Source organism: Nocardia sp. NPDC051900 (genome assembly GCF_044452545.1).
In the GTDB taxonomy this organism is placed as follows: Bacteria; Actinomycetota; Actinomycetes; order Mycobacteriales; family Mycobacteriaceae; genus Nocardia; species Nocardia sichangensis.
In genome coordinates this window covers 1-56771 of record NZ_JBITBU010000009.1, presented here as the reverse complement: position 1 = coordinate 56771, position 56771 = coordinate 1, and the positions used below count along the sequence as shown (strand labels likewise).

The following is a 56771-nucleotide window of genomic DNA, read 5'->3' as shown; positions in this document are numbered from 1 at the left end:
GCCACCCCAACCGGTTCCGGGAAGTCACTCGTCGCGGTCGGCGCGCATCTGTTCGCCCTCACCCAGGGCCTGCGCACGTATTACACCGCTCCGATCAAGGCGCTGGTGAGCGAGAAATTCTTCGCCCTGTGCGAGGTATTCGGCGCCGAACGCGTCGGCATGGTCACCGGCGACGCCGCGGTGAATCCGGACGCGCCGATCATCTGCGCGACCGCGGAGATCCTGGCCAATCTGGCGCTGCGCGAAGGCGCGGACGCCGCCGTCGGCCAAGTGGTGATGGACGAATTCCACTTCTACGCCGACCCCGATCGGGGGTGGGCCTGGCAGGTCCCGCTGCTGGAACTTCCCCGCGCCCAGTTCCTGCTCATGTCGGCCACCCTCGGGGAGGTCGATTTTTTCGCCCGTGACCTGGAGCGCCGGACCGGCCGCTCCACCGCGATCGTCGCGGGCACCGAGCGCCCCGTGCCGCTGAGCTTCTCCTATGCCCGCACCCCGATCACCGAGACGCTCGAAGAGCTGGTCACCACCCACCAGGCTCCGGTGTACGTCGTGCACTTCACGCAGGCCGCCGCGCTCGAACGTGCGCAGGCGCTGACGAGTGTGAATTTCGCGACGCGCGCCGAGAAGGACGCGATCGCCGACGCGCTGGGCGAATTCCGGTTCGCCGCCGGATTCGGCAAGACGCTGTCGCGGCTGATCCGGCACGGCATCGGCGTACATCACGCGGGCATGCTGCCGAAGTACCGGCGACTGGTGGAGCGCCTGGCCCAGGACGGCCTGCTGAAGGTGGTCTGCGGCACCGACACCCTCGGCGTCGGCATCAACGTGCCCATCCGCACGGTGCTGCTCACCGGGCTGACCAAATTCGACGGCGTGCGCACACGCAGGCTCAAGGCGCGGGAGTTCCACCAGATCGCGGGCCGCGCGGGCCGGGCGGGTTACGACACCATGGGCACCGTCGTCGTGCAGGCTCCGGAGCACGAGGTGGAGAACACTCGGCTGCTGGCGAAGGCGGGCGACGATCCCAAGAAGCAGCGCAAGGTGCAGCGGCGCAAACCGCCGGAAGGCTTCGTCTCCTGGAGTGAGGAGACCTTCGACCGCTTGGTCGCCGCGCAGCCGGAGCCGATGGTGTCGCGTTTCACGGTCACCAACGCCATGCTGCTGAATGTGATCGCCAGGCCGGGCAACTGCTTCACCGCCATGCGCCATCTGCTCGAAGACAACCACGAGCCGCGACCCGCCCAGCGCAGGCACATTCTGCGCGCCATCCGGCTGTATCGGGCGCTGCGCGACGCCGGGGTGGTGCAGCAACTGCCCGAACCCGACGCGCAGGGCCGCCGCGCCCGCCTGACCGTCGACCTGCAGCGTGACTTCGCCCTCGACCAGCCGCTGTCGCCGTTCGCGCTGGCCGCGCTGGAGTTGCTGGACAAACAGTCCCCGAGTTATACCCTCGACGTGGTGTCGCTCATCGAATCCACGTTGGAGGATCCGCGCCAGTTGCTCATGGCCCAGCAGCACAAGGCGCGCGGCGAGGCCATCGCGGAGATGAAGGCCGACGGCATCGACTACGACGAGCGGATGGAACTGCTCGAAGAGGTGACCTGGCCCAAGCCGCTGGCCGAACTGATCGAACCGGCCTTCGAGACCTACCGCGCCGGACACCCGTGGGTGTCGGAGTTCGCGCCGGCGCCGAAGTCGGTGGTGCGCGACATGATCGAGCGCGCCATGACCTTCGCCGAACTGATCTCCTTCTACGAGCTGGCCCGATCCGAGGGCGTGGTGCTGCGCTACCTCGCCGACGCCTATCGCGCGCTGCGGCGCACCGTGCCGGAGTCGGCGCGCACCGAAGAACTCGACGACATCACCGAGTGGCTCGGAGAGCTTGTGCGGCAAGTCGATTCGAGCCTGCTCGACGAATGGGAGCAACTGACCAACCCGGGCGCGGAGACCGACGCCGACCAGATCGCGTTCGGCGCCGAAACCGTGCGCCCGATCTCCGCCAACGAACGCGCGTTCCGGGTGATGGTCCGCAACGCGATGTTCCGCCGGGTCGAACTGGCCGCGCTGCGACGCTGGGACGAGCTGGCGGCACTCGGTCCCGGCCCGGACTGGGCCGAGGCACTCGCGGACTACTACGCGGAATACGAGCGCATCGGCACCGGACCCGACGCCAGGGGACCGCAACTGTTCCAAGTGGAACGAAGACCCGGATTCTGGCATGTGCGGCAGGTGCTGGAGGACCCGGCGGGCGACCACGGCTGGTCGATCGACGCGGTGGTCGATCTGGCCGAGTCCGACGCCGCGGGCGAGGTCGTCTTCGACGACGTCACCGTGTCCGCCGGCTGAGCCCGCATCGCCTACCGGCCACCTGTTCCCGCAGGTCAGCAGCTCCGTCGCGGCCTGATGACAGGGTTGCGCCACCATGGGGCGAATCCAGGTTTGGACGGATTCGTTACTGGGTAGGGGCCGCTGATACTCTCTCCCCCGCTGCCGAAGCGAAAGATCAACTATGCCCGAATCGCCGTACCTTGTCATCCATCCCGAGCGTGTCCGCCGGAATTACCGCGCGCTCGACGCCGCCCTGTCCGCGGGCACGGGCGCCGCGACGAGGATCCGTTTCGCCGTGAAGGCGAGCCCGGTGCCGGAGATCGTGCGCCTGCTGGACGAGGAAGGCGCGGAATTCGACGTAGCCAGCATCGGCGAGATCGACCTCTGCCTCGGGCTCGGCGTGGCGCCGGAGCGGCTGTGCTACGGCAACCCGATCAAGAAGGCCGCGCACATCGCCCGCGCCTACGCCCTCGGGGTGCGCCGCTTCGCCTTCGACACCGAGGACGATCTGCTGCGCATCGCCGAGCACGCGCCCGGCTCCGAGGTGGAGTGCCGCTTCCTCGCCTCGGCGCCGGAGTCGCGCACCCCGTTCGGCACGAAGTTCGGCTGCAGCCCCGGCGAGGCGTTCCGGCTGCTGGTCCGGGCCAGGGATCTCGGGCTGGTCGTCGCCGGACCCTACTTCCACGTCGGCTCTCAGCAACTGGATCCCACCGCGTGGCGGATCGGCATCGAGCAGGCGGGCCGGATCGCCGAGGCATTGGCCGACAAGGATATCGCGGTCGGCTCGGTGAACATCGGCGGCGGGCTGCCGATCTCCTACGCCGACCCGGCGCCCGCGCTGGGCGAGATCGCCGCGGTGGTGAACCACGCGGCGGCCGAATTCCTTTCCGGGAATACCGGATTGGTCGTCGAACCGGGCCGGGCACTGGTCGGTTCGGCGGGCACGATTCACGCCGAGGTCGTCGGCGTCCGCACCGCGCCGGACGGTCGGCGCTGGGTGTATCTCGACATCGGCCGCTACAACGGCATGGCCGAGACCGAGAACGAGTACATCGCCTACCGGTTCGTCACCGATCGCGACGGCGACCCCGTCGACGAGGCGGTGGTGGCCGGTCCGACCTGCGACGGCGACGATGTACTGTATCAACGCACGCGAGTCCTCCTACCGACCACGTTGCGAGCCGGTGATCGCGTTCGAATCCTCGACACCGGCGCCTATACCGCGAGCTATTCGTCGGTGTCCTTCAATGGTTTTCCGCCCTTGACCGTTCATGTCTCGGGCGCTGAGCGAGAGTGAGTTTGCCCATGACGGCGGAATTCACCGGTTGGCATGTGCTGGCCGAGTTCGGTGGTGTCGACGCAGCCCTCTGCGACGATCTCGAACGACTCGAATCGGCGTTGCGTGAGTCTCTGATCGCGGCGGGCGTCACCATCTGCGATGTCGTACACAAGAAGTTCGAACCGCAGGGGGTGACCGTCCTCGCGCTGTTGTCGGAGTCCCACGCCTCGATTCACACCTATCCGGAGTCCGGCGACATCTTCGTCGACGTCTTCACTTGCGGCAGCATCGGCGCGGGCGCGTCGAAGGCGGTCGAGCTACTGCGGGACGCGTTGGCGCCCAAGGATGTTCGGATGCAGGTCATCCGCAGGGGACACGGCAGTCAGCGGATCGAGGAGCCGGTGGGCGCGGGCCTGACCCGCATCTGGGACCTGCACGACGTGATCGTCGACACCCACACCCCGTTCCAGCACATGATCATCGCGCGGACCGAGCAGGGCATCAGCCTGTTCTCCGACGACGACCGCCAGTCCACCGAGTTCTCCCAGGTCACCTACCACGAGGCGATGATGGTCCCCGCCTTCGTGCTGGCCGAGAAGCTGGACAAGGTGCTGATCATCGGCTCCGGGGAAGGCGTCGCCAGCCAGATGTCGGTCGCCGCGGGCGCCACTCTGGTCGACCACGTCGACATCGACCAGCTCGAGGTCGAGCTGTGCGCCGAGCACCTGCCCTACGGCTACACCAGGGATGAACTGGCCGCCGCGGTCAAGGGTGAGGGGCCGATCAAGGTCCATTACGCCGATGGCTGGGATTTTCTGGCCGAGGCCGAGCGGGCGGGCACACGGTACGACGTCATCGTGATCGACCTGCCGGACGAGCGCGTCGACGACGCGCAGCACAACCGCCTCTACGAGGCGGAGTTCCTGTCCCGATGTCGTGCGCTGCTCGCGCCCGGCGGTGTGCTGTGCGCCCAAGCGGGCTGCGCGACGATGTGGCGCAACGAGACCCTGAAGCGGTCCTGGCAGCGTTTCCACGAGCAGTTCGGCACCGTGGTGCACTACGGCAGCGACGAACACGAGTGGTCGTTCCTGTTCGGCCTGGCCGAGGAGATCGACGACCCGGTCGGCGGTATGACCGATCGCCTGGCGCTGCTGCCCTACAAGCCCGAGACCATCGACGCCAGGGCGCTGGAGCGCGGCGCGATCGAACCGCACGCCCTGCGGGTCTAGGCAACGGCGCTCGAATGCGCCGGTTCCGGATCCGGAACCGGCGCATTCGGCGTTTCGTGTCCGATCAGAGCCGCGCCGGGTCGACGGGCGGCTGGTCCCGGTTGGTTCAGGAGCGCTGCTGCGCGCGCCACTGCTCGACGTCGACTCCGCCGACGCCCCAGTTCGACAGCGCGACCTCGTCGATCACGACATAGGTGCTCGCGGGCGATTTGCCGAGCACGTCCTGCAGCAGATCGGTGACACCCTTGATCAGCCGCGCCTTCTGCTCGCGGGTCACGCCTTCGTCGGTGACTTTGATGTTCACATAAGGCATTTCAGGCCGCCCTTCCAGAGATGAACCCGCCGTCGACGGGGAGGATGTGTCCGGTGGTGAAGGCCGCGTCGGCGAGATACAAGACCGCGGCGGTCGTTTCGGCGACTTCGCCGATGCGGTTCAACAGCGCGAGTCTGCCCGAAGCAGGCTCGTCGCCGTCGCCGAACAGCGGTGTGCGAATGATGCCGGGGGCGACAGCGTTGACCCGGATGCCCTCGGCGGCGAGTTCGGCGGCGAGGCTGGTGGTCAACGCGTGTATGCCGCCCTTGCTGACCAAAGCCGCGGTGGCGGGCAACCCGGCGAGGGCGTGATCGATCAGCACGGTGCCGATGTTCACGATGCTGCCGCCCCTGGCTTGCGTCAGGAACTGCCGCACCACGGCCTGCGTCGTGAAGTAGGTGCCTTTGAGGTTGCCGTTCAGATAGACGTCCAGGTCTTGCTCGGTCACCTCGACAAACGGCTTGGCTCCGAAGATGCCCGCGTTGTTGACCAGCACGTCCACGCCACCGAATCGCTCCACCGCGACGCGCACCAGGGTCGCCGCGGTCGTGGCGGCGCCGATATCGACCGGCACCGTAGCCACCCGCTCCGGCGCACCGATTTCGGCGGCCACCCGGGTCAGCTTTTCCGCGTCTCGGCCGTTGAGCACGACGTTGTCGCCGCGTTCCACGAACGCCCGTGCGATATCGCGACCGATTCCGCTCGAGGAACCGGTCACGATGACGGTCTTCACCATGGTGATCCTTCCTTATATACGACCGGTCGTCTCGGAACGGGTAGCCGAAGACGACGGACAGGCGCTGCCCCTGGAATCAGGGCAGGAAGTAATCGCCCAGCAGGCGATCGAGGCACTTGTGCAGCGGCGCGAGGGTGCGCTCCATCTTCATCCTGATGACCGCCCCTTCCCAGGATTCGAGCAGGAGATCGGCCAGTTCGACCGCCTCGATGTCGGCGCGGATCATGCCGAGGCGCTGCGCCTGCGCGAGTTGCTCGGCGACGCGATCGCGCCACGCGCGCCAAGCCACCGACAGCGATTCCCGCAACAACTCACTGCCTTCCAGCTCGCCCCCGAGATTCGCGATGAGGCACCCGCCGGTGAAATCCGCCGCGACGAAATCGTCCATCAGCCGTCCGAAGAACGCCCGCAAGCCGCTCACCGGGTCCGGCTCCGCGCCGAACGCCTCGGTCAGATTGCGCTGTACGCAGACCGAATGGTGCTCGATGATCGCGCGACCGAAGCTCTCCTTGCTGTCGAAGTAGTTGTAGAACGAGCCCTTCGGCACACCGACCTTGTCCAGGATCTGTTTGATCCCCGTGCCGTGGTAACCGTTGGTCAGAAACCCCGCGGCGCCCTCTTCGACGAGAAGACGCCGGGTGTCCTGGCTGCGTCGCGGTCGTGCCATGCGCTGAATATACGACCGGTCGTCTTGGAATTGCAACAGCTACACGCACGGCCTCACGCCGAGGGATCCGACCACCCGGGTCCGGCCGAGTCCGAGAAGCTCGCGGGGTCCTGCCGCCACCGCGCGGACCGGACGGCGAAACGCGCGAGATGCTCGGCGGCGAACCGGTCCCGTTCCCAGTCCGCCGAGTCCGCCGCCACCGTCCAGACGTAGGTCCACACCGGAGCGTTCCGGCCCTCGAGGCGCACTTGGCGCAGGTCGTACTCGTCGTCCTCGAACGCGTCGAGAATCCTCCACTCCGTCGCGCTGAGACCGGTCAGCACGGCGCCGCGGGCGCGCCCGTGCGCCGCGGCGACCAGCCCGGGATACAACCGCCGCGGCAGCGCGGCGGCGCGCCACCCGGCCAGCTCGGCCGGTTCGAGCGATGGCACTCGCCCGAGCAGCGTCGTCAACACCTCGGGGAATTGCAGGGTGCCGTAGACGAACAACGCATGGTCGGATCCGGACAGGCGGCCGAGCCGCCCCTCTCCCAGCGCCGCCGATGCCAACTCGCCTCTCCTCTCACCGGCCTCCACTGTGCCCGGCCGGCGCGTGCGACGCAGCTACATCGGCCGCTGAGCACGGACGATGGCGGCCAGGTATTCGTAATCGTCGGCGCGGGCGCTGGACGTGCGAAAAACCAGGCCGATGGTGCGGCCGGGTGCGGGAGCGGAGAAGTGCGCCACGTCCAACGTGCCGCGCGCGGTCTCCGCCGCGACCGCCATCTGCGGGATCAGCGTGACACCGAGCCCACCCGCCACGCACTGGACCACGGTGGACAGGGACGCGGCCCTGGTGTCGCCGACGGCGGCGGGATGCACATCGGCCGAGCGGCACGCCTCCAAGGTCTGATCGCGCAGGCAGTGCCCCTCGTCCAGCAGCAGCAGCGGCTGGGCGTCCAGCACCGACGCCGCCAGGTCGCCACGCCCGGCCAGTTCGTGGCCGCGCGGCGTGACCAGCACGAATTCCTCGGAGTACAGCGGAATCTCGACCAGGCCCGGCATCTCGGTGGGGACCGCGAGCAGCGCGACGTCCAGCACGCCGGTGCGCAGCCCGTCCAGCAGCCGGGCGGTCTGGTCCTCGATGATCTGCGGGCGCAGTTCGGGCAGCCGCTTGCGCAATTCCGGCAGCAACCCGGGCAGCACATAGGGGGCGACCGTCGGGATGATGCCCATCCGCAGCGTGCCGCCGAGCCCGTCACCGGTGGCCGACGCGACGAAACGGTCCGCGGCCTCCAGCGTCGCCATCGCCTTTGGCAGCAACCGCATCCCGGCGGCGGTGACCAGCACGCGCCGGGTGCTGCGTTCGATCAGCTGGAGCCCGAGCCCGTGTTCCAGGGCGGCGAGCGCCTGCGATAGCGTGGGCTGACTCACACCGAGACGGGCAGCCGCGGTGCCGAAATGGCGGTATTCCGCGATCGCCACGAACGCACGCAGCTGTGACAGGGTGGGCTGATAAGTCTGATCAGTCACCCCTATCAGTGTAGTGCGACTGATCACCTTTACCTTTTACCGCCCCTTGGGCAAGATCGCCCATGAGCTTTCACCCGCGGTGTGAGTGCTGAATTCGAGTCGGTGGACGGCTTTCACGGCAACGGTTCGGCAATACCGCAGAACACAGTTGGCAATCAAATGACGAGGAGACGAGCATGGCCCTGCTGACCATCGGCGACCAATTCCCGGCATACAACCTCACCGCGGTCATCGGCGGTGACCTGTCGAAGGTCGACGCTCAGCAGCCCGACGACTACTTCACCCGGATCACCAGCGACGACCACGCGGGCAAGTGGCGGATCGTCTTCTTCTGGCCGAAGGACTTCACCTTCGTGTGCCCGACGGAGATCGCCGCGTTCGGCAAGCTCAACGACGAATTCGAGGACCGGGACGCCGTGGTGCTCGGCGCGTCGGTGGACAACGAGTTCGTGCACTTCCAGTGGCGCGCTCAGCACGAGGACCTCAAGACCCTCCCCTTCCCCATGCTCTCGGACCTCAAGCGGGAACTGGCCGCGGCCACCGGTGTGCTCAACGCCGACGGCGTCGCCGACCGCGCCACCTTCATCGTCGACCCGAACAACGAGGTCCAGTTCGTCTCCGTGACCGCGGGTTCGGTCGGCCGCAACGTCGACGAGGTGCTGCGCGTGCTCGACGCCCTGCAGTCCGACGAGCTGTGCGCCTGCAACTGGAAGAAGGGCGACCCCACCATCGACGCGGGCGAACTCCTGTCCGCCAGCGTCTGAAAACCGCGGTCGCATCCGGACTTCCTGGTACGTCCCAACCCCACACCATCGAGAACCGACCTGGTCCCCGCACGGGATCGCTTCGAGTAGAGGAATCGCCGCATGAGCATTGAGAACCTGAAGAACTCCCTTCCCGAGTACGCCAAGGACCTCAAGCTCAATCTGTCATCCATCGCGCGCACCACGGTGCTGAACGAACAGCAGTTGTGGGGCACCCTGCTCGCGTCGGCGGCCGCCACCCGGTCGACGACCACGCTGCGCGAGATCGCCGAGGAAGCCGCCGACGTGCTGTCGGCGGAGGCGTACAACGCCGCGCTCGGCGCCGCCTCGATCATGGGCATGAACAACGTGTTCTACCGGGGCAAGGCGTTCCTCGGCGGTCGCTACGACGACTTGCGGGCGGGGCTGCGCATGCAGATCATCGGCACGCCGGGCGTCGACAAGGCCGACTTCGAGCTGTGGTCGTTCGCGGTCTCGTCGATCAACGGTTGCGCGCACTGCCTCGAGGCGCACGAGCACACGTTGCGCGAAGCGGGCGTATCTCGCGAGGTGATCTTCGAATCGCTGCGCGCCGCCGCGATCGTGGCCGGTGTCGGCCAGGCGGTGCAGTCGACCGAGGCCCTCACCGCGGCCGCGATCTGATTTCGCTGGGAAAGAGGCCCCTGTCCTGCGACGGGGGCCTCTTTCGCGTTCCATTGTGGTCTGCGTGACAGCTCGCGCCCGCGGCACCCGAGTAGGCTCGGCGAGCATGAGCACACAGGTCGATGTGGTGCGAGTGTTCACCGACGCCGCCGGACGCTTCGGCAACGAGTTGGGTATCGCACGGGCGGCCGACGTGGCCGCGGCCGATCGGCAGGCGCTGGCCGCCAAGGCCGGATACAGCGAGACCGTGGTCGTCGAGGAGCCGGTGGACGGCACCGCCGCGGTGCGGATCTACACCCCCACGATGGAACTTCCGTTCGCCGGGCACCCCTCGGTGGGGACTGCGTGGTGGTTCGCGTCGCAGGGCCTTCCGGTGCGGACACTGGACGTCCCCGCGGGCCCGGTGGCCGTGGAGCTCACCGAGGGATTGACTTGGATCACCGCTCGCGGCGAGTGGGCGCCCGCGTTCACCTTCCATCAACTGGAGGACGCCGAGGAGCTGGCCACCTTGCGGCCGGAGGAGTTCCCCGGCGGTCCGCACTACCTGTGGGCGTGGACCGACGAGCATCGCGCCGCCCTGCGATCGCGCATGTTCGCGCCGACCATGGGCATCACCGAGGACGAGGCGACCGGAGCCGCGGCCGTGGCGTTGACGGCGCTGCTGCGCAAGGGACTGGTCATCACCCAGGGCAAAGGCTCGCAATTGTTCACCCGGTGGGACTCCGACGGCTGGGTGCATCTGGGCGGCCGAGTCGCCGCGGACCAGCCGGTGGAGATCTGACGCCGCTCAGGGCAGGGTCACGCCCACGATCGGATCGCCGCTCGGTGCGTCCGAACCGCCGTCCGGTTCGACGCTCACCGCCAGCACTTCGCCGGACCGGAAACCGGTGACGAACGGCCGCTCGGTCGACGGCACGTCGCTCAGCAATCCCGCCGAGCGTGGTCGCCCGTCGGAACCGACCAGCCACACCTGATACACCCGGCCCAACGGCGGCGGAGCGACCCGATCGAAGACGACGACCGCGCGTCCGAGTTCGGGTGAGGCGTCGACGACGAGCAGCCCACCCCCGGCGAACGATCCGTTCACCGTCCGCATGTGCACCCGATCGGCGGCGGCCGGGTCCGAGTGGGAGCCGAGGAGCTGCGCGGTCACCACGCTGCCACCGATCACCAGGCACAAGACGGCCGCGATCGGCGCCACCCAGCGCAGCGAGCGCCGCCACGACGCGATCCGCGTGCTCGACCGCTCGGCGCGCTCGTCGGGCAGCGCGGCCAGGATGCGGCGTTCCAGCTCCGGCGGCGGCGCGAGCTCACCGAGCACGGCCAGCCGCCCCATGACGTCACGCACCTGCCACACGGTGTCGGAGAACGCTTGGCGCACCTCCGGGTCCGCGGCCGCCAGACGGGCATCGATGTGCCTGCGTTCGATATCGGCGACCGCGTCCAGCGCGCAGGGGTAGGCGAGGTCGATGAGGTCCGCCTCCGAGCGCGGCGAGGTGTCAACCATCGCTGCCTTCCCCGGACAAACATTGCTCCAATCGTTTCAGCCCGTCGCGGATGCGGGTCTTGATCGTGGGCAGCGGCACCGAGAGACGATCGGCGACCTCCCGGTAGGTCCACCCGCCGTAATAGGCCAGCACGATCGCTTCGCGCTGCGTGGGGGTCAACCTCCCCAGGCAGCCTGCCACCTGTTGCTCCTCGATGCGCTGGGTGACCGATTCGGCGACGACATCGTGGGCGCGCCCGAGCTGCCCGTGCGCGTAGACGAGGTCTCGGCTGGTGGCCGAACTCTCCGCGCGAACCCGGTCCACCGCCCGGCGATGGGCGAGCATCATGAGCCAGCCGACCGGACTGGCCAGCGTGGCATCGTAGCGATCGGCCATCGACCAGACCTGGAGGTAGACCTCCTGGGTCACCTCCTCCGCGGCGGCATGACTGCGCAGGACTCGCACCGCGAGCCCGAACACCCGCGGACTGGTCAGCTGATAGAACTCGGTGAACGCGCCGCGATCGCCCGCGCCTGCGGCGGCGAGCAGCGCCGCGAGCTCACGGCTCGCGCTGGTCGCCCGTGCTCGGTCGTAACCGGTGGGCAGCGAGCACGCGAGCGCCGGGTCATCGGTTTCCTCGCGCGCACGCGCCGGACCGCCGGAGCGATGGGGTGAAGCAGAACCGTGTTCGTTGCTCATGGCCGAATCCCGTGCCTGCATGCACAGGGGTTCGGTATGCGCGGGAAACCGGATTGGTCACGGTCACCGAATGATCACGGCCGCGAGCATGTATGCGGTGCCCGCGTCCATCACCACATGCGGCACCGCCGCCCACGGTTTCGCGGGACCGGTGAGGGCGGCGACGCAGCCGCCGGAACGCACCAGCAGCCCCAGCGGCCCCGGCACGTGCGCCCGGGTCCGGCCGGTACAGGCGGTGAAGGTCACCAGAAGCGCGTCGAGCAGGAACAGGACGGCGAGAACGAGCGCCGGTCCGGTGGACGGACCGCCCACATGGCCGGAACCCGTATGGCCGGACATCGCGTAGAGCATCGCCGCGGCGGCGACGATGTGGTAGCCGAGCGGTACCAGCCGGTCGATCGGCAATGGCCGCCCCTGGGTGGCGTACTCCACGGCACGGATCGTCAGCAACCCGGCGAACACCACGGCCATCGCCGTCAGTACGCCGCGCACCGCATGCGGGCTCGCGCCCGAGGGAAACGCCAGCATGCCGAGCATCACCAGGCACATCACCAGGTGGGCCGCATCGGATTCGGAGTGCCCGGCCGAGGCGTCCGACGGTGGCTGCGTCTGCGCGACCGACCCGGTCGACGACGCCGCGGCCGCCGCCACCCGCGACAGCACGATCCCCGCGGCGATCACGAACGCCGCCAACATCATCCACCGCAACACGGCATACTCCTGCACGAACTGCGCCACACCCCACCACCTCTCAGCACGGCGACCACGGTCGTCGCCCTTCCATGCTCGCATCCCGGAGCGCTCGGGGTGTCATTTTCAAATCGCGCACATCATGTATGACGCTGAGGGAAGCCACACCCCGGCATTTCGATCGCCTGCCCTCATGGCCGAGTTCCGGTGTGCGCGCCGCATCGCGGATTCGGTCGAACGACAGTGGTTTCGATCTACCCTGAAGACAGCGCTGACAGGTGCTTCTTCGATGCTGTTGAAGGCTGCTGTCGGACAGATACTTACGTTCTGAGCGCGGCCTGCCGTCCCGGCGACGACTTCGCGGCGCGCTCCGCCGTGTCGCGGAGGTCGGCTCCGCGCGGCGCTCTTCGATCCGAGGCCGCCCGGGGAACGCTCGGGCGCGGCCTCGGCGAGGTGCCGAGTCAGCGGCGGGATGCGGGTGGAACCGAGCGACCCGCCATGATGGAGCCATGTCCCACCAGGCCGGCAAACACGTCACCGAAATCGAGCGCGACGGTCTGCGCATCGTCGTCGACGACCTCACCGGCCCGGAGGTCGCGGCACTGCTCACCGAGCACCTTGCCGAGATGGCCGCGCACTCGCCCGCGGAGAGCATGCACGCGCTGGACCTGGCGGCGCTGCGTCATCCGGACGTCACGTTCTGGACCGCATGGGACGGTGCGGCCCTCGCCGGATGCGCCGCGGTGAAGCGCCTCGACGACGACCACGCCGAGATCAAATCCATGCGCACCGCCGCGACGCACCAACGCCGCGGTATCGCGACGACCCTGCTGCGTCATCTGCTCGCCGAGGCCACCGCGCGCGGCTACCGCCGCCTCAGCCTCGAGACGGGTGCGCATGATTTCTTCCGGCCCGCACGACGGCTCTACGCCGCCCACGGCTTCGCCCACTGCCCGCCGTTCGGTGACTACCGCCCTGATCCACATAGCGTCTTCATGAGCCGTGACCTCTGACGTCAAGCATCGTTCAACGCGCGGGTGAATCCCTCGACGAGCTCGGCGACCTGGTCGTCGGTCATGACGAAGGCCGGGGAGACCTGCATGGCTCCTTGGCCCGCGGCGCGACCGGAGATGCCGTGCGCACGCAACGTCTTGACCAGTCGCGGCCCTTCGTCCGGATCGGCGAGCTGGATGGCCGCGACGGCGCCGAATCCGCTGCGCACCTCGGCGACCCTGGGGTGTTCGGCGAGCACCGACAGCTGATCGTGCAGGCTGGATTCCAGGCGCAAAGCGGCCGCGAGCAGGTCTTCCCGCTCGACGATGTCGAGATTCGCCAACGCGGCGGCCGCCGCGCCCGCGTGGCCGCCGTAGGTGTAGCCGTGCCGCCACCAGACGCCGCCCGCGAAGAACGGCTCCGCCACGCGCGGTGCGGCGAATACCGCGCCCATCGGGAGATATCCGGAGGTCAGCCCCTTCGCGGTGGTCATCAGATCGGGTTCGAGCGCGAGCCGGGACGAGGCGAACCACGCTCCGCCGATGCGGCCGAAACCGGTGACCACCTCGTCGGCGACGAACAGGATGTCGTGGTCACGGCAGATCCGGCGCACCTCGGCGAGGTAACCCGCCGGTGGCGGATACACACCGCCCGCGCCGATGACGGGTTCGCAGAAGAACGCGGCGATCCGCTCGGCGCCGACTTCCTCGATGAGGGCGAGCAGTGCCTTCGCGTCGTCCCATTCCACGGTGCGCGCCGCGGGCATCAGCTCGCCATAGCCTTCGCGGTTTCCCGGGAGGCCACCGAGCGCGGTGCCACCCACGTGCATGCCGTGATAGGCCATCCGCCGCCCGACCATGATCGTCTTGCCCGGCTGCCCTAGTTCGTGCCAGTAGCGGCGGGCGAGCTTGGCCGCGGTGTCGACGGAGTCGGAGCCGCCCGAGGTGAAGAAGATCTTGCTGCCGGGAACCGGCGCGAGCCCGGCGAGCCGCTCGGCGAGTTCCTGGGTGGCGGGCTCGGTGATGTCGCCGAAATTCGAGTAGTGCGCGATCGTGCGCAGCTGCGCGGCCACCGCGTCGGCGATCTCGCCGCGCCCGTGGCCCACGTTGGCGAACCACAGGCCCGCGGTGGCGTCCAGGTAGCGGTTGCCCGCCCGGTCGAAGACGTAGGCGCCCTCCCCGCGGGCGACCACGAACGCTCCGTCCCGCTCGACGGCGCCCATGTCGGCGAAGCCATGCCATAGCGCGTTCATGTCTTCCACCTTTACCGGTTCCCCGGCCGCGGTCCATACCTCCGAACGCCGCGACCGCTCCGCGAACCGGACACAAACACCGCGCGCATCGGCACTGAACAGCGCATATCCGGGCGGGACACCGCACCGGTCGCGCACCGCTGGCTTACTCTCGGCTACCGGACGCACCGCCTGGTGGAAAAATCCGCTGGCGGATTTCGCTAGGCTGGTCGATGCAATGACCAGGACAGCCGCCACCGATCTCCGCGACCTTCGCACCCGCCTGGCGAATCTCTCCCTTCGCGACGAACACCGGTTGCGGCGCAGGCTCGACAAAGCGCGCGGCGGCGACCTGGGCGAGGTGGAGACCGAGATCACAGCGGCCGAACTGCGCGTCGAAGCGCGGCGCGCCGCGGTGCCGGAGATCCGCTACCCGGAGCAGCTACCGGTCACCGCCCGCCGCGAGGACATCGCCGCTGCCATCGCCGAGCACCAGGTGGTCATCGTCGCGGGCGAGACCGGCTCCGGCAAGACCACCCAGATCCCGAAGATCTGCCTCGAACTCGGCCGCGGCATCCGCGGCACCATCGGGCACACCCAGCCCCGCAGGCTCGCCGCGCGCACCGTGGCCGAGCGCATCGCCGAGGAGCTGGGTACCGAACTCGGCGACGTGGTCGGCTACACGGTGCGGTTCACCGACCACGCCTCCGAACACACTCTGGTCAAGTTGATGACCGACGGCATCCTGCTCGCGGAGATCCAGCGCGACCGGCTGCTGCGCCGCTACGACACGATCATCATCGATGAGGCACACGAACGCAGTCTCAACATCGACTTCCTGCTCGGCTACCTCAAACAGCTGCTGCCCCGCAGGCCCGACCTCAAGGTGATCATCACCTCGGCGACCATCGATCCCGAGCTGTTCGCCCGGCATTTCGCGGACGAACAGGGCACGCCGGCACCGATCGTCGAGGTCTCCGGGCGCTCGTACCCGGTGGAGATCCGCTACCGGCCGCTCGCGCTGGAGCTGCCGAGCGCCGCCGAGGACGAAGACGACGAAGATACCCGCATCGTCGACCGAGACCCGGTGGACGCCATCGGTGACGCGGTGACCGAACTGTTCGCCGCGGGCGACGGCGACGTGCTGGTGTTCCTTTCCGGCGAACGCGAGATCCGCGACACCGCGGACGCGCTGCGCGATCTGAAGCTGCCGCGCACCGAGATCCTTCCGCTGTACGCCCGGCTGTCCACCGCCGAGCAGCACCGCGTGTTCGCCCCGCACACCGGGCGCCGGGTGGTGCTCGCGACGAACGTCGCGGAGACCTCGCTCACGGTGCCAGGGATCCGGTACGTCGTCGACCCGGGCACCGCGCGGATCTCGCGCTATTCCATGCGGACCAAAGTGCAACGGCTGCCGATCGAACCGGTGTCCCAGGCATCGGCGCGGCAGCGATCCGGGCGTTGCGGTCGCGTCGCCGACGGCATCTGCATCCGCCTGTATTCGGAGGACGACTTCGAATCCCGGCCCACCTTCACCGATCCGGAGATCCTGCGCACCAACCTCGCCGCGGTGATCCTGCAGATGACCGCGCTCGGACTCGGTGACATCGAGAACTTCCCGTTCGTGGAGGCGCCGGACCGCCGCGCCATCCGCGACGGCGTCGCCCTGCTCGAGGAGCTCGGCGCACTCGCGCGGCGAGACGGCGGGGCCAGGGCGAGTGGCGACGACGCCGCACTGTCGCTGACGCCGATCGGCCGTGAGATGGCCCAGCTCCCCGTCGATCCCCGGATGGCGCGGATGCTGGTGGAGGCGCAGCGCACCGGGTGCCTGGCCGACGTGCTGGTCATCGTCGCGGCGCTGTCGATCCAGGACGTCCGCGAGCGGCCCGCCGATCAGCAGCAGGCCGCCGACACCAAGCACGCGCGGTTCACCGTCGACGGCTCCGATTTCCTGGCCTACCTGCGCCTGTGGGAATACCTCGGCGGACAGCGCAAGTCGTTGTCGTCCAATCAGTTCCGCCGTCTGTGCCGGGAGGAGTTCCTGCACTACCTGCGGATCCGGGAGTGGCAGGATCTCCACGGGCAGCTGCGCACGATCACCAGGGGCCTCGGCTGGTCGACGCGCGCGGAGAACGCGGAGGACGGCGCGAAACCGGACCGAGCCGAAGCGGCGGCACCGGATCGCAAGTCCGGCAACAGGTCACGCAGAGGTCGCGGTGGCGACGGACGCGCAGGCTCCGAACGTGGCAAATCCGCCGCCGCGGCCGTCGTGGACGACGGACTCCCCTGGGATGCCACCGCCATCCATCAGGCGCTGCTGGCGGGCATGCTGTCGCACATCGGCGTCCGCGAGGCGGAAACCCGGGAGTTCCTCGGCGCCCGCAACGCCAAGTTCATGATCTTCCCCGGTTCCTCGCTGGCCAAGAAGCCGCCCCGCTGGGTGATGGCCGCCGAACTGGTCGAGACCTCACGGCTGTGGGGGCGGATGGCCGCGAAGATCGAGCCCGAATGGGCCGAGCGGCTGGCGGGCGACCTCGTCAAGCGCACCTACTCCGAACCACACTGGTCGGCCAAGCGAGGCGCGGCGCGCGCCTACGAACGGGTGACGCTGTACGGCATCCCCCTGGTCACCGGCAGGCCCGTGGATTACGGCCGCATCGACCCGGAGCTGTCACGCGAGTTGTTCATCCGCCATGCCCTGGTGCAGGGCGAGTGGCAGACCCGGCACGAGTTCTTCCACCGCAATCGCGCGCTGCTGGACGATGTCGCCGACCTGGAGCACCGCGCCCGCCGCCGCGACATCCTGGTCGACGACGAGGTGCTGTTCGAGTTCTACGACAAGCGCCTGCCCGCCGACATCGTCTCGGTGCGGCACTTCGACAGCTGGTGGCGCGCCGCACGCCGGGAAGACCCGGCGCAGCTGGACTTCTCCACCTCCACCGTGGTCAACGAGGGCGCGGCCGCGCTGGACCCGGCGGCGTTCCCCGACTCCTGGCGGCAGGGCGAACTCAGTTTCCCGCTCTCCTACCAGTTCGAACCGGGCAACGAGGACGACGGCGTCACCGTGCGTATACCGGTGGAACAGCTCGCCCACGTTCGCGCCGTCGGTTTCGACTGGCTGGTGCCGGGCATGCGCGACGAACTGGCCGCCGCTCTGATCAAGACATTGCCGAAGGCCTTGCGGCGCAGTGTTGTTCCCGCCCCCGATTTCGCGACCGCCGCCTTGGCGGCGCTCACCCCGCGTGCGGAGCCGCTGCGCGCGGGGCTGGCGCGCGAGCTCTCCCGGCTGGGTTCGGTGCCGATCGCCCCCACCGACTTCGACATCGCCGCGCTGCCCGACCACCTGCGCATGACCTTCGCGGCCGTCGGCGGCGACGGGGCTACGCTCGCGCGCGGCAAGAGCCTCGCCGCACTGAAAACGCAGCTGGCCGAACAGGTCTCCGCCTCGGTCGCCCGGGCCACCGCGGGCGCGGAACGCCCTCCGGCCACGGTGTGGACCTCCGAATCGCTGGGCACCATCGCGCCGACGGTGCGGCGCGAGGTGGCGGGCCAGACCGTCACCGGATATCCCGCGCTCGTCACCGAAGGGGACGGTGTGGCGCTCCGGGTTCTCAGCTCCCCCGCGGAGCAGGCCGCCGCCATGCGCCTCGGCACCAGAGCGCTGCTGCTGCACGCACTGCCCACGTCGGTCCGCTCCGCCACCGCGGGCCTGTCGCCCGCGGACCGCCTCGCCCTGAGTCAGAATCCGTACGGCTCGCTGGAGGCGCTGCTCGAGGACTGCCGCGCGGCCGCCGCCGACGAATTGCTCGCGGCCGCGGGCGGGCCGGTGCACGACCCGGCCGAGTTCGACGGGCTCGTCGCCCGGATCCGGCCCGACTTCGCCGCTACCGTCGCTCGTTTCGTGCGCCTGGTCGTGCCGATCCTCGCCGGCGCACACCAGGTCTCCGCGGCGCTGGAGCGAACGAGCGAGCGCGACATCGCCGATGACGTCCGTCATCAGCTCGACAACCTGGTGTTCCGCGGCTTCGTCTCCGAGACGGGCGCGACGAGACTGCGTGAGCTGCCCCGTTATCTCCAGGCCGCGGTGGCGCGACTGGAGGCGCTGCCCGGCTCCGCCGTTCGCGATCGGCAGGGCATGGCCGAACTCGATCGGGCGCTGGCCGCCTACGACCGCCTGGTCGCGTCGCTACCGGAGAACCGCAAGCATGCGCCCGCGGTCACCGAAATCTGGTGGATGATCGAGGAATTCCGGGTCAGTCTGTTCGCGCAGAAGCTCGGCACCCCGTTTCCGGTGTCGGCCAAGCGAATCGAGAAGGCGATCGCCGCTGTGCGGCGCTGAGTCAGTCGGCGGCCGACAACGCTTCCGCACGCGCCCGGCGCATCTCCCTGATCTCGCGTTCGAAGTCGTCGGCCGAGGTGAACGATCGGTAGACCGACGCGAAGCGCAGGTAGGCCACCTCGTCCAGATCCCGTAGCGGGCCGAGAATGGCCAAGCCCACCTCGTGACTCGGCACCTCGGGAGAACCCTTCGCCCGCACCGCGTCTTCCACCTGCTGGGCGAGCAGGTTCAGCGCGTCGTCGTCGACCTCACGGCCTTGGCAGGCCCGGCGCACACCCCGGATGACCTTCTCACGGCTGAACGGCTCGGTGACGCCGCTACGCTTGACCACCGACAGGATGGCCGTCTCCACCGTGGTGAACCGCCGCCCACATTGCGGGCAGGCGCGACGGCGACGGATGGCCGCGCCTTCGTCGGCCTCGCGCGAATCCACCACCCGAGAGTCGGGGTGTCGGCAGTACGGGCAATGCATCCGAGAAATCCTTCGTCGATGCGCGTGCTCGCGTCCGGACCGGGCACCGATCGCGGCGATCGGTCCGGCGAGCCCGTGTACAGAGGTCTATACCCCGGCACCAGGTATTCCTCGTGCGACACGCGGAATACCTGCATAACACTTCGAGGATACCCGTCCGAGTTTCCGGTTTGTCGCACTCACCCCGGCTATCGGACGCTGCTCGGTCATCCGGAGATCTGCCAGTGCGCGGTCAGGTCCGCGATCAGCTCCGGTAAGCGTGCGGCCACGCGACCGCGCGCCAGCTTGTTCCAGAACGCCTCGCCGAGGACGGCGCCGGCCGACACGGGATCGGTCTCCATATCGATGTGGCGGGGCACCAGGTCACCGGTGATGTAGTTCCATCGGGTGTCGCGGTCGGCCCAGTTGAAGCCGGGCAACGGGACGCGCAGCGCGAGGCCGCGGCCTCCGACTTCGGCGCTCACCACCGTCGGGGCGAACACGCCTGGCGCGCGAACGCCCGGGACAGCGGGTTTACCCGCGATGGTGCTGACATAGGTGAGCACGCGGCCGATCGGCGCGCGACCCGCCGATGTCTCGTCCCACTGGTCGGCCACGACGTGGTTCTGCTCCCGATCGGTCATCCGGACCAGCGCGTCGATGTAGCCGTCCCGGGTGCCCGAGGCGATCGACCGCCAAGCGGCGTGGATGTCGTCGTCCAGCACACCGGCCGCGTACATCTCGTCGATTCCGCGCATGCCGAGCGCGACGTAGGCCTCGTGCATCGGCACCAGATCCGTGAAGATGTGCTTCTGCATGATCATCAGGCGTGTCTGGTACCAGGCGACGTCCGCCGCGGTCAGCCGAGAACCCTCGGTAGCGAGCAGCCGGATGTCCTCCGGCAGCGCAGCCGCCAGTTCCGGTGGAGTGGCGCGCAGGAGATCGGCGACCGTGTCGCCGAGCCGATGGATGCCGGGCAGGTCCAGGACGAAACCCGCGTCGCTCATGTCGAAGAATCCGGAGGCGAACGATCCGCCCGCGATTCCGGCGAGTCCCGCCCAGTAGAACCCCGGGTGCTGGGTGGCCAGCCGCAGGTAGTTGACGTACACCTGGTTGAACGTGCGTTCGTTCGCGCGCGGGCCCCGACCGGGATCCCAGGCCGCCAAGTCGATGTCGGCGTTGCGGGTGGCGACCACCAGCCAGTACTGGTGCAGCAGCGTCGCGTATCTGCGCGGCGGCACTCCGTCGGCCCGTGCCTGCCGCAACGCCTCCGCTAGGTCGAATTCGCTCAGCGGGAGAAGCGGATCGAGTCCACCCGGCCCCGCACCGTCGCCATTGACGGACGGGAGATCGAGATACGCCGCGTAGGCGGGCTCCGCCCTGGCGATGGCTGCCGCGCCGAGCCCGAAGACCAGGCAGAGGGACAAGGCGGCAACGCGGGTGAAGACGCGAACCGAGCGCCCTGCGGTAAGGAGTGTCATGTGCTGAGAAGTCCCGACATCGTTCGGGCGGCGTCGCCCGGATCACGTTTTCAGCACGGTAGCAACACGTTCTAGTTTTCGATCGACAATTCCGGCCGCCCCGGGTGGCCGATTTCCCTTGTGCTCAGCGCGAATTGCCGTCCATCGGCACGCTCGGGCCATCCACCACGGCCGGCACCGACCGGCCGGACCCACCGCCCCACTCACCCGCGCGCACATGCGACAACGCGATCAAGCCCACCACCGTCGAAGCGGTGAGCAGGGCGGCGACGGCGAGGGCGGCGAACCCGATCTGCGCCTGCTCGACCCGGCGCATGGGATGTTCGCCACGAGGACGACGCCGCGCGAAAGTGCTTACGCCCCGGTCATAAGCGAGCATGCCCGCACCGGGACGCGCGCCGGGCGGGCGCCGATCGACCGCGGATCGATGCGCGGGCGTCAGCGTGCGCGGGCGCGCGCCGCCGGACAGCAGCCGCCGAGCAGTCTCGTACCCGAGATCATCCTGCGCCGGTGCCGGATCGGCGACGCGGCGCTCGGCTTCGGCCTCCGCCGCAGCGATTGAAGGGGTGACATGGCTGATCGCAGTGCTCATCGGACAAACCTCCGTAGTGGGTGCTCCGTTGCCGGTCGAGCCGTTCGAACACACGTTCCGCGCTCATTCGCTCACATGTTCGAAGAACTGGTGTTCGATTTCTACCACGCCGCGACGACAAAGTCAGCAGGAACACCCGACATGCGTCGAACAGATGTTTGATCCAGCGGCGCTACCGGACTAGATTCGAAGGACCGAAGACACGACAGGCCGAGAAGACACATGCCGGGCGCGGACCGGCCTGGCACAGCAGGAAAGGGCGGTTGCGGTGAGGCAGACGGACGACACGGGTGACGAGACCGAGAGCGGCGCCGACGCGGCGGGTAGCGGGGCGGATCTCACCGTGCGTCAGCGCAAAGTGCTCGAGGTGATCCGCACCTCGGTGAGCGAGCGCGGCTACCCGCCGAGCATCCGGGAGATCGGTGACGCCGTCGGCCTCACGTCCACCTCGTCGGTCGCCCATCAGCTGCGCGCCCTGGAACGCAAGGGCTACCTGCGCCGGGACCCGAATCGCCCGCGTGCCGTGGACGTCAGGGGCCTGGACGAAGTGGTCCGGTCGGTGACCAGCTTGCCGGTCGCCGCGGTCGACGACGGGGAGATCACCGTCGACGTCGACCGTCCCGTCCCCACCTTCGTTCCGGTGCTCGGCCGCATCGCCGCCGGTGGTCCGATCCTGGCCGAGCAGGCCGTGGAGGACGTCTTCCCGCTGCCGCGCGAGCTGGTCGGCGACGGTTCGCTGTTCCTGCTGAAGGTCGTCGGTCAATCCATGATCGACGCGGCGATCTGCGACGGCGACTGGGTGGTCGTGCGGCAGCAGAACGTCGCCGAGAACGGCGACATCGTCGCGGCGATGATCGACGGTGAGGCCACGGTGAAGACCTTCAAGCGCACCGGCAAGGACGTCTGGCTGATGCCGCACAACCCGGTCTTCGAGCCGATCCCCGGCAACGACGCCCAAATTCTGGGCAAGGTCGTCACGGTCATCCGCAAGATCTGACGGCCCGGCGCAACGATCCACCGTCGGCGTGCCGAATGCTCGTCGGCCGGTGGACGTCCGGTACTCACAGCTGATTGCCAGGATGCGCGCAGGAGATTCACCAGGACGCTTGCGAGACTCCTGCGGTGACAGCGATCCCCGCCGAGGCCGCCCTGCCCGATGCGAATCCGATTGCCACCCGTCCGGAGCCGGGCGGATTACCGCCCGCGCGGCTATGGGAGCGCGCAGGGCTGGCGGCATTGCTGCTCGGGACCGCGGCCGCGTACTTGTGGCACATCACGGTCAACGGCATGGGCAACGGCTTCTACGCCGCGGCGGCCTGGTCGGGTGCGCGGGACTGGAAAGCGGTGCTGTTCGGTTCTCTCGACCCGGGCAACTTCATCACGGTGGACAAGCCGCCGGTGTCGCAATGGGTGATGGGTGTTTCGGGGCAGCTGTTCGGATTCGGCAGCGCGAGCATGCTGGTGCCGCAGGCGCTGATGGCTGTCGCCGCGGTGGCATTGATGTACGCGATGGTCGCCGGGGCGACGACCAGCCGGGCCGCCGGTCTGCTCGCCGGAGCCGCGCTGGCGGCAACGCCGGTGGTGGCGTTGATGTTCCGGTTCAACAATCCGGATGCCGTGATGGTGCTGCTGATGACCGCGGGCGCGTACTGCACGCTTCGGTCGGCGCGGCAGGCGAGCGCGCGCTGGCTGATGCTGGCGGGCGTCGCGCTCGGGTTCGCGTTCCTGGCGAAGATGCTCGAAGGTCTCATGGTGTTGCCCGCCTTGGCGCTCACCTATCTGATCGTCGCGCCGACCTCGGTGCGGAACCGGTTGCTGCACTTGTCGGCCGCCGCGGCGGCACTGGTCGTCTCGTCCGGCTGGTATGTGCTGCTGACGGTGCTGTGGCCCGCCACGGCGCGGCCGTACCTGGCAGGCTCGACGGACAACACGTTCATGGATCTGGTGCTGGGCTACAACGGGTTCGCTCGCTTCCTGGGACAGAACCACCACGGCGGCAACAGATTCGCGCTGCCTCCGGGGTACGAGATGCCTGCCTCCGCCGGGCACACCGGCGGCGGGTTCGGCGGCTTCAGCGGACCAGGCCCGGCTCGCCTGTTCACCGGTGAGATCGGTTTCGAGATCTCCTGGCTGCTTCCGGCCGCCCTGCTCGCCTTCGCACTGGTGCTCGTCTCCCGTCGGGGTACGCCACGAACGGACCCGGTTCGTGCGGCCGCGCTGGCGTTCGGGCTGTGGCTGGTCGTCGACGGCGTCGCGTTCACCGTGATGCGCGGCGGTATGCACGCCTACTACACGTTGGCGATCGGTCCGGCCGTGGCCGGGATGTTCGCCATCGGGGTGGCGGAGGTGTGGCGGCGCCGGTCGGAGGCGTTCGGTCGTGTCGGCGCCGCCGCACTGGTGCTGACGTCGGGACTGTGGGCGTTCGTCCTGCTGAACCGCAATCCCGGGTGGCTGCCGCCGCTGCGCTGGACGCTCGTGGCGATCTCGCTGGCGGTGGCGCTCGGACTGGTCGCCGCCGCCTTCCCGGCCGGGGCGCGACGGGTGCGAGCCAGAGCCGTATCGGTGCTCGTCGCCGTGGGTGTGCTCGCCGGGATCGGCGGATCGACGGCATACGCCGCGGCCACCCTGCCGCAGGCGCACACGGGCGGCAGTCCTACCGTGGGCCCGGCACGGCCCACGACGGGGGATCCGTCGAGCGACATGCGCCGCGCGGTGACCGCGTTCATCGACGGGGAGGTCGAACCCCAACTCGCCACGCTGTTGCGCGACACCTCCACCCCCTGGTCGGCCGCAGTGGACCGGTCCTCGGTCGCCGCGTCGCTGGAACTCGCCACCCACACCTCGGTAGTCGCGATCGGCGGCTTCACCTCCGAGGATCCGGTGCCCACCCTCGACGAGTTCCAGACCATGGTGCGCACCCATCAGGTGACGTACTACCTCGCGCAGGAGGTGCGGCTGCCCGATTCGTGGCGGGTGCGCGACCAGCCCGCCGGGGCCGGCCGGAGCGACGCCCCGGACAACGGATGGTGGCGGCCGGCCGGGCACAAAGACATCGCCGAGTGGGTGTCGGCGCACTACAGCGCGGTACACATCGGCAACGTCGCGGTCTACGACCTCACCGCCCCGGCCTGCGACAGTACACAACCCTCGCCGCCCGCGGCCTGCGCGAAATAACTGGGGACTCCCGCCGTCGCGGCCACCCACCGGTGGCTCTCGTCTGGGACGAGAGGTCAGCTGCCGACGCCGAGCGCGGTCAGGAACACCAGCACGACGGTCGTCACGGCGAAAACCCCGTGTGCGGCGACGACGGCAACGGGAAAGTGCTTTTCGGGCGGTTCGGCCGTTCCCGCGGCGGAGCGGCGTTCGACCGTTCCCGCGGCGGAACGCTCTCGATAGGTGGGAATCCAGCGCACCAACATCGTGAATCCGAGTAGGGCGACCGGAATCAGCAGCACGAAGGCGATCCAGGCCCACGCCGTGTTGTCGATGACGAGGTACACGATCCACACGATCAGTCCGGCCACGGCGAGCAGGAAGTGCCCGAACAATACCGGCGCGGGCAGCTGGGTCGAATTCGGCTGACGCGTGCCGCCCTTGGCGATCCAGGTGCCGAGCAGGAAGAAACCGCCGCCCGCGGTGAGCAGCCAGAAGATCAATGCGGCGATGCCCATGGTGTGCCTCCTGACGTTGGGAAGGGATTCAGCGCTTGAAGCCGCTCGCCTGGGTTGCCTCGTCGGCGACACGTACGCCGTACCGGTAGGCGAGCTTGCCCCCGAGATACCCCGACATCGCCAATGCCACCAGGGCCGCCACCGATAGCGCCAGCGGCCCGGCCGGAACCGCGCGTGTGGTGTCGGCGCCCCGCCGCCAGACGAAACCGACCGCGTAGGCGACGGTGACCAGCAGATTGAGGGTCATGTGCAGCAGGCCGGTGCGGAAGGCGGGCGTACCCGTCGGGATGGCGAGCAGGTCGAGGAACCCGATCGTCGCGGCGGCCAAGGCGCCGAGCACGCCGATCGCGATCAGCCACGACGACCCCTTGACCAGGAACTGCGGATCGTCCACCACTCGGGATGCGAGGTCGAACACCAGACTGGCGACCCATGCGCCGATCGGGACGGTGACCAGGATCGGATGGAACGGGTGCCCGTACGGGCCGGCCAGCGCGGCGCTCACCGGCCGCTTCGCCTGCTGCGGATCCTCGGTCATGGCGCACCTCCATCGAGGTCGATCGCCTTCGCCTCCGCCGACCGGCCACGGGGCCGAGGCTCGGCCACGGTCCGCCGGGTCGTTCGACTCCGCCCGCGCAGATGGCCGACGGATTCCACTCTCCTGTATACGGGAATATCGCATCGAATACGGTAGGCCACAAAGTGGATATACCACCGTACGGAAATCGCACACCTCGTTCGGAAAAGCCGCACCCATCGCCTCGACGCAGAATTGTCGGACGCTTGCACAACTGCGGTTTTCCGGCTTCTGGGACGGCTACTACATCATCGGAAGCATCGGCATCGGCATGCCCGGGAACATGTTGTTCCACATGTCGCGAATCATCCCCATCATCTGATCCAACACTGTAGTTCACCTCCCTTCGGGTGATATCCGAAATGCGGATCAGCCCGTCGGGCACGATGGCGGAGGACGCGCCGACACACCGGATAAATCATCCGGGAACAGTTCGGACTTTCGCCGGACGACTATCGGTGAAATACACGTGTCGCTCCCCGAGGTCGGGCTCGACAGCTATATACAGGATACGCGCACCTGGGTGAGCCGAACACGCCTCGCGGATCTGCCGAATTCGCGAACCGTCGAGTTCGCCACGATTGAGGGAATCGAAACTTTCTCATCGGCAACCGCCGCAACATATCGGCGCTGTCAGCAAGCAGTCCGCCGCCTCGGTGTCGGGCGTGGACGACCGGCAACTCATGTGCTCGTCAGCTGATCGCGGGGCTCCCTTGTGCGGCGAGTCGTCGGTTGGTGAGCTCCAATTGACGCACCGTGCCCACCTCCAGAGCACTCACCTGGGCGTCGTCCAAGCGCCCGCACAGCCGCCCCCAGTGCACCGCGACCCGCTCCCCTACCGCGACATCCGGCAGCGCCGCGTACCCGTCCACCCGGATCGGCACCGACCGCGCCGTCTCCGCCGACAACGCGAGACGTTCGCCGTCCCAGCTCAGCGCACGGCAGCCCAACACGACCTCGCCGCCGGCACGGTCGAGCACCGTTCCCCAGCCGATCCGGCAGTTGTCGAGCACGTGCAGGGGATGTTCGTTGCCGTGTCCGAGCAGCCGCGACCAGGGGTACACACCGAAGACGTGGAAGCAGTGGTTGGCGGCCGCCTCCTCGGCCAGCCGTGGCGTCAGGTACGTCCAGTAGCCGCCCGCGACCGGGCCGAGCAGATCCAGCAGTTCGGCGGTGAAGTCGCGGGCATCCAGTTCCGCGCCGACGCCGCCGCCCAGCCAGTACGCCTCGACGATCCTGCGGTCCAGCGGGTCCGCTATACCGGTCATGCGCGCCATCACGCGCAGGTAGGGCCACGCTCCGGTGAACCGGCGCGCCACCGCCCGCACCTGCTCGTCCGAGCCGTCGCGCAGGGCGGCCGCGTCGGGCGGCCCGCAGTAGCCCAGCCGATTCGGCGCGTAGGCGTACCGGGCGAACATCTCCGCTCCGCTGCCCGCCATCAGCACGGCCCTCCGCCCGCCCGGCCCGGGGACCACCGCTGCTCGATCCGGCCGAATCGCCATACTCCGACGGCGACCGCCCAGGTGAGCAGGAACAGTCCGGCGATCACGAAGCCCATGGCGCCCAGATCCAGCCCGCCGACCCACGCCAGCGGTCCGTCGGCGATGCCGAATTCGTCGGCCAGCAAGGAAATCATCTCCTGCGCGCCGATCAGCAGCGCCACGGCCACCGACAGACCGGTGACGACGATGTTGTAGTAGACGGTGCGCAGCGGTCCGGCGAACGCCCATCCGTATGCGTAGTTCATGAACGCGCCGTCCAGCGCGTCGAACAGCGTCATGCCCGCCGAGAAGAGCACGGGCAGCACGAGGATCGCGTACCACGGCAGGTCGGTCGCCGCCGCACCGCCCGCGATCACCAGCAAGCTCACCTCGGTGACGGTGTCGAAGCCGAGGCCGAACAGCAGCCCGACGAGGTACATCTGCCACGGCGCGCGCACCGCCCGGGTCAGCGGCCCGGTCACCCGCTGCAACGCGCCGCGGTCGTGCAGCCGCTGCCGCAACGCGGCCTCGTCGTAGCTCCCACGGCGCATCGAACGGAACACCCGCCAGATGCCGATCAGCGAGACCAGGTTCAACGCCCCGATGGCGAGCAGGAAAGTGCCGGAGATGCCGGTGCCGAAGAGGCCGGTCCAGCGTTGCAACCCGGAGTTCTCGTCGCGCAGGTTGCCCGCCAGCGCCTTGACGCCGAATGCCAGCAGCGCGACGAGGACGAACACGATGGTGGAGTGCCCGAGGGAGAACCAAAATCCGACCGACAGCGGCTTGCGCCCGTCCGCGACCAGTTTGCGGGTGGTGTTGTCGATCGCGGCGATGTGATCGGCGTCGAACGCGTGCCGCATGCCGAGCGTGTAGGCGGTGACGCCGAGGCCGACGCCGAACACCGCACCGTCCACCACGTATCCACCAGGGACAACGAGCAGCAGCAGCGCCGACCACCCGAGGACGTGCAGGACGACCACGACCGACGCCATCCCCGCGACGCCGCGCCGCTGCCGTCCGTCCAGCGGGGCACGCGACGCCGCGGGCGTCTCGGCGATCCGAACGATGATCCACACCTCGCCTTCTGGCTCAGGGCCGATACCGGTCCCCTGTCAGCAGATCCGCGGCAGCTGCTCGCCCGCGGGCAGATCCACCACCCGCGTACCGCCGAGCGCCGTGCGGGCGACCACCATGCCGGGATGTTCGGCGACGCATCGGCCGATCACGGCGGCCTGCGCGCCCAGTGGGTGCTCCCGCATCGCCGCCAGCACGCGTTCGGCGTCCTCGGGCGCGACGAACGCCAGCAGCTTGCCCTCGTTGGCCACGTACATCGGGTCCAGGCCGAGCAGCCCGCACGCGTCGCGCACGCCGTCCGGCACGGGAAGCTGCCGCTCGTCCAGGGCCACGCCGACTTTCGCGGCACGGGCGATCTCGTTGAGCGAGGCCGCGACGCCGCCGCGGGTCGGGTCGCGCAGCACGTGCACGTCGGCGCCGGTGGCCAGCATCGCCGCGACCAGACCGTGCAGCGGCGCGGTGTCGCTGAGCACGGTGGTACCGAACTCCAGACCCTCGCGGCAACTGAGCACCGCGACACCGTGCACCCCGATCTCGCCGCTGACCAGCACGACGTCGCCCGGGGTCGCGCGTTGCGGCCGGATGTCCACCTCGGGGGGCACCACGCCGATGCCCGCGGTGTTGATATAGATCCCGTCACCGTGCCCGGCGTCGACCACCTTGGTGTCCCCGGTGACCAGCTGGACTTCGGCCGCCAGCGCGGCGGTCCCGACCGCCTGCGCGATGCGTGCGATGTCGGCCAGCGCGGTGCCCTCCTCCAGGATGAACGCGGTGGACAGCACCATCGGACGCGCACCGGACATGGCCAGATCGTTCACCGTGCCGTTGACCGCGAGCTCACCGATGGTGCCGCCAGGGAAGACGAGCGGCTTCACCACGAACGAATCGGTGGAGAAGGCCAGCCGCGCGCCGTCGAGCGTGACGACCGCGGAATCGGTCAGGTCCGCGTTCGCGGCGGAGCCGAACGCGGGCAGGAACAGATGCTCGATCAGCTCGCCGGACATCGCGCCGCCGCCGCCGTGGCCCATGACGATGTTCGGCGAATCCCGCAGCGGCATCGGGCAGACCCAGCCCTCATCGATCGTCACGGGCGCGGCGCCTTCATCACGCATGAGCCACCTCCGCGGGCAGATCCAAGCGCCGGTACAGGTAGTAGGCGGCGCACGCGCCTTCGGAGGACACCATGGTGGCGCCCAGAGGATTCCGCGGCGTGCACTGCTTGCCGAAAGCGGCGCACTCATTCGGCTTGATCAGCCCTTGCAGCACCTCTCCGGAGCGGCAGATGGTCGATTCTTCGGTGTGCAGGTCGCCCACGGCGAAGCGGTGCTCGGCGTCGAACTCGCGATAGCGCTCCGACAACCGCCAGCCGCTGCGCGGGATGACGCCGATGCCGCGCCAGGCCCGGTCGGTGACCTCGAAGACGTCCTGCAGCATGGCTTTCGCCGCGGGATTGCCCGCAGCGGCCACCGCGCGCGGGTAGGCGTTCTCCAGTTCGTGCCTGCCGGACTCCAGTTGCAGCACGGTGCGGCGGATGCCCTCCAGGATGTCCAGCGGCTCGAATCCGGTGACCACCATCGGCACCCGGTACTGCTCGGCCAGCGGCGGGTACTCGTCGGTGCCCATCACGGTGCAGACGTGCCCGGCGGCGAGGAACCCTTGCACCCGACAGGTCGGGGACTCCATGATGGCGGCGATGGCGGGCGGGACCAGCACATGCGACACCAGCAGCGAGAAGTTCCTGATCCCCAGCCGCTTCGCCTGGTAGACCGTCATGGCGTTGGCCGGAGCCGTGGTCTCGAATCCGATGCCGAAGAACACTACCTCGCGGTCGGGATTCTCCTTGGCCAGGTTCAGCGCGTCCAGCGGCGAGTACACCACTCGGACGTCACCGCCCTCGCTCTTCACCCGGAACAGGTCCTTGGAACTGCCCGGCACGCGCAGCATGTCACCGAACGAGCAGAAGATCACGCCCGGTCGCGCGGCGATCTCCAGCGCCTTGTCGATCACCTCCAGCGGGGTGACGCAGACCGGGCAGCCGGGGCCGTGGATCATCTCGATCTGGTCGGGCAGCAGTTGGTCTATGCCGTGGCGGATGATCGAATGTGTTTGTCCGCCACAGACTTCCATGATCGCCCAGCGGCGGCTGGTCGCGGCGCGGATCCGATCGAGCAGGTGCCGGGCCAGTTCGGGGTTGCTGAACTCGTCGAGATATTTCATGACTTCGCCTCCGGTTCCTCGCGGGACGGCTCGGCGGCGGGATTGTCCAGGCCCGCCTGCTTCGCGGCGATGGCGAAACCGTCGCCGAATTCCTCGTTCAGTACGCCGAGGTGCTCGAACTCGGCCAGGGTCCGCAGCGCGGACTCCTCGTCCAGACGCTGGATCGCGAAACCGACGTGGACCACGACGTAATCGCCGACCGCCGCGTCCGGGATGTATTGCAGGCACACGTCCTTGTGCACGCCGCCGAAGTCGACGACCGACATCAGCGTGCCGTCCCGCTCGTGCAGGCTGAGCACTTTGCCTGGTACCGCAAGACACATCGTTGCTCTCCTTCGCTCATCCCTCGCTGCACGCGAGGAGTTGCCCGAACGCGAGGCCGCCGTCGTTGGGCGGCAGTCTGTGGTGGGTGATCACGGTGAACCCGTTGTCGCGCAGCAGCGCACACGATCGCGCGAGCAGCAGGGCGTTCTGGAACACGCCGCCGGACAGGGCGACGACCGTCCCCGGGGCGGCGTAACGCGCCGCGAGGTCGAGCACCAACCGAGCGACGGCGGCGTGGAAGCGCGCGCCCACCACCTGCGGGGGCGCGCCCGCGCGAACGTCGGCGACCAGGTCCGCGATCACCGGCGCGGCATCGATCCCGGCGGGGTCGCCCTCCGCGAGCGGGAATCGGTAGGCGGCGTCGCCTTCCGCCCCCGCGCGCGAGAGTCCTTCCAGTTCGATCGCCGCCTGGGCTTCGTAGTCGACGACGTGCCGCACGCCGCACAGCGAGGACACCGCGTCGAACAACCGGCCCATGCTGGACGTGGGCGCGCAGCCCAGTCCGGTCCGGAACTGGTGGGCCAGCACCGAACGCTCGGCGGGCGGACACGCCGCGACCGCGGGAATGTCCTCGGACCAGTCGATCCCAGCCGCGCGCAGATGAGCCAGCGCCATGCGGTAGGGCCTGCGCACGGCGAGATCGCCGCCCGCGAGCGGCACGTACTTCAGGTGCGCCAGACGCCGGTAGCCCTTGTAGCCCGCCAGCAGCGCCTCACCGCCCCACACCGCCGCGTCCGGTCCGTACCCGGTGCCGTCGAAGGCGATGCCGACCACCTGCTCGGTCGCGCCGAGCCCGTGCTCGCCCATGACTGCGGCGATGTGCGCGTGATGGTGCTGGACGGTGTAGACGGCTCGCTCGCCCGCGTGCCTGCGCGCCCAGGCGGTAGAGCGGTAGCCGGGGTGCGCGTCGGCGACCAGCTGCGCGGGACGGACGCCGGTGAGTTCTCCGAGGTGGCGCTGCGCGGCGTCGAAGGAGCGCAGCGTCGCCAGGTCGTCCATGTCGCCGATGTGCTGGCTCAGCCAGGCGTAGCGGCCGTCGGCCATCGCGCAGGTGTTCTTGAGGTCCGCGCCGACGGCGAGCGTCGGCGGCAGCGGCACCGGTAGCAACAGCGGCAGCGGCGCGTAGCCGCGCGAGCGCCGGACCGGCAGTTCGCGGCCGTCGAGCGAGCGCACCACCGAGTCGTCGCAGGGCACCAGGATGCGCCGGTTGTGCGACAGCCAGCCGTCGGCGAGCCCGGCCAGGCGGGTGCGTGCGTCGTCGTCCTGGTAGCAGATCGGCTCGCCGCCGAGATTGCCCGAGGTCATCACGAGCACCTGCGGGCCGGGCGGGTCGCCGGGCAGGCCGAACAGCAGCAGGTGCAGCGGGGTGTAGGCGAGCATCACGCCCAGGTCTGGATTGCCGGGCGCCACCGATGGCGAGACCGCCGGGCCGTCGTTCGAAGGGGGCTCCTCGGGCGAGGATCGGCGAGCGAGCAACACGATGGGGCGAGCCGGGCTGGTCAGCAGCGTCTCGGCGGCGTCGTCGACGGCGACGATGGCCCGTGCCGTGACCAGATCCGGCACCATGACGGCGAAAGGTTTGTCACCGCGGCGTTTGCGACGCCGCAGTTCCGCGACGGCCGCCTCGTTCGTGGCGTCACAGGCGAGGTGGTATCCGCCGATGCCTTTGACCGCCAGGATTCCGCCCGCGCGCAGCAGTCGCCGCGCGGCAGTCAGCGGCGTACCGGCTCCCGGTCCCGTATAGGCGAGCGTGGGGCCGCAGTCGGGGCAGGCGATCGGCTGCGCGTGGAAGCGCCGATCGGCGGGATCGGCGTATTCCCGCGCGCACCGCTCGCACATGGCGAAGTCGGCCATCGATGTGCGCTCGCGGTCGTAGGGCAGGCTCGCGATGATGGTGAAACGCGGACCACAGTTGGTGCAGTTGACGAACGGATGGCGATAACGGCGATCGCGCGGATCGCGCAACTCGCGTTCGCAATCGGCGCAGATCGCGACATCGGGTGAGGCGAGCGTACGACCACCACCCTCGCGCGTGGTGCCCGCGATGTGGAATCCGGTGCCGCCGCGCGCCGGGATGTCGGCCTGCTCGACCGACTCGATCACCGCCAGCGGCGGTGGTCGCAAGCGCAGCCGCCGGGCGAACTCGTCCAGATCTCTGGCCGCTCCCTCGATCTCGACGATCACGCCGTTGCTGTTGTTGCTCACGCTGCCGGACAGAGCCAGTTCGGCGGCGGTGGTGTAGACGAACGGCCGGAATCCGACGCCTTGGACCACACCGCGCACCAGCAGACGCCGCCGCAGCCGCACAGTGTTCATGACTGGTCCCCGCGTTGCAGCAGACGCAGCCCTTGCAGAGCCGCCTCGGCTCCCGCCGCGTCGGTCTTCTCCACCGCGAAGCCCATGTGGATGATCACCCAGTCACCCGGCCGGGCCGGATCATCGTCGAGCAGCCCGATGTTCACCTTCCGCTGCTCGCCGGAGACGTCGACCAAGGCGATCTGATCGTGGTAGCCGTCAGGGATCGCCAGCACCTGTCCCGGGATGCCCAGACACATCGGTCAGTCCTCCTGTCGCGCTGTGGCCCGCGGAAGCGGGGAGCCATCGGATGTCCCGGCGGGCAGGAACGCGGCCAGCACCTCGCCGACGGCGGCGACCGCCTCCGGCACCGCCGCCGCGACCGGCGCGGACAGGCCGATGCCCTCCTCCACGCAGGCGACCTGGCAGCCGATCACCACCGTGGGCGGCAACACACCGCCCAGCGCGCGTACCCCGGCGAAGACGGCGTCCGGGCTCATCGCGTGGGCGTCGAGCTGGGCGCCGGTGTCCTCCGGCTCGGCGCCGAACACCTCGACCCGGCCGGGCGCGCCGCGGTCGGGCAGCGCGTCGATCAGCAGCAGCGCCGCCCAGGGGTCGAGCAGGTCGTAGGCGAGGTGCATGCCGCGGATGCCGTAGTCCACCGCGCGCACACCGGGGTCGGGGTGGTGCGGCAGCCTGCGCACCACCTCGGGTCCGAATCCGTCGTCGCCGAGGAAGATGTTGCCGATCCCGGCGATCAGCACCGCGGCCGTCGAGTCACCCCTCTTTCTCGGTGGGTGTCGTCGCGCCGCCCACTCGCGCGTCGTCGACCTTTCCGGTCGCCGTCTCCGCGGGGGCGTTGGCGGTGTCCTTGCGCTCGTCGTACGGAGGTGCCGCCGCTTCGGTGCCGGTCGGGGCTTCCGAGGTGAACTCGGTGCCCTTCTTGGCGTCTTCCGGATGCGCGGAGGTCATCTCCTCGTGACCGATGTGGCCCGGTTCCCGGTCCGCCGGGCCTCCGGCCGCGATGCCCGTGCCCGCGTCGCGCGAACCCGGCGCGCCACGTGCCGATTGCGGCTCTTCGCGATGCTCACCCATGATGCTCCTTTCCGGTGCCCCGCTACATGTGCCGGATCTTCAGATATCGCCGCAGATCCGGGAGCGACCGCACGCCGAGATACACTCCCGCCGCCACCAGCACGGCGACGACGGTCGTCGAGACCACTCCCACGGTTTCCATAGCGGACTTCCTTTCATTCCTCGGTGCCGTCGAGCGGCTCCAGTTCGTCGGGCGCGAAATATAGGTAGCGCCCGTACCATTCGTGCAGCTCGGCCGCCGGATCGGCGTCCAGCACCACCCCGACGTGCGCCTGTCCGTCCACGTCCTCGTGCACCGAGACGACCCGCGCGCACTGCCCGTCGAAGAACAGATCCTGGGCGTCGGCCCGGCGCGCCGGATGCAGCCGGACGCGGCTGCCCTTGCGCACCAGCGCCCCCGCGACCGGCACAGCGTCCAAGTCCGGACGGACGGCGCTGTCGGCCAGCGGGTCCCACCAATCGACGCCCTCGGGAATCTCCGGGATCAACCCGGGCCCCTCGGCGTGCGGGTCGCGCAGCACCCCGTGCAACTGCCGCATCGCGTCGGGCGACATGGCCTCGCAGCGGTCGATGATCTCCGCCGCGCGCGGGTCGGTGGCTCGGGCGCTCGCCTTCTCCGCATCGGTCATGGTGAGTATGCGCAGCGTGAGGATCTCGTCGATCTCGGTGGAGTCGAACAGCGCTCCTTCGCTCTGCTCCGCGATCTCCGGGTGGTCGTAGAGAATGATCGGCGAGATGAGCAGCACGCTGTAGTCGCCGGGCGGCCCCGCGAGCACCGGGAAACACCGGTACCGATCGCAGCGGGCGGCCACGGCGGTTGCGTCGGGCGGCGGTTCCAGCAGGGAGACGAACTGTCCGCCGGTGATCTCCGCGATGATGTGCGCGCCGATCAGCGAGCGGGCGATGGCGTCGCGCTTGTCGGTCGCGGGTGCGCCCACGTTGCGCAGGACGACCGTGAGCCGTAGGAAGCCGTCGTCTCGGTCGGCGGCGAGTTCCAGCTCACCCGTCAGCGGCAGCCGGGTCCGCACGAACGTGCCCGGCGCGGAGACGGCCGCGGTGGCGATCTGCTCGGCGTCGGAGCCGCCCGGGATGTCCAGCGGCACGACCATACGGGCGGGCGGGACGGGGCCGACGGTGATCTCCTGCTCGACCGCCTCGTCCCAGGACAGCCACGACCGCGCGCCATCGGTCAGCTCCGCGACGGGCGTACCGTCCCCGTCCACCACTTGACGGCGCTGGAGCTGGAGGAACCGCACGGTGAGGGTGAGTTCGGGATTCTCGCCCGGTTCGATCAGGCACTGCGCCGACAGCGTCGACTCCTCGCCGAGTCCCGCCGCGGCGGCCTCGTGCGGTCCCAGCACGCCGAACTGCCAGCGCGACTGGTTCTTGCGCGCGTCGGCCCGGTAGGGGTAGAGCAGATAGCCCTCGTAGAGCACCGCGTCGGCCACGGCGCGGGCGCGGGCACGAGCTTCGGCGGTCGTCACGGCGTCTCCTCGGCGCTGGTCAGCAGGCGGGTCACCGCGTCGTCGAAGCCGTGCAGGCCGTGGCTGGATTTATAGGTGGCCAGCGCCCGAAGCGTGTCGTTGTGCAGCCGCACCCACCCGGTATTCGGGAAGTACGCGTCCATCAGGCCCTGCCAGACCGATACGGGCATCTCGAACTTGTCCTCCCGGTCCCATGGAATCTGCTGGATGGCGAATCCGGTCGTGCCCCGGATGAAGACCGTCCCGCTGAACAGGAACAGCAGCGGAACCACACCCTCGCGCAACGCGTGCAGGTACTTCGATCCGGTCACCTCGAAGTCGTAGGTGCACGGCATCGGCAGGTCCACTTGGGCGCCGCCGGTGAAACTCGGAACCATGGTGGCGCAGTGCATCCAGAGAAACGAGCGCTGGGTCTCGTGCCACCGTTCGCGCGGGCCGAACAGATCGACCAGCCCTGCGGCCTCCTCGTCGGAGTAGCCGCGGCGGAACGGCTCGATGCGCACCTGCGCGCGCAGGGCGATGGCGTGCACGGGCTCCTCCGCGAGCGCGGCGATGCCGACGCGCGCGGACAGGATCGGCGCGACGGCGTACGGCTCGGGTTTGATCTCGAGCACGGCGAACGTCGTCGAGTACACCGGGCTCATGCCGCACCGCCGGTTTTCGCGCGCGCCGACGCCTCGGCGAAGAACTCCTCCAGGTATCGGTGCACGTCCTGGCCGCCGTCGAATCCGTGCCACAGCAGCCGCATCCGGCCGACGAACTCGTAGCAGGCGTCGATCGGTAGCAGCAGGCAGGCCGCCCGCTCGGTGCGGCGGTCGGGCACCCGGATGAGCAGCGCTTCCACGTCCGGGGCGAGCACGTCCAGCTCGGGATGCCGGTGAATGATCGAATTCCATTGCTCCAGAGGTAATTCCGACTCTGTAGCGCCGGCGGGTCCTGGATAGAACGCCACCGTCCGGTCCAGTGCGGAATTGCGGAAGAAGAACGCCAGATTCACGGGGATGTCCAGTGCGTCCCATTCGGCCCGGCTGATCGTGAAATCCGGGAACGTGAGATACCGGTCCGGCACCGCGCGATACCGCAGCTCCGCGTTCTGGTCGACGAACAGCAAGTAGCAGCCGCGGCATACGCACATCAGCTGCCTGCCTTCGACGTTCACCACGTGCTGGTGCCGGTCGGCGATCGGCTCCGCGCACATCTCGCACCGCTCGCCGGGCCGGGGAGCGGGCCCGCGATCGGCGGCGATCCGCTGGAGCGCGCGAAACGGTGTGCTCACCCGCGGACCTCCACCGGCACCGCCACCGACAGTTCGCCGGAGCGCACGAGCACGGGGAGCGGTTCGAGGTGACCGTCACCGTCGACCCGAGCGCCCGCGTGCACCACGTCGTAGTGCGCCCGGCAGGTCGGGCACCGCAGCACCGCGTCACCGGCCGGGAACCCCACGCGCCGCTCCAGCGCCGCACCCGCGAGCGATCGGTCGCATCCGGGGCAGTGGTCGCGATAGGCGTACAGCTCCGTTCCCACCCGGCAGGCGAGCACCGTCAGCCCGGCGACGTCGAAGCCGCCCACCTCGCCCGCGTCGAGTTCGGCCAGTTCGGGGACCGCGACCCAGTTGCCGGACCGCGCGCCGTCCGCGCGCACGCGCGAGAACAGCGAGTCGGCGGAGATCACCCCCGCCGACTCGGTCTGCGCGGCGACCACTTCGATGGACTCGATCTCCGGCGCGGCCGCCCGCACCGCGTCCTCGACGGCCAGTTCGAGCGTCACCGACGAGGACGGACAGCTCTTGCAACTACCCGCCAGTTCCAAGCGCACCACGCCGTCGACGATGTCGACCAGGTGGACGTCGCCGCCGTGGGAACCGAGATACGGACGCACGCTGTCCAGCGCGTTCCCTACGCGGGTGGTCACATCGTGCGGATGCAACCCGTGCACGAGCAGCAGGCTCGCGACCAGGTCGTCGCGGGTCAACCGCTCGACCGCCGCGCCGTCGAGCAGCTCGACCACGCGGGTCAGCGCCGCGCCGTAGAGTTCGACCAGTTCGCGCACGAGTTGCTCCGCGCGTTCGCGGGCGAGCGCACCGCCCGCCGAACTCGCTTCCAGCAAGGTCTCGATGCGATCACCGGCTTCGCGCCACCGGGAGTCGTCGAGCGTCGCGTCGTCCCGGTCGTCCGGGCGATCCTCCACCGTCACCTCCGGGTCGTTTCGCCCGACGCGGACTCACTCGGGAGTGAGCGTCTGCGTCGGTGAATGCAGCTTCTCCAGCGTCTTGCCCTTGCCTAGATACATGTGCACGCCACACGGCAGGCACGGATCGAAGCTGCGCACGGTGCGCATGACGTCGATGCCCTTGAAGTGCTCGCGGTCGTTCTCCTCGAAGATCGGCTGGCCCTGCACCGCGTCCTCGTAGGGCCCCGGCGTGCCGAAGCTGTCGCGCGGGCTGGCGTTCCACGGCGTCGGCGGGTACGGGTGGTAGTTCGCGATCTTGCCGTCCCGGATCACCATGTGATGCGACAGCACGCCGCGCACCGCCTCGGTGAAGCCGCAGCCGATGCTTTCTTCCGGCACCTCGAACTTCTCCCAGGTCTTGGTGTGGCCGGCCCGGATCTCCGCCATCGCCTTCTCCGCGAAGTGCAGCGCGCAGGCCGCCGCGTACGCCTGGAAATAGGTGCGCGCGCGGTTGCGCTCGAGGGTGTTGCTGCCGTGCACCGGCACCTTCCACTCCAGCGTGACCGGCCCCTTGAGCGCGGTCTTGGGCAGATTGATCTGCACGCTGTGCCCGGTGGCCTTCACGTAGCCGATGTCGATGAGGTTGGCCAGCGCCGTCGACCACAGCCGGGCCAGCGGGCCGCCGCCGGTGTCCAGGGGGAGGTGATCGGTGCCGTCGAACCACCGCGGCGACATGACCCAGCTGTACTTCTCGTCCAGGTCGCGTTTCTGCGGCCGGGGGTTGGTGTGCTGGTTCCAGGGATGGCGGCGGTCCACGGGGTTGCCCAGCGGATCGGTCTTGACGAACATCTCCTGATCGGTCCAGTCCTCGTAGTACGAACTGCCCAGCAGGATCCGCAGTCCCAAGTTGATGTCGACCAGGGAGGTGGTCAGCAGTTTGCCGTCGACCACGACGCCGGGGGTCACGTACATCTTGCGGCCCCAGTCCGCCATGTCCTTGTACTCGAAATTGCAGAACTCCGGGTCCTGGAACGAGCCCCAGCAACCCAACAGCGTGCGCCGCAGGCCGACCTTCTCGTAGCCCGGCAGCGCCTCGTAGAAGAAGTCGAACAGATCGTCGTGCATCGGCACGACCTTCTTCATGAACTCCACGTAGCGCATCAGCCGGGACATGTAGTCGGTCATCAACTGGATCGTCGCGACCGTGCCGGGTCCACCGGGATACAGCGTGGACGGATGGACGTGCCTGCCTTCCATCAGGCAGAACATCTCGCGCGTGATCCGGCTGACCTGCAACGCCTCCCGGTAGAACTCACCGGTGAACGGGTTGAGCGCGCGCATGATGTCGGCGATGGTGCGATACCCGTGGTCGCCCGCGTGCGGCGCCTCGGTGTTCTCGGCCCTGGCCAGCACGCCCGGATTGGTCTCGGAGACCATCTTCTCGCAGTAGTCGACGCCGACCAGGTTCTCCTGGAAGATGTTGTGGTCGAACATGTACTCGGCGGCCTCGCCCAGGTTGACGATCCATTCGCCGAGGTGCGGCGGGCGCACGCCGTAGGCCATGTTCTGGCAGTAGCACGAACAGGTGGCGTGGTTGTCGCCGCAGATGCCGCAGATGCGGCTGGTGATGAAGTGCGCGTCGCGCGGGTCCTTGCCCTTCATGAAGATCGAGTAGCCGCGGAAGATGGACGAGGTGCTGTGACACTCGACCACTTCCCGATTCTCGAAGTCGATTTTGGTGTAGATGCCGAGGCTGCCGACGATGCGAGTGATCGGGTCCCACGCCATCTCGACGAGGCGGTCCGGCTCGATCGTTTTGTGCGACGGCTCCGGAATGATCTGGGTCATCAGAGAACCTCCTACCAGGTGCGGGTCGCGCCGGTTTCCAGCTTCCGGCCGCGGTGCCGCCAGTGCGGCTCCTTGTCGACCGTGCGTCCGGTGATGTGACGGAGGCTGCGGATCACCGATCCGTAGAGCCCCGATGCGCTGGACGAGAGCTTTCCGCCCGGTGGTTCGTCCATGAACGGCATGAACTTGTCCGGGAATCCCGGCATGGTGCAGCCGATGCAGATGCCGCCGACGTTCGGGCAGCCGCCCAAGCCGTTCATCCAGCCACGCTTGGGCACGTTGCACTTGACCACGGGCCCCCAGCAGCCGAGCTTCACAATGCATTTCGGCGAGCCGTACTCGGTGGCGAACTCACCCTGCTCGTAGTAACCCGCGCGGTCGCAACCCTCGTGCACCGTCGCCCCGAACAGCCACTTGGGCCGCAACGCGTCGTCGAGCGGAATCATGGGCGCCTGGCCGGTCGCCATGTAGAGCAGATAGGTCAGCGTCTCCGACAAGTTGTCCGGCTGGATCGGGCAGCCCGGCACGCAGACGATCGGAATACCCGCTTTGCTCTTCCAGTCCCAGCCGAGATAATCCGGCACGCCCATCGCGCCGGTGGGATTGCCCGCCATGGCGTGGATGCCACCGTAGGTCGCACAGGTGCCCGCCGCCACGATGGCCGTTGCCTTCGGCGCGAGACGGTCGAGCCATTCGCTGGTCGTCATGGGCTGGCCGGTGGCGGGATTGTTGCCGAACCCGCACCAGTAGCCCTCCTCTTTGATCTGCTCGTTCGGAATCGAGCCCTCGACCACCAGCACGAACGGTTCGAGTTCCCCGCGGTCGGCTTTGAAGAACCACTCCAGGAAGTCGTCCGCACCGCCGTTGGGGCCGCACTCGTAGTCGATCAGCGGCCAATGCACGGCGATCTTCGGCAGACCGGGAAGCGCGCCGAGGGCGATCTCTTCGACGCTCGGCTGCGTGGCCGCCGTCAGGGCGACCGAATCACCGTCACAACTGAGTCCCGCGTTGATCCACAGAACGTGGATCAGCGTCTCTTCGGCTCGTACTGCTTCCTGAGTGGGCATTTCTCGCCACCTTCCGCAGCGGACCACGGGGGCCGAATCTCGCCTTTCTCGAAGAAGGGGTCACCCGCAGATGTGATCCTGATCACTTCACTTTAAGCGCGCCCGGCGGCTTCCTCAAGAGCCGCCGGACCGGCCGCGCGACGCTGCTCGGCCAGCCAGTCGTACCAGGTAGACAGGCCTGTTCCGCTGCTCACGGACAGCGGCAGGACCTCGACGCCGGGGTGTATCGAATGGATGTATTCCCGGCATCGGTCCACATCGAAATCGACATACGGCAGCAGGTCGGTCTTGTTCACCAGGACCAGCCCCGCCGCCTGGAACATGTGCGGATACTTCAGCGGTTTGTCGGTCCCCTCGGTCACCGAGATGACGACCACCTTCTCCCGCTCCCCCAGATCGAACAGCGCCGGGCAGACCAGGTTGCCGACGTTCTCGACGAACAGCAGTGTGCCCGGCGCCGGGTCGAGGGTCTCCAGCGCGCGATACATCATCTCCGCGTCGAGGTGACATCCCGCGCCGGTGTTGACCTGCACCACACGGCACCCCGTCGCCTTGATCCGGTCGGCATCGAGCAATGTCGCCTGATCCCCTTCGATCACCGCGATCGGGGCCTGGCCGGACTCACGGATGGTGCGCTCCAGCAGCGTGGTCTTACCCGCGCCCGGCGAACTCGTCATATTGAGCGCGAGGATGCCGCGCCCGGCCAGCCAGTCCCGGTTGCGCTGCGCCAGTTCGTCGTTCTTGGCGAGGACCTTCAACTCCAGGGTGACCGTCTCGGTGGCGGGCACGTGGACGTGGTCGGCGCCGGGGCCGTGCTGGTGTGGATGGTGGTCCTCGTGCGTGTGCTCATGGTCCGCATGGGCGTGATCGTGCCCGTCTGCGTGCTGGTGATCGTGCGGGACGCGAATCAGCGCGGCGGCGTCGTCGCCGCACCCGCAGGTTGCGCACATGCCTCACTCACCTCCATGGATCGGATACGCAGCTCGCGCCCGGAGCGGATCTCGACATCGGCGCTGCCGCAGGGACACAGCAGGATCGGGTCCGGCAGCCGGAACTCGGCGCCACAGGTACGGCATGCCGCCACCCCCGGGATCTCCACCAGGACCAGGTCCGCGCCCTCGGCGACCGTCGCCTCGGCCGCGACTTCGAAACAGAACCGCATGGCATCGGGTACGACAGCGCACAGCGCGCCGACCTCGACGGTGACGGAATGGACCCGCCGGCCCGCCGCGTGCTCGCAGACGGCGTCGATGACGCCGCGCGTGATGGCCATCTCGTGCATCCGGACCTCGATTCCTCGAGTGGACAACTTGAGGCTACTCCCGGGCAAACCGCCCGCGGGGCAAATCTTCGATGCTCGGCGAACGCGTCTCCGGGGCGTCACGCGTTACGTCGGCCACGGACCACGGATACCGGCGAAGCCACGGCCGGAATCCCCCTCCGGATCCCTGCCGCCCGGCAGCAAACACCTCGTGCTTACCCATGCGCCGACCCGTCACACCTGCGTCCGCCGACGCGGTCAGTCGGGGTCGACCACGGCGCGGACCTGGCCGCTGTCGGCATCTATCGTCACGTCGTGCTCCACGCCCGCGGGAGTGGTGAGCTCCACCTCCCACACCGCGACCCCCTGGTCCGTGTCGAGCTGGATGGACGTGACCCGTCCGCCCGGCACGGCCGCCAGGGCCTTGTCGATGGCCTGCTGCCTGCTGATACCGGTATCGGCCACCAGCGACCGGTCCGCCGCGACCGAACGGAACGCGACGGTGTGATCGTCCGGACCGCCGGTGGCCACCGCGGACAGGACCGCGCTCAGACCGACGACGGCGGCCGCGACGGCCGTGCCGACGAGCAGCCAGCGAAGACCGGCGTAAGCACGGCGGAATACGGTTGTCATGGGAAACCTCCTGCGCGAGTGATGATCTCGAATGCGTTCACTGTGGCGAACCGAGCTGAAGGCGAGCTGAAGTCACCTGAAGACGATTTCAGGATCCGTCTGCCACTCTTGGGGGATGCGTCTGCTGATCGTCGAAGACGAGAAACGTCTGGCTCGCACGCTGGCAAAAGGGTTGTCTGCCGAGGGATTCGCCGTGGATGTGGTGCACGACGGCGCCGAGGGCCTGCATCTGGCGACGACAACCGACTACGACTTGATCATCCTCGACATCATGCTGCCCGGCATGAACGGCTACCGCGTCTGCGCCGCGCTGCGCGCCGGTGGCCACGAGACGCCCGTGCTCATGCTCACCGCGAAAGACGGCGAATACGACGAGGCCGAGGGCCTGGACACCGGCGCGGACGACTACCTCAGCAAGCCGTTCTCCTACCTGGTGCTGCTGGCCCGCATCCGTGCGCTGTTGCGCCGCCGGACCCGCGGCGGCGCGCGCGTGTTGCGCGTCGGCGACCTGATCGTGGACCCGGGCACCCGGACCTGCCGCCGCGGCACGCGGGACGTGACGCTGACCGCCAAGGAGTTCGCTGTGCTCGAGCACCTGGCCGTCCGCGCCGGGGAGGTGGTCTCGAAAGCCGATATCCTGGACCATGTCTGGGATTTCGCCTACGACGGCGACCCGAACATCGTCGAGGTCTACATCAGCACATTGCGCCGCAAGATCGACGCGCCGTTCGGACGCCGATCGATCACCACCGTTCGCGGCGCGGGCTACCGGCTGACGGCCGATCGTGCCTGAGCGAGCCGCGCGGGCCTGGTGGCGCTCGGTCCGCGTGCGCACCACGGTCGCGGCGACGGTTGTGGTCGCGGTGGCGCTGACCGCGGCCGGGCTCGTGGTGCTGGCCGTGCTGCGGCACAACCTGGTGCACAGCGCCGAAATGCAGGCGGAGTCCACCGCGCAGGACGTGGCGACGCAGCTCGCGACGGGCACGGATCTCGCCCGGCTGCGGCTTCCCGATGCCGAAAGCGAACCGGTGCAGGTCGTTTCGCTCGACCGCCGCGTGCTCGCGGCCGACGACGACCTCGCGGGCAAACCGCCCATGGCCGAGTTCGGCCCGTACGCCAAGACTTCCGATGACGATGACGAGGACGAGGAGGACGACGAAGAGGACGAGGACGAGAAGCCGGGCCGCGAAAGCCTGTCGCAACCCACGGACCCCACGGCGGCCGACGCCGAATTCGGCGACGTGCGGCTGACGGTGGACGACGAGGACGGGCCGCATCCGTTCCGGGTCGCCGCCCTCGCGGTGACCATCCGGGGCGGACAGCCCGCCACCGTCTACGCGGGCTCCTCGCTGGCGACCGCCGACAGCGCGGTGGCGGACGCACGGCAAGCGATGCTGATCGGCCTGCCTCCGCTACTCCTGGTGGTCGCCCTGGTGACCTGGCTGGTCACCCGGCGCGCCCTGCGCCCGGTGGAGGCGATTCGCAGGCAGCTCGCCGAGATCATGGACGGCGATCTCTCCCTGCGCGTGCCGGAACCGGGCTCCCGCGACGAGATCGGCAGGCTGGCGAGCACCACCAACGCCACGCTCGCCGCGCTGGAGGAGTCCACGGAGCGCCAGCGGCGGTTCATCGCCGACGCCGCACACGAGTTGCGCAGCCCCATCGCGAGCCTGCGCACCCAGCTCGAGGTGGCCCAGGCGCACCCCGAACTGCTGGAACTGGACGGACTGATCGGCGACACCATCCGGCTGGAACATCTCGCGGCGGACCTCTTGCTCCTGGCCCGGCTCGACGCGGGCGAGCAACCGCGCGCGGATCGGGTGGACCTGACCGTGCTGGTCCGTGAGGAGTTGGAGCACCGCGTCCGGGACCGGGTGGCCGTGCGGATCTCGATACCGGAAGCGCCCGTGGCGGTCACCGGGAGCCGTACCCAGCTCGCCCGCGTTCTGGGCAACCTGGTCGACAACGCGCAGCGGCATGCCGCGAACACCGTTGACGTCGCCGTGGACCACGACGCCGACGAGCGGGTGGTGCTGTCGGTCACCGACGACGGACCGGGTGTGCCGCCCGCCGACCGCGACCGGATCTTCCAGCGATTCGTCCGCCTGGACGACGCGCGCAGCCGCGACGATGGCGGCGCGGGCCTCGGCCTGGCCATCGTCCGCGACGTCGTGGAACGCCACGGCGGCACCATTCACGTCACCGACGGCACACCCGGCGCCCGTTTCGTGGTCACGCTGCCCGCAGCCGGTACGTAGCCGGGCGCAACGGGTTCGACGTGGGCAGGTCACGGACCTACGACACCGCCACGGTGCCCACGACGAATCCGCCGCTCGCAGCCCTGGACAGCCCCGTCGGCGGCGAGGCCCTGCCCTTGTCACGCGTCAGCCGAGCTCGCACGCGAACCGGGCGGCGACAACGCGATTCGGCACCGCACCGTCGTTCAACTGGCGAGCGCGCTACGCAGACTCTCGATGACGACCCGACGCGCGGCACGCCCTTCCGGGGTCGGGGTCAGCGGATAGACATGGGGCAGGCCGGGAGCCTCGTGGTAGTCCACCACGACCCCGGCGTCGCGCGCCGCCTCGACCAGCAGGAGGGTGTCCGGCCACAGGATGTCATCGGTGCCGCAGAAGACCGTCAGCGGGCCGAGTCCGCGCGGGTCGGCGGCCAATGGGCTGACGCGCGGGTCGGCGAGCTCGAGATCGCCGCGCCAGTGTTCGATGAACACGCGCGATCCCGCGACGCCCAGCCACGGGTCCCGTGGCTGCACGACCTCGATTTCCGGATTGGTCAGCGACAGATCGAGCGCGGGGGCGATGAGCACGGTGCCGGGCAGCCGCACGTCGTGCTCGTCCCGCAGGGCCACCGCGGCCGACAGTGCGATCTGCCCTCCGGCGGAATCCCCTGCCACGCATACATTTCCGTAGGTCTCCCGGTTGGCGAGCGCCAGCTCCACGAAGCCCGCGACGACCTGATCTGCCGTCCCGAACGGAATCAGCGGGTAGATCGGGACCGTCACCGCCGCACCGGCTTCCGCGGTGACCGCCGCGCACAGCGCCCAGTGCTGCGGCGCGATCTCGTGCACCCAGCCGCCGCCGTGTGCGTACACAACGTTCCCTCGTGGCGTGCGCCCGCGCGGAGTGAGGGTGTAGACCGGCCAGCCGCCGCGACGCTCCACCGTGATGGTCACATCCGCGCGCAGCCGCCGCGGCGGACCGTAGTTGCGAGGCCGCACGCTCCGATCGAGGACCCGCCTGCGCGCCGCGTCGGCATCGATGAACACGCGATTGGCCCGCGTCGCCTTCAGGTACCCGCGCACCACCTGGTTGGCCAGACTCGGCATCGCATCTCCTCCACTCCGGCGACCGGCGAACGGCGAGTTCGCCATCACCTCGGAAGGCGATTGTGCCGCACCCGGGCCGGCGGCAGCCGTCGGCCCGAGCCGGAATTCGCGCGGTCAGGACAGCTTCAGGCTGCGTCCGATGATCTCTTTCATGATCTCGGTGGTGCCGCCGTAGATGGTCTGGATGCGGGCGTCCATGTAGGCCTTGGCGATCGGGTATTCCTTCATGTAGCCGTATCCGCCGTGCAGTTGCAGGCAGCGGTTGATCAGGTCGAGCTGCTCCTCGGTGCTCCACCACTTCGCCATCGCCGCGTCCTCCGCGGTCAGCTTGCCCTCGTTGAGCAGCTCGATGAACTTGTCGACCATCAGCCGCACCGCCGTGGTCTTGGTGGCCAGTTCGGCGAGCACGAAGCGGGTGTTCTGCAGCGCGCCGATCGGCTTGCCGAACGCCTTGCGGTCGCGGACGTACTGCACGGTCATGTCCAGGCAGGACTCCATCGCCGCCGCGGCCATGACGGCGATCGACAGGCGTTCCTGCGGCAGGTTGTGCATGAGGTGGATGAAGCCCATCCCCTCGGTGCCGAGCAGGTTCTTGCCGGGCACGCGCACGTCGGTGAAGCTCAGCTCGGCGGTGTCCTGGGCCTTGAGGCCGAGCTTGTCCAGGTTGCGGCCGCGCTCGAAGCCGGGCATGCCGCGCTCGACCACGAACAGGCTGAAGCCCATGGCCCCCTTCTCGGGGTCGGTCTGCGCCACCACGATCACGATGTCGGAGTTGATGCCGTTGGTGATGAAGGTCTTGGCGCCGTTGAGGATCCAGTCGTCCCCGTCCCGCACCGCGCGAGTCTTGATGCCCTGCAGGTCCGAACCGGTACCGGGTTCGGTCATCGCGATCGCGGTGATGATCTCGCCCGCGCAGAAGCCGGGCAACCAGCGCTGCTTCTGCTCCTCGTTGGCCAGCTCGAGCAGATAAGGCGCGATCACATCGTTGTGCAGCGAGAAGCCGAGGCCGGAGTATTGGCCGCGCACCGACTCCTCCGAGACGATGGCGTTGTAGCGGAAGTCCTTCACCCCGCCGCCGCCGTACTGCTCCGGCATGGCCATGCCGAGGAAGCCCTGCTTGCCCGCCTCGAGCCAGACCGCCCGGTCGACGATGCCCTGCTCCTCCCACTTCGCGTGATTCGGCGCGACGTGCTGATCGAGAAACTTGCGGAACGACTCCCGGAACAGTTCGTGCTCGGGTTCGAACAGTGTGCGTTCCACGCCAACCTCCTAGTGACCACACCGGCCGGTCCACACCGACCACTCGTTGCCCCATACCGTACCCGGGGCGAGAATCCCTGTTCACTTCTGGGGCCGGAACCATGGTCTCACCAGGAGCGGCGGATCGGGTCGAGATCAGCGAACGAGATTCCCGGCAAACGATCGAAGGCTTGGGACGATTGGCCGCCGGCCGGGGCGTGACGCCGCAGAACGAGGCCGGCCTGCCACTGACCGGCACGCGCTTCGGTTGTCGATCAAGACGACGAGCCGCGCGACCACGGGCGCCGACGAAGCCGACTCAGGCGAAACGCCGACAGGCGCAGACGCCGCTCGCCGATGGCAACGACCGCCGCGGCACCCGGCGCGCGAGGTCCGATCCGTCGACGAACCGATGGTGTCGACGGAGGATCCGGCCGACTGTCATGTCCGAGGCCGGAAACCGCGCGCACGACTGGGATCGCTGGGGGCTCGGCTGGTAGAACGGCTCGCAGTCGCTCCGATCGTCGGCGGCCACCCAACTTACGGCGCGCTCGAGAACCGGCCGTCACGAAACATGTTCCGACGACTCAGCCGCCGACCGGTTTCCGCGGCCGCGCAAGCTTCAGCTCGCGACGGCGATGCGTCCGGCCGGGAAGTTCCGCGGCAAAGGCGCTGATCGGGCGTGAAACGGTCGAGCCGTGAGCTCGGCGGCGAATCGCCCTACGTGACGTGCCGCGCGCAGCACCGACGCCGACGATGGACAGTCGGACGATGAACAGTCGACCGACGCGCCGATCTCCGAAGCCATCAGCGTGTCAGCCAGCCCCGCAATCGGCCCACCAAGGTGCGGCCTTCGTCACGCGCGCGTTCGGCGAAGAGGAAGTTCATCTCCTCCTCCAGCGCTTTGCGCACCACGTCGCGGAATTCCGTGGCGGCGGCGTGCATGTCGCCCGCGTTGCGCCACGGCGCCGGGTCGATGGGCGCACCGGCGGAGAAGTAGAAGCGTTCCGGACGGGGGATGACGGTGGGACCGACGCCGCGGATGAGTGGCGGGGTGAGGTCGCGGCTGAGCCCGAGCGCTTCCACGGTCCAGCGCAGGGGGCGCAGGATCGGATGGTCGCCGTCGACCAGGATGTCGTAGGCGTCGTCGACGCCGATCATCGCGACCGGGACGATGGGCGCGCCCGCTTCGATCGCCATGCGCGCGAAACCGCTGCGCCCCTCCCACTTCAGCAGGTACTTCTCGTTCTTGCGGCGGACCGCCTCCCGGCCACCGCCAGGGAACACCATCACGGCTTCGCCGCGCCGGAGCAGGGCCAGGCAGTTGGACCGAGTGCCGCGCACCGCGCCGTAGTGGTGCAGCAGGTGCCGGACACCGGGAACGTTGATCAGCACGTTCTCGGCGAGACCGCGGATCAAGCGGCCGCGGCGGCGCAGCACCTCGGGCAGCAGCATGGGGGCGTCGATGCCGCCCAGCAGGTTGTGGTTACCGACCAGCAGCACCGGGCCGTCGGCCGGGATGTTCTCCAAGCCGTAGAAGCGCGGGCTGGTCCACGCGCGCAGCGGCGCGAGCAGGGTGTCGATCACCCGCAGATCGGTGTCGGTCAGCGAAACCGACAGCGGCGCACCGTCGCTGAGCGCCGGATCGGCGCTGTTCGCGGCGCCGGAGCGCCGGGTGCGGGAATCGGAGCGGGCGTCCGACATGAACCCTCCTGGTGTCGATTCGATGACGATAGCGCAACGAAATCGACTGCGTCGCACCGGATGTGCGCGTCGCATCGCGACACGCCCGATCCGGTCGGTCGACCAGCTCGTTCGCCGTCCCGGCAAGCCTGTCGCGAACTCGCACTTCAGCGGCGGTCCGCGAGCACGGATACGCCGCGGACCAGCGCGCGGAAAGACAGCGTCACATCTCAGGAAGTGAGATGCTCGACCTAATCCTGCGTACCGGCCGTGCCCGCGTGCGCGTACTCCGACAAGGCGGCGGCGAGAGCATGCGGGACGCGCGCGTGGACGCGGGTTCCGCCCTCTTCGTGATCCGAACCGAGGATGCGGCCATCGGCGTGGATGCGGGCGAGCAGGTCACCGCGCGTGTACGGCAGCAGCACGCTGATCTCCACGTCCAAGTCCCCGAGCAGCTCGGCGAGCCGCTCGCGCAGCCCATCGATCCCGCGGCCGCTGCGCGCCGACACGAACGACGCGTCGGGCAGCAGCGCACGCAGGTTGGTGAGCTCGGTCGGCCCCATCGCGTCGGTCTTGTTCACCACCAGCAGTTCGGGCGGGGCGGGCGTACCGGATTCCTTGATCACGTCCGTGATCACCTCGCGGACCGCCTTGATCTGCTCGGCGGGCAGCGCGTCGGAGCCGTCCACCACGTGCACCAGCAGGTCGGCGCCGGTCACCTCCTCCAAGGTGGAGCGGAAAGCCTCGACCAGCTGGGTCGGCAGGTGGCGCACGAAGCCGACGGTGTCGGTGAAGACGACTTCGCGCCCGTCGTCCAGCTCGGCCCGGCGGGTGGTCGGATCGAGGGTGGCGAACAGGGCGTCCTGGACCAGCACGCCGGAGCCGGTGAGCTTGTTCATCAGGCTCGACTTGCCCGCGTTGGTGTAGCCGACGATCGCGACGGACGGGATGCCACTGGACGTGCGGCGCGACCGCATGGTGTCGCGCGCGGTCTTCATCTCGCGGATCTCCCGGCGCAGTTTGGCCATCCGCTCACGGATGCGACGACGATCGGTCTCGATCTTGGTCTCACCGGGGCCGCGCAGACCCACGCCGCCGTTGCTGCCGGCGCGGCCACCGGCCTGCCGGGACATCGACTCACCCCAGCCGCGCAGCCGGGGCAGCATGTACTCCATCTGGGCCAGCGAGACCTGCGCCTTGCCCTCCCGGGAAGTGGCGTGCTGAGCGAAGATGTCCAAAATCAACGCGGTCCGGTCGACCACCTTGACCTTGACCACCTTCTCCAGGGCGGTCAGCTGAGCGGGGGTCAGCTCGCCGTCACAGATGACGGTGTCCGCGCCGGTCTCCAGCACCACGGAGCGCAGCTCGTCGGCCTTGCCGGAGCCGATGTAGGTGGCCGGATCCGGCCGGTCGCGGCGCTGGATCAACGCTTCCAGCACCTCGGAGCCCGCAGTCTCGGCGAGCGCGGCGAGTTCGGCCATGCTGGCATCGGCCTGCGTGGCGGTCCCCGTGGTCCAGACCCCGACCAGCACGACGCGCTCCAGGCGCAGCTGCCGGTACTCGACCTCGGTGATGTCGGTGAGCTCGGTGGACAGGCCCGCCACACGGCGCAGCGAACTGCGGTCCTCCAACTGCAGTTCACCGGTGGTCGGATCGGCCGACCAACCCGATCGCCGCATCCGTGCCCGGTGCTCGGCGACGACGTCGCCGGTCACCGCGTCTTCGCCGGACACCGCGTCGTCGGCCGCATCGGCGGCGCGATCGTTCGCGTCCGCCGGAGTGAATTCATACGTCTCTGACTTCCTCATACACCATCCATGCTGCCACGACATCACCGCAGCACGCACCCGGTTATCGGGGCGATGCCGCTACCGACCGTCCCACCAGGACCCGGCGAGGCGACCCGAGGCCAGCAAAACCGACGGCCCGCGCAGCCATGCCGACCCGCGCTCGAGCCCGACGGTCAGTTCGCCGCCGGGCACCCGGACCGTCACCCGACCGGAGTCGGCGCCGATCCGGAAGCCGTCGGCGGCCAGCGCCGCGGCGGCCGCGGCGACGGTACCCGTTCCGCAGGAACGGGTCTCGCCCACACCGCGCTCGTAGACCCGCATGTCGACCGACCTCTCGGCGTCCAGCGCCGTGACGATCTCGACGTTCACCCCGTGTGGGAACAGGTCCGGATCGAAGCCGGGCGGCACGGTCAGGTCGAGCTTGCCGAGCGCGTCCACGGACATACCCGGATCGACGCAGGCCAAATGCGGATTGCCGACATCGATGCCGATCCCGGGCAGCGCCCAGCCCGCGATGGTCGCGGTGGACGGGCCGAGTTCGCGCACCCGGCCCATGCCGACGGTGACGTCCCCGGTGACCGAGTTCCCGGCATGCACGGTGACCGGGCGCGCCCCGGCGCGGCTGCCGACCACGAAGCTGTCGCGGGTTTCCAATCCCGCCGCGTGCAGGTAATGCGCGAATACGCGCACGCCGTTGCCGCACATCTCCGCGATCGAGCCGTCGGCGTTGCGGTAATCCATGAACCAGTCGTCGGCGCCCACGTCCTCCGGAAGCTCCGCCAGCACACCGGCGGCCTGCAACGCACCGGCCCGCGCGACCCGCAACACGCCATCCGCGCCGAGCCCGCGCCTGCGATCACACAGCGCGCCGACCTGCTCGGCCGTCAGCGCGAGGCCGGCCTGCGGGTCGGGCAGCACCACGAAATCGTTCTGGGTGCCGTGACCCTTGGTGAACTCGATATCCGGCACGTGCGATGTCTCCCTGTCTCGTCGTCATTTGGCAAACGTCCGGCGTTGCCGGGAAATTTCGTAGAGCGCCACCGCGGCCGCCGAGGGCGCCCCCAGCGAGCTGGCCGTCCCACCCATCGGGATGTGCACCATGTCGTCGCAGGCCGCCTCCCACGCGGCGCTCATACCGCTGGTCTCGTTGCCGATGACGAGGATGGTCGCGTCGGTGAAGTCGTAGTCGTAGGCGGCGTGGCTGCCGTGCTCGTCGGTGCCAACGATGCGGGTCGGGATGCCGCGGCGGATCTGCCGGTTGCGGAACTCCAGCACCTGAGCGGGCCCGGCGGCGCGGATCACCGGCACGGCGAACAGCGAACCGGTCGAGGCGCGCACCGCCTGCGGGTCGTACTGGTCGGCGCCGTGTCCGGTGACGATGACGCCGCTGGCGCCGAACGCGTCGGCCGAGCGGATCAGCGTGCCCAGGTTGCCCGGCGAGTTGGGCCGGTCGAACACCACGACCACCGGCGCGTCCTCCCCCGGCTCACCCGGCTCGAAGGCCTCCAGTTCGGGCTGCCGCGACTCCGCGACCGCCACCAGTTCCGGTATCCCGGCGGCCTTTTCGCCGAGTTCGGCCATCAGCTCGGGCACCAGGCCGACCTGTGGCACTCCGCTGGTGTCCAGCACTTCGCGCGCCCAGCTGGACAGCTCGGGGCCGCCGAGCCGGTACAGCAGCGTCTCCAGCGGCCAGTCGTTGGCCATGGCCTGCGTGATCGGACGCACGCCCTGCACCAGGAAACGGCCGTCGCGATGACGCTTGGTGCGGTTGTTGAGGTAGGCCTGCCACACCTGGACGGAGGCGTTGCGCGTGCTCACACGTCGGGTCACTGCGGAGTCCGTTCTTTCTCATCGAGCAGGGCCAGCGCCGTCGCGGCCGGATCAGGGGCGGCGCCGTCCACCCACCGCACCCGGGGATCGCGCCGGAACCAGGAGCGTTGCCTGCGCACGTAGCGCCGCGTGCCGATCAGGGTGCGTTCCTGAGCATGGTTCAGGTCGTATTCGTTGTCCAAATAGGCCAGGACTTGTGCGTAGCCGATGGCTCGCCGGGCCGTGACGCCCTCGAGCAGGCCGCACTCGATCAGGCCGCGTACCTCCTCGACCAGCCCGCCTTCGAACATCGCGGCGGTGCGCCGCTCGATGCGCGCGTCCAAGGCCGCGGTCTCCCGGTCGACGCCGATGACGATCGTGCCCCAGCGCGGCTGCCCGATGGTCGGCGCCGACGCGGCGAACGGCTGTCCGGTGAGTTCCACGACCTCGAGCGCACGCACCATACGGCGCCCGTCGGTGGGCAGGATGGTGGCAGCGGCCACCGGATCGGCCGCGCGCAGCGCCGCGTGTACGGCCGCGACGCCCCGCTCGGCGAGCACCGCCTCCCAGCGCGCCCGCACGGCCGGATCGGTGGCCGGGAACTCCCATTGGTCCAACAGCGCCTGGACGTACATCATCGAGCCGCCCACGATGACGGGCACCCGGCCGCGCCCCATGATCGCGACGACGTCCGCGCTCGCCGCCGCCTGATACGCGGCCACGGACGCGGTGTCGGTCACGTCGAGCACGTCGAGCTGGTGGTGCGGGATGCCCCGGCGCTGCGCGACGGGCAGCTTCGCGGTGCCGATGTCCATGCCGCGGTACAGCTGCATGGCGTCGATGTTCACGATCTCGCCGCCGAGTTGTTCGGCCAGGTCGAGAGCCAGATCGGATTTGCCGGTGGCGGTGGGGCCGACGACCGCGATCGGAGTGATGCCGGAATCCGTCACGGCGCGTCGTCTCCCGCGGGCCGCCAGAGGCTCACGTGGTAGCCGACTCCGAACGGGGCGTCCCGGTAGCGCGTCTCGACCAGCGGATCGGCGCGGAACAGCCCGGCCAGCACCTGATAGGCCGGGCGGCCCGTCACGCCCAGTTCGGCACACAGTCCGGAGTCGAGTGCCCGCAACGCGGCGCGATCACCTGTGCTCAGCGCGTCGTCCAGCCGGTCCTGCACCGGGCGGGCCCGTTCGTCGAGGTAGCCGGGCGCCTTGACCGACAGCGTCGCCGCCCCGTCGGCGACGACCAGCACACCGCGCGGCTCGCCGTCGCTGTCCAGCTCGGCACGCAGCTTCGTCCCGGTCTCCCGGCAATGCTCCGCGGGCGCGTCCGCGGCGACGACACTCGCCTCGGCGACCGCGTCAGGGGCGACCTGCCCGCGTAGCCACCCGCCGATCAGTACGGCCAGCGGCAACCCGGCATCGGCCTGCCGCGCTCCGGCGACGGCGGCACTCGAGAGGCCGACCCGCACGTCGACGCCGAAGCCGCGGAACGTGCCGACGGTCTCCGGACCGAACGTGCGGTCACCGGCATCGGCGCCGATCACCGTCCAGTGGCCTGTCACGGACGCGAAGGCGCGCACGGTGTCGAGCACGGCCGACCGCAGCACCGCGCGCGGATCCGAATCCCCTGCTCCCGCCGTGTCCGCCGTACCACCGCACAACTCGGGGACCAGCACGGGCGGCGACGGAACGAGGGCGGCGACGGAGAACACGTCGTAACCGTAGTCGTTGCGGGTACTGCCGGTACCGGCCGGCTTCGAGTGTCTCTGCCGTAAATACCGCCGAGATTGATAGTGTTCGAGGAGCTACAACCCAGGTCATCAGGGGTTGGAATCCGCGGGATTCCTCCGTGGGAAGGCATGGATCGATGGTCACAAGGGCTCGGACCGGGTTGAATGGGATGAGCTAGGGCGTAACCAGGCAGCCGTGACGCGCGGCAGGGACGAGGAAAAATGACCGACAGCAACGGAACCGCGAAAGCCGGACCCGGCAAGATGCCCCGTTCTTCCGGTGCTCCGAAACCGGGCCGCTCGATTCAACCGCCCAAACCGCACGCGGTCAAACCCGCCCCGGGCCCGGCCCAGCAGCATCCCCATCCCGTCGTCGTGCCCACCGTCTCCGATCCGAGCCGGTGGGGCCGGGTCGACGAAGACGGCACCGCGTGGGTGAAGACCGCCGAGGGTGAACGCCAGATCGGCTCGTGGCAGGCCGGTGACGCCGCGGAGGGCTTGGCCCACTTCGGCCGCCGGTTCGACGATCTGGCCACCGAGGTCGCCCTGCTGGAGGCCAGGTTGGCCGCGGGCGCGGACGCACGCAAGACCAAGGCCGCCGCCGTCACGCTGGCCGAGTCGCTGCCGACCGCCGCCGTCATCGGCGACATCGAGGGCTTGGCCCGGCGCCTGCAGGCCATCGCCGAGCACTCCGAAGAGGCCGCCGCGCACGCCAAGGAAGAGAAGGAACGCGCTAGGCACGAGCACACCGAACGCAAGGAGGCGCTGGCCGCCGAGGCGGAGAAGATCGCCGCCGAGTCCACCCAGTGGAAGGCCGCGGGCGATCGGTTGCGCGAGATCCTCGACGAGTGGAAGTCCATCCGGGGCGTGGACCGCAAGGTCGACGACGCGCTGTGGAAGCGCTACTCCAAGGCGCGTGAGGCGTTCAACCGCCGCCGCGGCGCGCACTTCGCCGAGCTGGATCGCGAACGCGCCGCCGCGAAGGCGCGCAAGGAAGAACTGTGCGTGCAGGCCGAGGAACTGTCCGGCTCCACAGAGTGGGTGGCCACCGCGGGCATCTTCCGCGATCTGCTCACCGAGTGGAAAGCCGCCGGTCGCGCGCCGCGCGAGGCCGACGAGGCGCTGTGGCGGCGCTTCAAGAGCGCCCAGGACGTCTTCTTCGCCGCGCGCAACGCCGCGGTCTCCGAGCGCGACGCCGAGTTCGAGCACAACGCGGCCGCCAAAGAGGAACTGCTGAACCACTACGCCTACATCGATCCGTCCGCCGACCTGGAAGCGGCCCGCGGCGCGCTGCGCGAGCTCCAGGACAAGTGGGACGCCATCGGCAAGGTTCCGCGCGAGCGCATGCAAGAACTGGAAGGCAAGCTGCGGGCTATCGAGAAGCGTGTGCGCGACGCCGTCGACGCGCAGTGGCGGCGCACCGACCCCGAGGCGATGGCCCGCGCCGCCCAGTTCCGCGAGCGCGTGGCGCAGTTCGAGGAGCAGGCCGCGAAGGCGCAGGCCGCAGGCAAGGCTCGCGACGCGGAGAAGGCGCTGGAACAGGCCAAGCAGTGGCGAGAGTGGGCCGAGGCCGCCGAGGGTGCCGTCAGCAACCGCTGAGATATCGGCACGATCGAAACGAACAGCGGCCCCCTCCCGGCTGGGATGGGCCGCTGTCGTGTGGAAAGAGCCGGTCAGGAATCGCCCATCAGCCGACGACGGTCGCGTTCCTCCGCCGCCGCGGCGGCGTTGCGGCGCTGCTCCTCTGCGGCCAAGTGCAGTGCGGTGCGGCTCCACACCACCCGGATCCAGTGGAAGGTGAGCACGACGGTCACGATCGCGCCGAGGATCAGGCCGATGCCGGGGCCCGCGCCGACATAGTTGCCGAGCCCGGGCGTCTGGCGGTGCCAGATGGACAGCACGCCGAACACGGCCGCCACGGCACTGCCCGCGACCGCGACCCAAGCCAGCACCCAGCGGCGGGTCATCAGCGCCAGCATCGAGAAGCCGATGCCGAACACCACGACGAACCACACGAAGATCCGCGAGGGCAGCCCGATGTGCTCGGCCCGCGCGACGTCGGTGTTCAGCAGCACGTCGAAGCCGCGCGCCGCGCCGGCGTGCGACAGCACCAGCGAGGCCAGCAGCAGGAACACCGCGCCCGCCACGACCATCGCGCGGACGCCGGGATCGATCTCACCGGCGATCTTGCGCTCGACGGCGTCGAGATCGTCGCGGAACTGTTCGAAATCGGCGGTGCTCTCGACCGAGCTCACGGAATCCTCGTTTCGTTCGTCTGCGTCGGGGCTCGCCGGCTCGCGCCCCCGGTCGGCCGCGGACGCGCCGCGCTGGTCGTCGCCGGACGCGGGGACAGATCCATCGGCGCCACGGGTGGCGTCGTCGTTGTCCTGCGGGCTCGCGGTCATGCGTCGCAGCCGGTCGAGCAGCTCGCGGCCGCGGGTTCCGGGGCGGGTGCGCCGATGCGAGGCAGTCCGAGCCCGACGCCGATCGGCGCGGTCTTCGGGGTGACGCCGCGCTCGTGCGCGTCACCGGCGCGGGTACGGCGGT

The 56771-nt window shown here is 69.3% G+C and carries 55 protein-coding genes (1 of these 55 running past the window's edge); 13 read left to right on the top strand and 42 right to left on the bottom strand.

Features of this window, described 5'->3' with window-relative positions; genetic code table 11:
• The 3 genes from ACIA5H_RS16890 to speD all read left to right on the top strand — a co-directional run.
• On the top strand, positions 1-2346 hold the 3' portion of the coding sequence (locus ACIA5H_RS16890) for a DUF3516 domain-containing protein (protein ID WP_355070326.1). The gene continues 153 nt to the left of window position 1, outside the view; 2346 of the gene's 2499 nt are visible here — the last part of the coding sequence; the start codon falls outside the window, past its left edge; its stop codon occupies positions 2344-2346.
• 163 nt (positions 2347-2509) lie between these two features.
• On the top strand, positions 2510-3625 hold the full coding sequence (locus ACIA5H_RS16885) for a type III PLP-dependent enzyme (protein WP_379251190.1): 1116 nt from the start codon (positions 2510-2512) through the stop codon (positions 3623-3625).
• An 8-nt stretch (positions 3626-3633) separates the two neighbouring features.
• Positions 3634-4836 carry an adenosylmethionine decarboxylase gene (speD, locus tag ACIA5H_RS16880; protein ID WP_397076728.1) on the top strand — a complete coding sequence of 401 codons (1203 nt, stop codon included), beginning with the start codon at positions 3634-3636 and terminating at the stop codon, positions 4834-4836.
• Between the two features lie 106 nt (positions 4837-4942).
• Here the strand turns inward: speD and ACIA5H_RS16875 are convergent, their stop codons facing one another.
• From ACIA5H_RS16875 to ACIA5H_RS16855, 5 genes are all read right to left on the bottom strand, one after another.
• Positions 4943-5149, bottom strand: coding sequence for a 4-oxalocrotonate tautomerase family protein (locus ACIA5H_RS16875; protein WP_355070321.1), 207 nt, complete (start codon positions 5147-5149; stop codon positions 4943-4945).
• A gap of 1 nt (position 5150) precedes the next feature.
• The gene (locus ACIA5H_RS16870) at positions 5151-5885 is read right to left on the bottom strand and encodes an SDR family NAD(P)-dependent oxidoreductase (protein WP_397076727.1); all 735 of its coding nucleotides are present in this window, start codon (positions 5883-5885) and stop codon (positions 5151-5153) included.
• A 76-nt stretch (positions 5886-5961) separates the two neighbouring features.
• Entirely contained in the window at positions 5962-6552 is a 591-nt protein-coding gene (locus ACIA5H_RS16865) for a TetR family transcriptional regulator C-terminal domain-containing protein (protein ID WP_379251196.1), read from the bottom strand.
• A gap of 53 nt (positions 6553-6605) precedes the next feature.
• Complete coding sequence (locus ACIA5H_RS16860) at positions 6606-7100, bottom strand: gamma-glutamylcyclotransferase family protein (RefSeq protein ID WP_397076726.1); 495 nt, start codon at positions 7098-7100, stop codon at positions 6606-6608.
• Positions 7101-7154: 54 nt separating this feature from the next.
• On the bottom strand, positions 7155-8063 hold the full coding sequence (locus ACIA5H_RS16855; RefSeq protein WP_379251200.1) for a hydrogen peroxide-inducible genes activator: 909 nt from the start codon (positions 8061-8063) through the stop codon (positions 7155-7157).
• Positions 8064-8239: 176 nt separating this feature from the next.
• On the opposite strand from ACIA5H_RS16855, the gene ACIA5H_RS16850 reads away from it, so the two are divergent.
• The 3 genes from ACIA5H_RS16850 to ACIA5H_RS16840 all read left to right on the top strand — a co-directional run bounded on the left by ACIA5H_RS16850 (position 8240) and on the right by ACIA5H_RS16840 (position 10250).
• Positions 8240-8827, top strand: a complete 588-nt coding sequence (locus tag ACIA5H_RS16850; protein ID WP_397076725.1) for a peroxiredoxin — start codon at positions 8240-8242, stop codon at positions 8825-8827.
• Between the two features lie 102 nt (positions 8828-8929).
• A complete protein-coding gene (locus ACIA5H_RS16845; RefSeq protein WP_039799200.1) occupies positions 8930-9469 on the top strand; it encodes a carboxymuconolactone decarboxylase family protein in 540 nt (179 codons plus the stop codon).
• Positions 9470-9575: 106 nt separating this feature from the next.
• A complete protein-coding gene (locus tag ACIA5H_RS16840; protein WP_379251204.1) occupies positions 9576-10250 on the top strand; it encodes a PhzF family phenazine biosynthesis protein in 675 nt (224 codons plus the stop codon).
• 6 nt (positions 10251-10256) lie between these two features.
• Here the strand turns inward: ACIA5H_RS16840 and ACIA5H_RS16835 are convergent, their stop codons facing one another.
• The 3 genes from ACIA5H_RS16835 to ACIA5H_RS16825 form a co-directional block, all read right to left on the bottom strand.
• Positions 10257-10976 carry an anti-sigma factor domain-containing protein gene (locus ACIA5H_RS16835; RefSeq protein ID WP_379251206.1) on the bottom strand — a complete coding sequence of 240 codons (720 nt, stop codon included), beginning with the start codon at positions 10974-10976 and terminating at the stop codon, positions 10257-10259.
• Entirely contained in the window at positions 10969-11655 is a 687-nt protein-coding gene (gene sigK / locus ACIA5H_RS16830) for an ECF RNA polymerase sigma factor SigK (RefSeq protein WP_397076724.1), read from the bottom strand. Before sigK ends, ACIA5H_RS16835 begins: the two co-directional genes overlap by 8 nt.
• Positions 11656-11718: 63 nt before the next feature.
• On the bottom strand, positions 11719-12393 hold the full coding sequence (locus ACIA5H_RS16825; RefSeq protein ID WP_397076723.1) for a DUF5134 domain-containing protein: 675 nt from the start codon (positions 12391-12393) through the stop codon (positions 11719-11721).
• Positions 12394-12854: 461 nt separating this feature from the next.
• Here ACIA5H_RS16825 and ACIA5H_RS16820 point away from each other — a divergent pair, with 461 nt between their 5' ends.
• Positions 12855-13358: a GNAT family N-acetyltransferase gene (locus ACIA5H_RS16820; RefSeq protein WP_356961540.1), complete on the top strand. Its 504-nt coding sequence runs from the start codon at positions 12855-12857 to the stop codon at positions 13356-13358.
• A 2-nt stretch (positions 13359-13360) separates the two neighbouring features.
• Here the strand turns inward: ACIA5H_RS16820 and ACIA5H_RS16815 are convergent, their stop codons facing one another.
• Positions 13361-14590 carry an aspartate aminotransferase family protein gene (locus ACIA5H_RS16815; RefSeq protein WP_397076722.1) on the bottom strand — a complete coding sequence of 410 codons (1230 nt, stop codon included), beginning with the start codon at positions 14588-14590 and terminating at the stop codon, positions 13361-13363.
• Positions 14591-14807: 217 nt separating this feature from the next.
• On the opposite strand from ACIA5H_RS16815, the gene hrpA reads away from it, so the two are divergent.
• Positions 14808-18908, top strand: coding sequence for an ATP-dependent RNA helicase HrpA (gene hrpA, locus ACIA5H_RS16810; protein ID WP_397076721.1), 4101 nt, complete (start codon positions 14808-14810; stop codon positions 18906-18908).
• A 1-nt stretch (position 18909) separates the two neighbouring features.
• Here hrpA and nrdR read toward each other — a convergent pair whose 3' ends face one another.
• From nrdR to ACIA5H_RS16795, 3 genes are all read right to left on the bottom strand, one after another.
• Entirely contained in the window at positions 18910-19380 is a 471-nt protein-coding gene (gene nrdR, locus ACIA5H_RS16805) for a transcriptional regulator NrdR (protein WP_355070293.1), read from the bottom strand.
• A 206-nt stretch (positions 19381-19586) separates the two neighbouring features.
• Positions 19587-20840 carry a hypothetical protein gene (locus ACIA5H_RS16800; protein WP_397076720.1) on the bottom strand — a complete coding sequence of 418 codons (1254 nt, stop codon included), beginning with the start codon at positions 20838-20840 and terminating at the stop codon, positions 19587-19589.
• A gap of 124 nt (positions 20841-20964) precedes the next feature.
• Positions 20965-21432: a hypothetical protein gene (locus ACIA5H_RS16795; RefSeq protein ID WP_397076719.1), complete on the bottom strand. Its 468-nt coding sequence runs from the start codon at positions 21430-21432 to the stop codon at positions 20965-20967.
• Between the two features lie 268 nt (positions 21433-21700).
• Between ACIA5H_RS16795 and lexA the strand changes: the two genes are divergently transcribed.
• Positions 21701-22429: a transcriptional repressor LexA gene (lexA, locus tag ACIA5H_RS16790; protein ID WP_379251220.1), complete on the top strand. Its 729-nt coding sequence runs from the start codon at positions 21701-21703 to the stop codon at positions 22427-22429.
• 125 nt (positions 22430-22554) lie between these two features.
• Positions 22555-24606, top strand: coding sequence for a glycosyltransferase family 39 protein (locus ACIA5H_RS16785; RefSeq protein ID WP_397076718.1), 2052 nt, complete (start codon positions 22555-22557; stop codon positions 24604-24606).
• Positions 24607-24662: 56 nt separating this feature from the next.
• Here ACIA5H_RS16785 and ACIA5H_RS16780 read toward each other — a convergent pair whose 3' ends face one another.
• From ACIA5H_RS16780 to ACIA5H_RS16680, 21 genes are all read right to left on the bottom strand, one after another.
• Positions 24663-25103, bottom strand: a complete 441-nt coding sequence (locus ACIA5H_RS16780) for a hypothetical protein (protein ID WP_379251226.1) — start codon at positions 25101-25103, stop codon at positions 24663-24665.
• 28 nt (positions 25104-25131) lie between these two features.
• The gene (locus tag ACIA5H_RS16775; protein ID WP_397076717.1) at positions 25132-25641 is read right to left on the bottom strand and encodes a DUF2231 domain-containing protein; all 510 of its coding nucleotides are present in this window, start codon (positions 25639-25641) and stop codon (positions 25132-25134) included.
• A gap of 731 nt (positions 25642-26372) precedes the next feature.
• Positions 26373-27119 carry a DUF6390 family protein gene (locus ACIA5H_RS16770; RefSeq protein ID WP_397076716.1) on the bottom strand — a complete coding sequence of 249 codons (747 nt, stop codon included), beginning with the start codon at positions 27117-27119 and terminating at the stop codon, positions 26373-26375.
• On the bottom strand, positions 27119-28186 hold the full coding sequence (locus ACIA5H_RS16765; protein ID WP_355071020.1) for a HoxN/HupN/NixA family nickel/cobalt transporter: 1068 nt from the start codon (positions 28184-28186) through the stop codon (positions 27119-27121). The genes ACIA5H_RS16770 and ACIA5H_RS16765 overlap by 1 nt, the downstream gene beginning before the upstream one ends.
• An 87-nt stretch (positions 28187-28273) precedes the next feature.
• The gene (gene hypE / locus ACIA5H_RS16760; RefSeq protein ID WP_379251232.1) at positions 28274-29347 is read right to left on the bottom strand and encodes a hydrogenase expression/formation protein HypE; all 1074 of its coding nucleotides are present in this window, start codon (positions 29345-29347) and stop codon (positions 28274-28276) included.
• Positions 29340-30452: a hydrogenase formation protein HypD gene (hypD, locus tag ACIA5H_RS16755; RefSeq protein ID WP_379251234.1), complete on the bottom strand. Its 1113-nt coding sequence runs from the start codon at positions 30450-30452 to the stop codon at positions 29340-29342. Before hypD ends, hypE begins: the two co-directional genes overlap by 8 nt.
• Positions 30449-30775, bottom strand: coding sequence for a HypC/HybG/HupF family hydrogenase formation chaperone (locus ACIA5H_RS16750; RefSeq protein WP_355070277.1), 327 nt, complete (start codon positions 30773-30775; stop codon positions 30449-30451). Before ACIA5H_RS16750 ends, hypD begins: the two co-directional genes overlap by 4 nt.
• A gap of 16 nt (positions 30776-30791) precedes the next feature.
• Positions 30792-33092: a carbamoyltransferase HypF gene (gene hypF / locus ACIA5H_RS16745; protein ID WP_397076715.1), complete on the bottom strand. Its 2301-nt coding sequence runs from the start codon at positions 33090-33092 to the stop codon at positions 30792-30794.
• Positions 33089-33331: a HypC/HybG/HupF family hydrogenase formation chaperone gene (locus tag ACIA5H_RS16740; RefSeq protein WP_355070275.1), complete on the bottom strand. Its 243-nt coding sequence runs from the start codon at positions 33329-33331 to the stop codon at positions 33089-33091. Before ACIA5H_RS16740 ends, hypF begins: the two co-directional genes overlap by 4 nt.
• Before the next feature lie 3 nt (positions 33332-33334).
• Positions 33335-33835: a hydrogenase maturation protease gene (locus ACIA5H_RS16735; protein WP_355070274.1), complete on the bottom strand. Its 501-nt coding sequence runs from the start codon at positions 33833-33835 to the stop codon at positions 33335-33337.
• A gap of 13 nt (positions 33836-33848) precedes the next feature.
• Positions 33849-34166: a hypothetical protein gene (locus ACIA5H_RS16730; protein ID WP_379251240.1), complete on the bottom strand. Its 318-nt coding sequence runs from the start codon at positions 34164-34166 to the stop codon at positions 33849-33851.
• A 22-nt stretch (positions 34167-34188) separates the two neighbouring features.
• The gene (locus ACIA5H_RS16725; protein WP_379251242.1) at positions 34189-34308 is read right to left on the bottom strand and encodes a DUF6893 family small protein; all 120 of its coding nucleotides are present in this window, start codon (positions 34306-34308) and stop codon (positions 34189-34191) included.
• 13 nt (positions 34309-34321) lie between these two features.
• Complete coding sequence (locus ACIA5H_RS16720; protein WP_397076714.1) at positions 34322-35650, bottom strand: hypothetical protein; 1329 nt, start codon at positions 35648-35650, stop codon at positions 34322-34324.
• Entirely contained in the window at positions 35647-36294 is a 648-nt protein-coding gene (locus ACIA5H_RS16715) for a DUF6084 family protein (RefSeq protein WP_397076713.1), read from the bottom strand. Before ACIA5H_RS16715 ends, ACIA5H_RS16720 begins: the two co-directional genes overlap by 4 nt.
• On the bottom strand, positions 36291-36926 hold the full coding sequence (locus ACIA5H_RS16710) for a DUF5947 family protein (RefSeq protein WP_356961512.1): 636 nt from the start codon (positions 36924-36926) through the stop codon (positions 36291-36293). Before ACIA5H_RS16710 ends, ACIA5H_RS16715 begins: the two co-directional genes overlap by 4 nt.
• Positions 36923-37837 carry a NifU family protein gene (locus ACIA5H_RS16705; RefSeq protein WP_397076877.1) on the bottom strand — a complete coding sequence of 305 codons (915 nt, stop codon included), beginning with the start codon at positions 37835-37837 and terminating at the stop codon, positions 36923-36925. The genes ACIA5H_RS16710 and ACIA5H_RS16705 overlap by 4 nt, the downstream gene beginning before the upstream one ends.
• 33 nt (positions 37838-37870) lie before the next feature.
• Positions 37871-39667, bottom strand: coding sequence for a nickel-dependent hydrogenase large subunit (locus tag ACIA5H_RS16700; protein ID WP_355070264.1), 1797 nt, complete (start codon positions 39665-39667; stop codon positions 37871-37873).
• Positions 39668-39678: 11 nt separating this feature from the next.
• A complete protein-coding gene (locus ACIA5H_RS16695) occupies positions 39679-40734 on the bottom strand; it encodes a hydrogenase expression protein HypE (RefSeq protein WP_355070263.1) in 1056 nt (351 codons plus the stop codon).
• Between the two features lie 92 nt (positions 40735-40826).
• Entirely contained in the window at positions 40827-41684 is an 858-nt protein-coding gene (gene hypB / locus ACIA5H_RS16690; protein ID WP_397076712.1) for a hydrogenase nickel incorporation protein HypB, read from the bottom strand.
• Positions 41642-42016, bottom strand: a complete 375-nt coding sequence (locus tag ACIA5H_RS16685) for a hydrogenase maturation nickel metallochaperone HypA (protein WP_355071017.1) — start codon at positions 42014-42016, stop codon at positions 41642-41644. The genes hypB and ACIA5H_RS16685 overlap by 43 nt, the downstream gene beginning before the upstream one ends.
• Positions 42017-42253: 237 nt before the next feature.
• Positions 42254-42628, bottom strand: a complete 375-nt coding sequence (locus tag ACIA5H_RS16680; RefSeq protein ID WP_397076711.1) for a PepSY domain-containing protein — start codon at positions 42626-42628, stop codon at positions 42254-42256.
• A 115-nt stretch (positions 42629-42743) separates the two neighbouring features.
• On the opposite strand from ACIA5H_RS16680, the gene ACIA5H_RS16675 reads away from it, so the two are divergent.
• Positions 42744-43421, top strand: a complete 678-nt coding sequence (locus ACIA5H_RS16675) for a response regulator (RefSeq protein ID WP_397076710.1) — start codon at positions 42744-42746, stop codon at positions 43419-43421.
• Positions 43414-44886, top strand: a complete 1473-nt coding sequence (locus tag ACIA5H_RS16670) for a sensor histidine kinase (RefSeq protein WP_397076709.1) — start codon at positions 43414-43416, stop codon at positions 44884-44886. The genes ACIA5H_RS16675 and ACIA5H_RS16670 overlap by 8 nt, the downstream gene beginning before the upstream one ends.
• 185 nt (positions 44887-45071) lie before the next feature.
• Here ACIA5H_RS16670 and ACIA5H_RS16665 read toward each other — a convergent pair whose 3' ends face one another.
• The 8 genes from ACIA5H_RS16665 to ACIA5H_RS16630 form a co-directional block, all read right to left on the bottom strand.
• On the bottom strand, positions 45072-45974 hold the full coding sequence (locus ACIA5H_RS16665; RefSeq protein ID WP_397076708.1) for an alpha/beta hydrolase fold domain-containing protein: 903 nt from the start codon (positions 45972-45974) through the stop codon (positions 45072-45074).
• Positions 45975-46088: 114 nt separating this feature from the next.
• Positions 46089-47234 (bottom strand): acyl-CoA dehydrogenase family protein, encoded by a 1146-nt coding sequence (locus ACIA5H_RS16660; RefSeq protein WP_379251257.1) that lies wholly within the window; start codon positions 47232-47234, stop codon positions 46089-46091.
• 786 nt (positions 47235-48020) lie between these two features.
• Entirely contained in the window at positions 48021-48917 is an 897-nt protein-coding gene (locus ACIA5H_RS16655) for a lysophospholipid acyltransferase family protein (RefSeq protein ID WP_379251259.1), read from the bottom strand.
• A gap of 230 nt (positions 48918-49147) precedes the next feature.
• Positions 49148-50575, bottom strand: a complete 1428-nt coding sequence (gene hflX, locus ACIA5H_RS16650; protein ID WP_379251567.1) for a GTPase HflX — start codon at positions 50573-50575, stop codon at positions 49148-49150.
• A gap of 189 nt (positions 50576-50764) precedes the next feature.
• Positions 50765-51646, bottom strand: coding sequence for a diaminopimelate epimerase (gene dapF / locus ACIA5H_RS16645; RefSeq protein WP_356962444.1), 882 nt, complete (start codon positions 51644-51646; stop codon positions 50765-50767).
• A 33-nt stretch (positions 51647-51679) separates the two neighbouring features.
• Positions 51680-52516: a TrmH family RNA methyltransferase gene (locus ACIA5H_RS16640; protein ID WP_364426073.1), complete on the bottom strand. Its 837-nt coding sequence runs from the start codon at positions 52514-52516 to the stop codon at positions 51680-51682.
• Positions 52513-53445 carry a tRNA (adenosine(37)-N6)-dimethylallyltransferase MiaA gene (miaA, locus tag ACIA5H_RS16635; RefSeq protein ID WP_397076707.1) on the bottom strand — a complete coding sequence of 311 codons (933 nt, stop codon included), beginning with the start codon at positions 53443-53445 and terminating at the stop codon, positions 52513-52515. Before miaA ends, ACIA5H_RS16640 begins: the two co-directional genes overlap by 4 nt.
• A complete protein-coding gene (locus ACIA5H_RS16630; RefSeq protein ID WP_397076706.1) occupies positions 53442-54206 on the bottom strand; it encodes a hypothetical protein in 765 nt (254 codons plus the stop codon). The genes miaA and ACIA5H_RS16630 overlap by 4 nt, the downstream gene beginning before the upstream one ends.
• Before the next feature lie 240 nt (positions 54207-54446).
• Here ACIA5H_RS16630 and ACIA5H_RS16625 point away from each other — a divergent pair, with 240 nt between their 5' ends.
• On the top strand, positions 54447-55823 hold the full coding sequence (locus tag ACIA5H_RS16625; RefSeq protein WP_356961492.1) for a DUF349 domain-containing protein: 1377 nt from the start codon (positions 54447-54449) through the stop codon (positions 55821-55823).
• A gap of 74 nt (positions 55824-55897) precedes the next feature.
• Here ACIA5H_RS16625 and ACIA5H_RS16620 read toward each other — a convergent pair whose 3' ends face one another.
• Complete coding sequence (locus tag ACIA5H_RS16620; protein ID WP_397076705.1) at positions 55898-56629, bottom strand: hypothetical protein; 732 nt, start codon at positions 56627-56629, stop codon at positions 55898-55900.
• Positions 56630-56771: the final 142 nt, after the last annotated feature.

Excerpts from the sequence above, each read along its gene's own strand:
- ACIA5H_RS16885 (WP_379251190.1), top strand. The coding sequence starts at position 2,510 with ATGCCCGAATCGCCGTACCTTGTCATCCATCCCGAGCGTGTCCGCCGG.
- speD (WP_397076728.1), top strand. The coding sequence starts at position 3,634 with ATGACGGCGGAATTCACCGGTTGGCATGTGCTGGCCGAGTTCGGTGGT.
- ACIA5H_RS16875 (WP_355070321.1), bottom strand. The coding sequence starts at position 5,149 with ATGCCTTATGTGAACATCAAAGTCACCGACGAAGGCGTGACCCGCGAG.
- ACIA5H_RS16870 (WP_397076727.1), bottom strand. The coding sequence starts at position 5,885 with ATGGTGAAGACCGTCATCGTGACCGGTTCCTCGAGCGGAATCGGTCGC.
- ACIA5H_RS16865 (WP_379251196.1), bottom strand. The coding sequence starts at position 6,552 with ATGGCACGACCGCGACGCAGCCAGGACACCCGGCGTCTTCTCGTCGAA.
- ACIA5H_RS16850 (WP_397076725.1), top strand. The coding sequence starts at position 8,240 with ATGGCCCTGCTGACCATCGGCGACCAATTCCCGGCATACAACCTCACC.
- ACIA5H_RS16845 (WP_039799200.1), top strand. The coding sequence starts at position 8,930 with ATGAGCATTGAGAACCTGAAGAACTCCCTTCCCGAGTACGCCAAGGAC.
- ACIA5H_RS16840 (WP_379251204.1), top strand. The coding sequence starts at position 9,576 with ATGAGCACACAGGTCGATGTGGTGCGAGTGTTCACCGACGCCGCCGGA.
- ACIA5H_RS16835 (WP_379251206.1), bottom strand. The coding sequence starts at position 10,976 with ATGGTTGACACCTCGCCGCGCTCGGAGGCGGACCTCATCGACCTCGCC.
- sigK (WP_397076724.1), bottom strand. The coding sequence starts at position 11,655 with ATGAGCAACGAACACGGTTCTGCTTCACCCCATCGCTCCGGCGGTCCG.
- ACIA5H_RS16820 (WP_356961540.1), top strand. The coding sequence starts at position 12,855 with ATGTCCCACCAGGCCGGCAAACACGTCACCGAAATCGAGCGCGACGGT.
- ACIA5H_RS16815 (WP_397076722.1), bottom strand. The coding sequence starts at position 14,590 with ATGAACGCGCTATGGCATGGCTTCGCCGACATGGGCGCCGTCGAGCGG.
- hrpA (WP_397076721.1), top strand. The coding sequence starts at position 14,808 with ATGACCAGGACAGCCGCCACCGATCTCCGCGACCTTCGCACCCGCCTG.
- nrdR (WP_355070293.1), bottom strand. The coding sequence starts at position 19,380 with ATGCATTGCCCGTACTGCCGACACCCCGACTCTCGGGTGGTGGATTCG.
- ACIA5H_RS16800 (WP_397076720.1), bottom strand. The coding sequence starts at position 20,840 with ATGACACTCCTTACCGCAGGGCGCTCGGTTCGCGTCTTCACCCGCGTT.
- ACIA5H_RS16795 (WP_397076719.1), bottom strand. The coding sequence starts at position 21,432 with ATGAGCACTGCGATCAGCCATGTCACCCCTTCAATCGCTGCGGCGGAG.
- ACIA5H_RS16780 (WP_379251226.1), bottom strand. The coding sequence starts at position 25,103 with ATGGGCATCGCCGCATTGATCTTCTGGCTGCTCACCGCGGGCGGCGGT.
- ACIA5H_RS16775 (WP_397076717.1), bottom strand. The coding sequence starts at position 25,641 with ATGACCGAGGATCCGCAGCAGGCGAAGCGGCCGGTGAGCGCCGCGCTG.
- ACIA5H_RS16770 (WP_397076716.1), bottom strand. The coding sequence starts at position 27,119 with ATGGCGGGCAGCGGAGCGGAGATGTTCGCCCGGTACGCCTACGCGCCG.
- hypE (WP_379251232.1), bottom strand. The coding sequence starts at position 29,347 with ATGCGTGATGAAGGCGCCGCGCCCGTGACGATCGATGAGGGCTGGGTC.
- hypD (WP_379251234.1), bottom strand. The coding sequence starts at position 30,452 with ATGAAATATCTCGACGAGTTCAGCAACCCCGAACTGGCCCGGCACCTG.
- ACIA5H_RS16750 (WP_355070277.1), bottom strand. The coding sequence starts at position 30,775 with ATGTGTCTTGCGGTACCAGGCAAAGTGCTCAGCCTGCACGAGCGGGAC.
- hypF (WP_397076715.1), bottom strand. The coding sequence starts at position 33,092 with ATGAACACTGTGCGGCTGCGGCGGCGTCTGCTGGTGCGCGGTGTGGTC.
- ACIA5H_RS16740 (WP_355070275.1), bottom strand. The coding sequence starts at position 33,331 with ATGTGTCTGGGCATCCCGGGACAGGTGCTGGCGATCCCTGACGGCTAC.
- ACIA5H_RS16730 (WP_379251240.1), bottom strand. The coding sequence starts at position 34,166 with ATGGGTGAGCATCGCGAAGAGCCGCAATCGGCACGTGGCGCGCCGGGT.
- ACIA5H_RS16725 (WP_379251242.1), bottom strand. The coding sequence starts at position 34,308 with ATGGAAACCGTGGGAGTGGTCTCGACGACCGTCGTCGCCGTGCTGGTG.
- ACIA5H_RS16715 (WP_397076713.1), bottom strand. The coding sequence starts at position 36,294 with ATGAGCCCGGTGTACTCGACGACGTTCGCCGTGCTCGAGATCAAACCC.
- ACIA5H_RS16700 (WP_355070264.1), bottom strand. The coding sequence starts at position 39,667 with ATGACCCAGATCATTCCGGAGCCGTCGCACAAAACGATCGAGCCGGAC.
- ACIA5H_RS16695 (WP_355070263.1), bottom strand. The coding sequence starts at position 40,734 with ATGCCCACTCAGGAAGCAGTACGAGCCGAAGAGACGCTGATCCACGTT.
- hypB (WP_397076712.1), bottom strand. The coding sequence starts at position 41,684 with ATGTGCGCAACCTGCGGGTGCGGCGACGACGCCGCCGCGCTGATTCGC.
- ACIA5H_RS16685 (WP_355071017.1), bottom strand. The coding sequence starts at position 42,016 with ATGCACGAGATGGCCATCACGCGCGGCGTCATCGACGCCGTCTGCGAG.
- ACIA5H_RS16680 (WP_397076711.1), bottom strand. The coding sequence starts at position 42,628 with ATGACAACCGTATTCCGCCGTGCTTACGCCGGTCTTCGCTGGCTGCTC.
- ACIA5H_RS16675 (WP_397076710.1), top strand. The coding sequence starts at position 42,744 with ATGCGTCTGCTGATCGTCGAAGACGAGAAACGTCTGGCTCGCACGCTG.
- ACIA5H_RS16665 (WP_397076708.1), bottom strand. The coding sequence starts at position 45,974 with ATGCCGAGTCTGGCCAACCAGGTGGTGCGCGGGTACCTGAAGGCGACG.
- ACIA5H_RS16655 (WP_379251259.1), bottom strand. The coding sequence starts at position 48,917 with ATGTCGGACGCCCGCTCCGATTCCCGCACCCGGCGCTCCGGCGCCGCG.
- hflX (WP_379251567.1), bottom strand. The coding sequence starts at position 50,575 with ATGCGGCGATCGGGTTGGTCGGCCGATCCGACCACCGGTGAACTGCAG.
- ACIA5H_RS16625 (WP_356961492.1), top strand. The coding sequence starts at position 54,447 with ATGACCGACAGCAACGGAACCGCGAAAGCCGGACCCGGCAAGATGCCC.
- ACIA5H_RS16620 (WP_397076705.1), bottom strand. The coding sequence starts at position 56,629 with ATGACCGCGAGCCCGCAGGACAACGACGACGCCACCCGTGGCGCCGAT.